Origin of the sequence: Acidipropionibacterium thoenii DSM 20276, assembly GCF_000423445.1 — a bacterium.
Classification (GTDB): domain Bacteria; phylum Actinomycetota; class Actinomycetes; order Propionibacteriales; family Propionibacteriaceae; genus Acidipropionibacterium; species Acidipropionibacterium thoenii.
Map to the genome: position 1 here is coordinate 149,297 of NZ_KE384019.1, position 55,686 is coordinate 204,982.

Sequence of the window (55,686 nt, forward strand, 5' to 3'; positions counted from 1 at the left end):
GACTCGCCCAGCGCGGGAAGGGTGACTTCGGTCGACATGAGGTGGAGCTCCTTTGCAAGCCGCAACGTGTGGGTTTCAGCCTAGCCCGAGCCGTCGTAATGTGCATTCGGTGACGAACACCGGGTCCGACGCAGTCCGCGATGACGGCGTCAGTGGCGGCCCTCAGACCAGGCGACCGGGGCTGTGGTGGCGTGCCGGGCTCGACATTCTCGTCGTGCTGGCCGGGCTGGCACTGCTGATCTGGGGAGTGGTTGTACTGGCCGATCCGAGCGTGACCTGCCGGGGGGTGGAGATGTCGCCGGGGGACCTGTGCCACAAGTCCAGCTACACCTCACTGCGGACCGACACGGTCCAGAGCTATGAGCAACGGCGCCATGCGGTCGCGCAGTCGCGGCCCACCGTCATCGTGCTGGGCGCAGTGACGACTGCTTTCGGTGCGCTGATGGTCTACCGGCGATTCAGCAGATGAACCGGTGAACGGGCCTGCTGCTGAGGAGCGGGTCCTCAGCCCTCGTCCAAGGACATCGCCGGGCGGACCGGGTGGCCGTCATCGGCGAGGGTGACGGCCTCCACCCCCTCATCGGCGAGGTCCTCCCAGACCTCGGAGAACCAGGCGTCGGCCTGCTCGGCGGAGTCGAAGTCCTGCTGAGCGCCCAGCTCGGCCAGCGCCTCGGCGGTGGCGGGGGTGGGGTGTGGGATGGACAGGATCCAGGAGAAGCTCATGGTTGCCGAGCCTAGCTGTCGCGCGAGGATCCGGAGGGGGATCAGAGCCGGCTGAGGAGCCGGGCGGACACCTGTGCTCAGGCCTTTCCGCGCCGGGCGGGCCTGACGGTGGGCACCGGCTTGCGCCAGCGGCGCGGCGTCATGGCCCTGTTGTTGAGATAGCTGAGCAGGCCACGGCGGGAGATCTCGGGGTATCTGGCGATCAGCAGCTTGCGGACCGGGATCCACAGCCGGACGGCGTCGACCACCCACAGCGCGATGACCACCAGCATGACCAGGGTCATCGCATTGAGGACGATGGGGGAGACGGTTCTCGGAAAAGCGGTGACGATGACGAACCATGCGACCATCACCACCAGGAAGACCGGCATGATGAATTCGCTGAAGGTCCGGCGGCCGTCGACGAAGTCGCGGATCAGCACCCGCTCGGGGCGCTTCTCCATGGCTTCCAGGTTCGCCATTCGGGCCTCACGCTTGGAGAGGCGGTCCTGCTGGCGCACCTCCTTGGCCGACAGATTGGGGTGCAGCCGCTCCATCCGGGCGGCCTCGGCCTCGGCCCGGCTGGGTGTCGGTCCGCTCTTGCGCTGAGGGCCGCGACGCCGGGTGACCTGGATCTGCCCATCGCCCGATGCCGACTCGGCCTCGGGTGCGGTGGTCTCCTCGACCTGCTTGACGGCCTCGGACCCGTCCGGCGGCGTCTGTGCCGCGTCCTGACCGGCCTTCTTCCTGCCGGTCTCGGTCTGGCCCTGTTGATAGGGGCGGAAGAGTCCCACGCTGAATCCTTGATGATGTACCGGCCCCCGCCTGTCGCGGGGTGCTCCTGGAGGAGGAGACGCGTGCCAGTGTAGAAGATGGGCTCACACCATTGGGTCCGGGCCCGTAGTCTTGACCCCGTCACCACGGCTCGACCTCGCCGCGGGGCATCCGCGCCCGCGCCAGCGGTCGTACTGAACGGAAGGATCCGACACCACCCATGGCTGGAATTTTCGAGCGATTCTCGATGATCTTTCGCTCCAAGGCCAACAAGGCCCTGGACAAGGTGGAAGATCCGCGCGAGACCCTGGACTACTCCTATCAGAAGCAACTCGAGATGCTTCAGAAGGTGCGTCGCGGCGTCGCCGATGTGGCGACCAGCCGCAAGCGCATCGAACTGCAGGCAAATCAGCTCAATGCCGAGATCGACAAGATGCAGCGCTCCGCCCAGCGTGCTCTGGAGGCCGGTCGGGAGGACCTCGCCCGCGAGGCCCTCACCCGAAAGGCCGGGCTGCAGTCGCAGCTCGACGACCTGCAGGCCCAGCACGCACAGCTCCAGGCCGAGGAGGAGAAACTCATCCGAGGCTCCCAGCGGCTGCAGGCCAGGGTCGACGCCTTCCGCACCAAGAAGGAGACCATCAAGGCCAGCTACTCCGCGGCTGAGGCCCAGACCCGGATCAACGAGGCCTTCACCGGCCTGTCCGAGGAGATGGGCGACGTCGGGATGGCCATCCAGCGCGCTGAGGACAAGACCCTCCAGCTGCAGGCACGAGCCGGCGCGGTCGACGAGTTGATCGAGGCCGGTGCCATCGATGACCCCACCGACATGCACAAGGACGACATCACCCGCGAGCTGGACGCGCTGGCGTCCGACTCCTCGGTCGAGGGGGAGCTGGCGGCCATGAAGGCGCAGCTGTCCGCCGGCCCGGCGGCTCGCCCCGAGCTCGAGCCGGGTGAGGATCAGGAGACGCAGAAATGATCATCCGCATCATGGGAGAGGGACAGTGGGAGGTGCCCGACTCCGACCTCTCCATCTTCAATGAGATCGACGGGCAGGTGGAGCACGCCGTGACCACCGGATCCCAGACCGAGCTCACCGCCGCGCTGTCGCAACTGGTGGCCACCGTGAAGGCTCACGGGCGTCCGATCGCGGACGAGGAGATCACAGACTCCGACCTCATCATCCCCGACGAGGCTGCCACAGTGGAGGAGGTCTCCCAGCTGCTGGCCGAGAACGCATCGGGAGAGGGCCTGATTCCCGGGTGAGGGTTCTTCTCGCCACCGACCGCTGGCCCGGTGATGATGGCTGGGCCGGCCTGGACTCCTGGACGGTCGGAACCGCCCTGGCACGCGCCTGGGCAGACCTCGGAGATGAGGTCGCGGTGGTCCCGGTGGGGGCTGCCGGGGCGGGATTCGGAGGATGCCTGCGTCGGCTCGGGCAGGTTCTGGGATCTGGGACCAGGTCCCCGGTGGCGCTGTCGCCACAATTCGGCCGGTCTGCCGGAATGACCCGGACGGGCCCGGATCCCTGGACGGCATCGTCGGCGCCGCTGGCCGGCTGTCTGAAGCAGCTGATGCCGGCTCAGTCGGCGTCGCGCAGATCCACCGTCCTCGAGCTCGCCGGCGTCCCCTGGCGTGACGGCGGCCGTGGCATGGCGACGGCACTCGGTCTGGCCGGCTCGCCCGGCAACGGGTCCGGTCTGCTGCCGGACACCCTTGTCACCACACGTGAGGAGGTCGAACGAGCCCTCACCGGGCTGCGCGGTCTGGTCTCGCTGGAGGGTCGCGAGGAAGGGATGGATCCGGCCCGGATGCTCGAGCTCGACCAGCGGCTGTGCGACTGGGCGGCAGAACTCACCGGGGATCCCGATGCCGGCACCGTGCCCGGCACCGGGGCGGCGGGCGGCGTGGGTCTGGTTATTTCAGCCCTTGGCGGACAGATCACCACCGGCAGCAGATACCTGCTGGACCTGGCGGAGGCCGAGACCACCATCTCCAGCGCTGACCTGGTCGTCACGGGGTGCCGCGATCTCAGCATGATGAGCCTCGACCAGGAGGTGGTGAGCACCCTGACCATGATGGCCGGGCAGGCCGGTGTTCCAGTGATCGCCGTCACCCGGACCACCGTGCTGCCCGCCCGTCAGCTGCGCGAGTCCGGTCTGGAGGCGGCCCTGCCGATCGGCCCGGAGGGTGACTTCCCGGGTCCTGACGATGCGGTCACTGCGGCGGAGCTCACTCGTCGGACGGTCCCGGTGGCGAGAACCTGGCACTGGTAGCCAGTTCGTTGCCACCTCAACTGATCTCCTACACTGGGTGCAACGTGCCGGGCCAGCTGGCTCTGCACCGCCGTATGACCAGCTTGGAGTACCGATATGACTGACACCCTCAACGAGGCCCCCGCAGTCGAGGGCATCATCCTCACTGATGCCGCCGCCGCCAAGGTGCACGCCCTGCTCGACCAGGAGGGCCGTGACGATCTGGCGCTGCGACTGGCCGTGCAGCCCGGTGGATGCTCCGGGCTGCGATACCAGCTGTTCTTCGACGAGCGTCACCTCGATGGTGACGTGGTTCGCAGCTGGAACGGGGTCGACGTCGTCACCGACCGGATGAGCGCCCCCTACCTGGCCGGGGCCACCATCGACTTCATGGACACCATCGAGAAGCAGGGGTTCACCATCGACAACCCCAACGCCACCTCGACCTGCGCCTGTGGCGACTCGTTCCACTGATCTGGCAGTTCTGACCGTCTGAGGGCGGCGGCCGCACCGGGTGCGGCCGCCGCCCTCAGACGTCCCCGCAGTGCTCCGGTCGGCCCGGATCGCTGAATTCTGCTGACAGCGTCGACGAGCCCGATGAAGGGCCTGGATGGCGGTTCCCGGCCTGTTGTCTGATTTCTTCCTCGGACGGGATGGCTCTTTTTCGCTATTGTTCGATGCGACGGACACATCGATCTCCTGCGGCGTCAGCGCTGGGGACATCTCGCGGGAAGGGTGAGTCGTGAGAGCTCAAGTCGATCCTCGGTGGGCCAGGGTGCTTCGCCCCCTCGCTGCTGTGGGCGTCGGCCTCGCGCTGGTCGCGCTGTCAGGCTGCAGCAGCGAGACTCAGGGGCAGGCCGCCCGATTCGGACTGGTCGAGGGAGCATCGGACCGCGCCGGGCACATGGGGTCGCTGTGGACCGGTGCCTGGATCGCCGCGCTGATCGTCGGCGTCTTCGTGTGGGGGCTCATCATCTTCGTCGTGGTCCGGTTCCGCCGCCGTTCCAGCGATCCGGAGATCCCGCGCCAGAGCCGCTATCACCTTCCGCTGGAAGTGATCTACACGCTGGTGCCCTTCCTCATCATCGGGGTGCTGTTCTTCTACACCGTGCGCACCCAGGACAAGGTGCTGGCCAGGGATCTCGAACCTCAGCACGTCATCAACGTGGTGGGCCAGAAGTGGTCCTGGACCTTCAACTACATGGAGGCAGGGAACACGGATGCGGGATCGGTGGTCACCCATGAGTCCGGCACCATCGAGAAGATCCCCGATCTCTATCTGCCCGTCAACCAGTCGGTGCGGTTCCACCTCAACTCCGCCGACGTCATCCACTCCTTCTGGGTGCCGGCCTTCTACTTCAAGATGGACGTCATCCCGGGCCATCCGAACCAGTTCGATCTCACGCCGACCAGGGTCGGGGTCTACGACGGCAAGTGCGCCGAGTTCTGCGGCACCTACCATGCGAACATGTTGTTCAAGGTCCACGTGGTACCGGTGGCCGAGTACAACGCCCACCTCCAGCAGCTGAAGGCCGCCGGTCAGACCGGCGAGGTCAAGGCGCCGAGTTCCGTCACGGCCCTGGCTGGGACGAGCCAGGAAGGAAGTGAGGGAAAGTGAGCGCCGCAGCAGAGCCCCTGACTCGCGAGGCCCCAGCCGTTGCAGGGTCGGCCACCGGGCACCAGATCGGCAAGCTGATCTGGGACTACATGACGACCACCGATCACAAGAAGATCGGTCGGATGTACTTCATCACCACCTTCCTGTTCTTCCTCTTCGGTGGTGTGCTGGCCCTCATCATCCGCGCCGAGCTGGCCTACCCGGGGATGCAGTTCGTCCACTACGAGACCTTCAATCAGCTGTTCACGATGCACGGCACGATCATGCTGCTGATGTTCGCGACGCCGTTGTTCTCGGGTTTCGCGAACTACATCATGCCGCTGCAGATCGGTGCACCCGATGTCGCCTTCCCGCGGCTCAACATGTTCGCGTACTGGCTCTACCTGTTCGGCTCGCTGATCGCCTGCTCCGGATTCCTCACCCCCAGCGGGGCGGCCAGTTTCGGATGGTTCGCCTACGCCCCGCTGTCGGATGCCATCAACACTCCCGGTGTCGGTGGGGACCTGTGGATGATGGGCGTCTACCTGCTCGGTGTCTCCTCGATCCTCGGATCGGTGAACTTCGTCACCACCATCATCACGATGCGCACCCCCGGGATGACGATGTTCCGGATGCCGATCTTCTGCTGGAACGTGCTGGTCACCTCGATCATGGTGCTGGCGGTGTTCCCGGTGCTGTCGGCCGGGCTGCTGGTGATGGAGTCCGATCGGCGTCTCGGGTCCCATATCTTCGACGCCGCCAATGGCGGGCCGATCCTGTGGCAGCACCTGTTCTGGTTCTTCGGCCATCCCGAGGTGTACATCCTGGCGCTGCCGTTCTTCGGCATCGTCACCGAGATCATCCCGGTCTTCAGCCGCAAACCGGTCTTCGGCTATGTCGGGCTGGTCTTCGCGACCCTGGCCATCGGTGGCCTGTCGATGTCGGTGTGGGCGCACCACATGTTCGTCACCGGAGCGGTCTCGCTGCCCTTCTTCTCCTTCATGACCTTCCTCATCGCAGTGCCCACCGGGGTGAAGTTCTTCAACTGGATCGGCACGATGTGGGGAGGCTCGATCAGTTTCGACACACCGATGCTGTTCGTCATCGGCTTCCTGGTGACCTTCCTGTTCGGTGGCCTGACCGGAATCATCCTGGCCAGCCCCCCGATGGACTTCAATGTCTCCGACACCTACTTCGTCGTCGCCCACTTCCACTACGTGCTGTTCGGCACCGTGGTCTTCGCGATGTTCGGCGGCTACTACTACTGGTGGCCCAAGATCACCGGCCGGATGCTCGACGACACCTGGGGCAAGGTCCACTTCTGGACGCTGTTCGTCGGCTTCCACACCACCTTCCTGGTCCAGCACTGGCTGGGCATCGAGGGGATGCAGCGGCGGATCGCCGACTACGGCGCCTGGGAGGGATTCACCACCCTCAATCAGGTGTCCACCTTCGGTGCCTTCCTGCTGGGCGTCTCGATGCTGCCGTTCTTCTGGAATGTCTGGATCTCCCGCAAGCACCCCAAGGTCGAGGTCGATGACCCGTGGGGTTGGGGACGCACCCTGGAGTGGGTCACCAGCTGCCCGCCGCCACCGCACAACTTCGAGCAGATGATCCGGGTCCGTTCGGCCTCCCCGGCTTTCGACGCCGCCCATCCCGAGCTCCAGGGGGCTTCGAAGACGCTGGCCGAGGAGATCGACGAACCTCGTGAACTGACGGGTTCCGGGAAGCAGGAGGAGCGCTGATGAAGGTCGAACGCTGGGTCTTCGCCGGGTTGGCGATCTTCCTGTTCGTGGTCACGCCGATCTACTGGCTGTCAGCCCATGAGATCGCCGGGGCTCTGGCGCTGGGCCTGTCGGGCCTGTTCTGCCTGATGATCTCGGGCTATGTGCTGGCCGTCGGCCGACGGATCGACGCCCGCCCCGAGGACGACAAGCTGGCCGAGGTCATCGACGGCGCAGGAACCCTGGGATTCTTCCCTCCGACCAGCATCTGGCCCTTCTGGTGCGCGGTCTGCGTGGCTCTGATCTGCCTGGGACCGCCCTTCGGGTGGTGGATCTCGATACTCGGTATCGCCTTCGGCATCTGGGCGACCTCAGGCTGGGCCTTTCAGTACTACCGCGGCGAGTACCAGCATTGATCCTGCCCGGGACGGCAGCTCCCTCACGGAATGAGCAGCGTCACCACCAGCTCACCCCGCAGGCGAGAGACGCCTCGCCGGCGGCAGGGTGGCTGGCGGTGTGGTGCGATCCGGTTCAGCTCAGCGCCTCGGCGACGGGGGTGGGGCCATCGGTGAAGCGGATGAACCGGCGGCTGGTGGTCTGCGGGTGCTCCAGACAACCGACGATCACCTGGGCCACCAGTTGCCGCGAGGTGGTCTCGGCCGGATGTGCCGAGGAGCCGTCCGGCAGCACCGTGATGCCGCCGGCCGGTTCCAGCGTCAGTGTGCTGGGCCCCAGGATCGTCCAGTCGACGTCCGAGGCCATCGTGTGGCGGTCGGCTGCCGCCTTGGCGTCGGCGTAGGCGAAGAAGTCGGTCGCCGGGTCGACGCCGTGATCGGGGCTGCCGGCCCAGGACACCAGGATGAATCGGGGGCGAGCGGTGGATCTCGCGATCGCGTCGACCACCGCCTGGCAGCCGTCGCGGTCGATGGCATAGGTCTGTGCGGCGCCGCCCCGGCCACCATTGCCCGCCGACCACACCACCGCATCGGCGCCGTCGATCAGTTCGTCCAGCTCGGCCGGGGTCATCGCCGTCACATCGGCGACCAGCGGCTCGGCGGCTGCTCTGCGGATGTCCTCGGCCTGCTCGGGATGGCGGATCACCGACACCAGGTGGACGTCGCTGCCGGCCAGTTCATCGGCCAGCAGCAGGGCGACCTTGCCGTGGCCGCCGATGACAAGGACTCTCGATGAGGTACTCATGGCTCCACTGTATGCAGCCGCCCAGCGGGGGAGCCTGGTCCCGGCCCTCGCAGCCTGTCGCCCTGCGGTCGCGGAGCTCAGTTCCAGGAGCTCGACAGCGGGCGGCCCTCCTCGTAGCCGGAGGGGGACTGCACCCCCACCACGGCCTTCTCGTGGAACTCCGTCAGATTCGCGGCCCCGGCGTAGGTGCACGAGGAGCGCAGCCCGGAGGTGATGAAGTCCAGCAGGTCCTCGACCCCGGGGCGGTCGGGATCCAGGTACATCCGCGAGTGCGAGATGCCCTCCTCGAACAGCGCCGCCCGGGCCCTCTCGAAGGCACTGCGCTGCCGGGTACGGTGGCGCACCGCGCGCGCCGAGGCCATCCCGAAGGACTCCTTGTAGCGGCGTCCGTCATGGTCGGTGAGCATCTCCCCGGTCGACTCATGGGTGCCGGCGAACCAGGACCCGATCATCACCGCACCGGCTCCGCCGGCCAGCGCCAGGGCGACATCGCGGGGGTAGCGCACCCCTCCGTCGGCCCAGATCGACCCGCCCACCTCGGCGGCGGCCTCGGCGCACTCCAGCACTGCGCTGAACTGTGGGCGTCCCACCCCGGTCTGCATCCGGGTGGTGCACATCGCGCCGGGGCCCACCCCGACCTTGACGACATCGGCACCGGCATCCAGCAGGTCCAGGGTGCCGCGTCTGGTGACGATGTTGCCGGCCACGATCGGCACCCTGCGGCCGGCCTGGGAGGCGAACTGCTCGCGTGCCTGCGCTGCGACCCGGATGGCGTTGATCATCTGGTCCTGATGGCCGTGGGCGGTGTCCATCACCAGAACGTCGGATCCCGCATCCAGGGCGTCTCGAGCGCGACCGGCGACGTCACCATTGATGCCGACCGCCGTGCCGACCATCAGATGTCCCGACGGGTCGACGGCGGGCTGGTAGATCTCGCTGCGCAGCGCACCTCGGGAGGTCATGATGCCCACCAGCTTGCCCTCCTCGTCGACCGCCACCGCCACCTTCTGGTGATGGTCGGCAAGGGTGTTGAAGACCTCGTCAGCGGTGAGCTCCGGGTCGACGATGGTGAGGTCGGTGGTCATCACCTCGTGGACCTGGGCGAACCTGTCGACCCCTTCGGCCTCACTGGGGGAGACCAGCCCGACCGGCTTGTCGTGGTCCAACACGATGACGACGCCGTGAGCGCGCTTCTGCAGCAGGCTCATCGCCTCTCCGACGGTGGTGGTGACATCGACCTTGACCGGGGTGTCGAAGCGCGTGTCGGCCGCCTTGATGCGATTGATGGAGCGAGTCACGAAGGGCGCCGGGATGTCCTGGGGGAGGATCGCGATGCCGCCGCGGCGGGCGACCGTCTCGGCCATCCGCCGTCCGGAGATTGCGGTCATGTTCGCCACCACGATCGGGGTCGGTATCGCCAGCGCATCGGTGGAGGTGAGGTCGACATTCATCCGTGAACCCACCGATGACCGGTTGGGGACCATGAAGACGTCGTTGTACGTCAGGTCGTAGCTGGGCTGTTCATTGAGGAAACGCACGGGCCTCATTGTCTCATGGCCGACAACTGGCGATGAACAGATCCACCTCACGGCACAACCCGGCACGGCACCATGACACGTCACGATGACACGGCACAATGACGGGATGGACGCCGTGAGCCGCCAGGAGCTGGTTGACAGGGTGCTGCTCGCCGCAGACCTGGTGCCCTGGGGGCGCGTGGTGAGCTATGGCGACATCGCCGAACTGGTGGGCACCTCGCCGCGTCAGGTGGGCCGGGTGATGGCCACCGCCGGTCACGAGGTGTGCTGGTGGCGGGTGGTCAACTCCTCCGGGGCCCTTCCGGAATCCCTGATGGCGGCCGCTCGGCGTCACTGGCAGGCCGAGGGGATCACGGTCAAGGTCAACGGCCGGGGATGCCGTATCCGCAGCTGTCGAGCCGACCTGGTGAGCTGGGCGGTCGGCTACCAGCAGGAGCTGATCGACTGCGAGCCGACCGACGGGCTCGAGCAGGGGTGAGGACGGGCCCGTCGGATCAGATCCGACGGGCCCGTGGACAGTTGGCCGAGAAGCCTCAGTGCGCCGAACCGGCCTTCTCCACCGAGGGCTGCGAGGCCGACTCCGAGGAGTCGAGTTCCGCTGCCCGGTGGCTCGGCTCGGCCTCCTTCTCGATGTGGATCTCATCTGCGGTCGGCTTGGCCATGTTGGCCCCCAGGAACCAGCGCGAGAGCCGCGCCCGCCGCTTGGAGATGCCATTGCCGACCGGGGCCCCGTCGTCGCCGGTGGTGGCCTCCAGCACCGGGAGCTCGCGCTGCTGGGTGAGGGAGTAGGCCTCATCCCGGCTGATCGGGGCGTGGGCCTCGGTGAACCTGCCGCTCGGGTCCCGCACGATCTCCCCGGAGGGGGAGCCGTGCTCCAGACGCTGGAGATCGGCGCGCTGCAGGCTGATGCAGGTGCGCTTGGTGATGTGGTAGGCGATCACCGGGGCGGCGAAGACCGCGGCCCGCATGAAGTAGGTCACCGCGTTGAGGCTGACATGGAAATGGGTGGCAATGATGTCATTGCCACCGGACAGCCAGAACATCGCGTAGCCGGTCATCGCAGCGACACCCAGGGCGGTGCGGGTCGGTACATTGCGCGGCCGGTCGAGGATGTGGTGGTAGGAGTTGTCGGCGGTGATCCAGCGCTCCACGAAGGGCCAGGCCACCAGCGAGGTCATCAGAACGCCCATCAGCAGGACGCCGGGGAAGAAGATGTTCCAGCTCCAGGTGGTGTGGCCGATGTGGGACTCCCAGTTCGGCATGATCCGCACCGCACCCTCGAGCCACCCCATGTACCAGTCGGGCTGGGAACCAGCGGTCACCTGGGAGGGGTTGTAGGGGCCGTACTTCCACACCGGGTTGATCTGCATGAAGGCGGCCATCAAGGTGATGACGCCGAAGACCACGAAGAAGAAGCCACCGGCCTTGGCCATGTAGACCGGGAACAGCGGGTAACCGACGACATTGCGCTCGGTACGCCCGGGGCCCGGGTACTGGGTGTGCTTGTGGTAGACGACCAGGGACAGATGGGCGGCGATCAGGCCCAGCAGGATGGCCGGCACCAGCAGGATGTGCACCATGTAGAGGCGGGGCACGATGGCAGTTCCGGGGAACTCGCCGTTGAAGATGAAGAACTCCAGCCAGGTGCCCACCAGCGGGATCGCCCGGATCAGGCCGTCGACGAACCGCAGACCGGTGCCGGACAGCAGGTCGTCGGGCAGCGAGTAGCCGGCGAAACCCTCGACCATGGCCAGCATGAACAGCCCGACGCCGATCAGCCAGTTCACCTCGCGGGGCTTGCGGAAGGCTCCGGTGAAGAAGACTCGCAGCATGTGCGCCATCGCGGCCGCCACGAACAGCAGCGCCGCCCAGTGGTGGATCTGGCGCACCAGCAGACCGCCGCGCACATCGAAGGAGATATCGAGGGTGGAGGCGAAGGCCTCCGACATCGGTACCCCGCGCAACAGCTGGTAGGAGCCCTGGTAGTCGATCTCGGCCATCGAGGGCTTGAACCACAAGGTGAGGAAGACACCGGTGATCAGCAGCACCACGAAGGAGTACAGCGCGATCTCGCCGAGCAGGAAGGACCAGTGGTCGGGGAAGACCTTGCGCAGCCCACCACGCGCCACCTTGGCCAGCCCCAGTCGGTCATCGGCCCAGCTGAGGGTGCCGGTGACCGGGTTCTTCGAGGTGGTCTGCTCAGGGGTCCTGGGCTCGGTGGCGGGTGAGGTCTCGGCAGTGCCGGTGGGACTGGCCATCAGTTGTCACCCTTCTTGAAGTCGTGACGGGAATCGCGCTCGAAGTAGCTCGGCCCCACCGGAACGGTGAAGTCGCTTCGGGCGACCAGGTAGCCCTCCGAGTTGACCGTGATCGGCAACTGGGGCAGGGCCCTGGCCGCGGGTCCGAAGACCACCACTCCGGAGTCTCCCAGGTCGAAGGTCGACTGGTGGCAGGGGCACAGCAGATGGTGGGTCTGCTGCTCCCACAGCGAGATGGGGCACCCGACATGGGTGCAGATCTTGGAGTAGGAGAGGATCCCGCCGACCTGCCAGTCCTTGCGGGAGTCGGGGATCTTGATCGAGTCGGGGTCCATCCTGACGATGATGATCGAGGACTTGGCCCGCTCCACCTGTCGCTCGGCCCCTTCGAGCTTCTCGAGGTTCTCGGGTTGGGCGTTGACCAGTTCGCCGATCTCCATGTCGGAGGCCTTGACCGGGGCGAACGTGACGTCGTTGACCAACCGGACCCCCTCGGCCCAGATGGTCCGCTCGATGGTCTCGGCGCGCAGCTTCGAGGTGGGCTTGGGGCCCAGGTCGGCAAGGCTGACCAGAGCTGGGAGGGCCAGCGCACCCAGTGCGCTGCCCAGCGCCAGCCCGATCATCTTGCGCCGTCCCAGCCTGGACTCCTCGGCGCCGGTACGCCAGATCTGGCCCACCGCCTTGCGGTCCTCGGGGGAGGAGGCCAGCTCGTGGCGCTCATCGACCGACTCCCGGTCGTCCATCACCTGCTTGGCCCAGTGAATCGAGGCAAGCCCGATCAACAGGATGGCCAGCCCGGCGGTGCCGCCCAGCGCCAGGTTCATCGCACTGGTGTGCAGTGGGCCGAACCTCACTGCGGCGTCACGGGGAATGGCGAAGTAGAAGACCACGAAGGCCACCGCCAGGATCGGCACCAGGCCGTACATGGTCACGATCTGCCGGTACACCCGGCGCCCGACCTCCGGGTCGGTGTCGGAGTAGCGCTCGACATAGGGCTCCAGGCCGGGGTCCGGGATCGGCCCGGGAGAGCTCGGCACGATCTGGGCGTCGTTCATCTTGTCGCTGTCCGCCTCGTCACTCATCGCGACCGGGCTCCCTTCCTCGCCAGCCAGATAGCGACCAGCACACATGCACCGATACCGATGACCCAGGCCCACAACCCCTCGGAGACCGGGCCGAGGCCACCCAGCGCGAACCCGCCGTCGGAGGGCTGGGCATGGGTGGTGTTGAGATACCCGATGATCTCCTTGACGTCCTGGTCGGTCATCGTGCCCTTGGCGAAGACCGGCATCTGCTGAGGCCCGGTGCGCATCGCCTCATAGATGTGCTTGCCGGAGGTCTTCATCAGGGAAGGCGCGTAGGAGCCGTTCGGCAGTGCGCCGCCGCGGCCCTCGATGTTGTGGCAGGCCGAGCAGTTGGTGCGGAACAACTCGCCGCCGCGGGCCAGCTGCTCGGCGGTCAGACCGGCCGTGGAGTACTGGTCGGAGCTGGGGATCTCGGGACCGGGGGCCAGGCTGGCCACATAGGCGGCCACCTGGGAGATCTCCTCGGAGGTGAAGTCGGTCGCCTTGGCCGGGGCCTGGGCCTCGGGCCGGGCCATCGGCATCCGGCCGCTTCCCATCTGGAAGTCCACCGATGCGGCCCCGACCCCGGCCAGGCTGGGAGCCTGACTGGTGCCCTCCCCGTTCATGCCGTGGCAGGAGGAGCAGTTCGTCTCGAAGATGGCCTTGCCGGCCGCCACCTGGCTGGAGACGTTGGAATCGGCGCTGCTGGAGGCAGAAGGGCTGATCAGCGCGTAGGCGCTGCCCACCAGGACAAGGGCCAGCAGCAGCAACAGTGGCTTGGCTGCCGGGTTGCGTCGTCGCGTGGAGAGGAATCTCACTGGATCGACCTTTCTTGTGTGGCGGGAGGCGCGAAGCGCTGCGCGCTGGAGGGTAGTGGGTCAGCCGACGATGTAGATGACCGTGAACAGAATGATCCAGATGACGTCGACGAAGTGCCAGTAGTAGGACACCACCATCGCCGTCACCGCCTGCTCGTGGGTGAAGACACGTGCCAGGTAGCTGCGGCCGAGGGTGAACAGGAAGGCGATCAGCCCACCGGTGACGTGCAGCGCATGGAAACCGGTGGCCAGGAAGAATGCCGAGAAGTAGACATTCGAGGAGATGGTGTGACCCTCGGTGATGAGGTTGGCGAACTCCAGGCACTGGCCGGCGATGAAGACCGAGCCCATCACGAAGGTGAGGGTGTACCACTCGCGCATACCCCACGAGGTGATCGCTGCCAGGCTGCCCGACCGCCGGACCCGGCCGTGCTCTGCGGCGTGCACGCCCATCTGGCAGGTCACCGAGGACAGCACCAGGATGAGGGTGTTCACCGCCGCGTAGGGGACATCCAGGTGGGCCGACTGGGTCTGCCACAGGGTCGGGCTGCCCGCCGGTGCTGCCGCACTGGTCGTCTCTCGGATCATGAAATAGGCGGCGAACAAAGCGGCGAAGAACATCAGCTCGCTGGCCAGCCATATCCAGACTCCCATCGGGAGTAGATCCGGTCGGCCGACAGGCGCATGGAGTCGTGAGGGGGCGATCGGGTGGATGGCGCCAGTCGGTCGCTCGGATGTCTGCGATGAAGTGGCCACGGGCTCATTATGTCGGCAATCGTCCAATTGGTCATGTATTCGCTCCACGAAAGTCGGGGTCGGCCCTCACGACCGGGCCACCAAGAGCGTGACGTCAGCCGTCAGCTCGGCCCGGAGGCTGGCTGCTCGAGGCCGACCGGGGGCGATACGATGCCCTTCGGAGGGATCGGAGCTCGACGCCGGTGCCGGACTTCCCCTCCACCGAGCCACGCCCGGCGGGAGTCGCAGATTTCACCGTCGGCGCACACATCGAGCTTCATAAGGACGAGTCATGAGCGAAGTACAGACGGGCCCGACGCGAACCCTCAAGGTGCTGGTCTACTCCGACGACCGCCAGGTACGTGAGCAGATCCGGTTGGCTCTGGGCAGCAGGATCGCCGATGATCTGCCCGAGGTCGAGGCGATCGACGTCGCCACCCAGGCTGCTGCGGTGCACGCGGTCGATGCCGGTGGTTACGACGTCCTGATCGCCGACGGCGAAGCGGTCCCCGCCGGCGGGATGGGACTGTGCCATCAGCTCAAGGACGAGGTGGCCGACTGCCCACCCGTCGTCCTGCTCGTCGCCCGCACCGCCGACGCCTGGCTGGCCAGCTGGTCGCGTGCCGATGCGATATCCACTCATCCCGTCGACCCGGTAGAGCTGCCCCGGATCGTCGCTGATCTCGTCCGTGCAGTCTGAAGGAGACCCCATGCCGACCGACACACCCGTCACAGCACCTCGGACCTGGCCCGATCTGATCACCAGCCTGATGGCCGGCGATGACATGGATCAGATCACCGCCGCATGGGCGATGGACCAGGTGCTCTCCGGAGATCTGACGCCGGTGCAGATCGCAGGGTTCGCGGTGGCGCTGCGGGCCAAGGGTGAGACGGTCGACGAACTCGCCGGACTGGCCGAGGGAATGCTGGGACGGGCCACTGAGGTCCATCTGGACGGCCACACCGTTGACGTCGTCGGTACCGGTGGAGATCGTGCCAATACCGTCAACATCTCGACGATGGCGGCCATCGTGGCCTCTGCGGCAGGCGCCAAGGTCGTCAAGCACGGCAACCGTGCCGCCAGTTCCGCCTGCGGTACCGCCGACTGCCTGGAGGCCCTGGGACTGGTGCTGGCGGTGCCCCCGGCTCGCCAGCAGGAGGTGCTGGATGAGGCGGGCATCGCCTTCCTCTTCGCGCCGGTCTACCACGCCTCACTGCGGTTCGCCGGCCCGGCCCGCAAGGAGCTCGGAGTCCAGACCACATTCAATCTGCTGGGCCCCCTCACCAACCCGGCACGCCCGGACGCCGATGCGATCGGGATCGCCGATGCCCGGGTAGCACCTCTGGTGGCCGATGTGCTCACCCGGCGAGGTGCCCAGGGGCTGGTCTTCCACGGCGGTGACGGTCTGGATGAGCTCACCACCACCACCGACTCGGCGATCTGGCTGTTCTCCGGAGGCCAGCAGGTCCAGACCAGTCTGGACCCGAAGGATCTCGGCCTGCCGCGTGCCGATCCCCAGAGCCTGGTGGGTGGCGATCCCGAGCACAACGCCCAGGTCGTCCGCGACGTGCTGGGCGGTCAGCCGGGCCCGATCCGCGAGATCGTGCTGCTCAACGCCGCAGCCACCTTGCTGGCCTTCGATGGCCCGGATCTGGACTCCCCGCTGGTCCCGCAGCTGGCGCGTCAACTGGAACGCGCGGCGCAGGCCATCGACTCCGGCCGGGCCAGCGAGCACCTGGCCCACTGGATCGCGACCACCCAGCGGGTGGCACAGGAGTCCTGAGAGCCGGGCCTGCTGGGGTCCCGGTGGCGCCCGGACCACCGGGTACTACCGACCCGGCCAGCAGCTGACCGCCAGGGCGATCCAGGGGCCCAGCCACAGGGCTGGGCCGTAGGAGAACACCTGCCCCCAGGGTGAGGGCCTGACTCTGCGCACCGCCCAGGTGCCGACCGCCAGCAGCACCCCGACCAGGGCGGAGGCCAACAGACCGGTCAGCCAACCACCGGTGCCCAGTACCGCCGAGACCGCTCCGGCGCCGGCTGCCAGTCTGACGTCCCCGTACCCGATACCGCCGGTCAGCCGCCACATCAACCAGAAGGGCGCGGCTGCGGCCAGGCCCAGTCCTGCCCAGCCCAGCACCGCCCAGCCGTGGGTGGTCAGCATGGTGGTCGACCGCACCGCTGGACCGGCCAGCACCAGCCAGGCGATCACGGCGATCGCCGACTCGGCGAGGCACCACCTCCACAGCCGCACCGGCAGGAAGGTGGTGGCCTGATCCACGACCACCAGGGTGAGGACCGGGCCGGCCCATACCCACCACAGAACCCGGCCCGGTTCAGGAACCGCAGAGCCGGCCGCCCCCGCGGTGACCGCCAGGACGGCTGTCACGGTCACCCTCCGGGCAGTCACCAGATTCCGGTAGCGGGGCTTGACGGCGACCACATCGGCGCCGACCTCCCGGGCATCAGGTTCGTCAAGGCGGGGGACCAGCATCACGAGATGCCCCAACGCCAGTACCAGGGCCACCGTCGCACCCAGCCCGGCGTGCGGGAGCGACCATGCGGGGTTCATCGGGACGCCTCCTCGGCCTCGTCGGTCTCCTCGTCATCGACATGCGCCCACAGCCGATGGTTCTGGCACGAGGCCAGCGCGCGGATCCTCACCATGGCCGAGCAGTGGGCAGCTCTGCCGGCCGCCAGCCGGAGGAGCTCGTGATGACCGATGTCGAGCTCCGCGCAGACCCTCCCGATCGGCTGACCTGACTCCAGCAGAGCCCGGACCCGCCTGGAGGTGGCTGCCGCACCGACCTGCCGGGCCTCCAAGAGTGCCAGATCGTCGCGATCCAGAAGAAGTAGTCGACGGGCATCGGTGGTCCTGATCCGGCGCAGCGGTCGGCCGGCTCCGAGCAGCCGCCCGACAGTGCGCGGTGAGACGCCGGCAGCTATCGCCAGCACTCGCCAGTCCAGGCCGGTCACGGCCAGCAGATGGCGCAGGTGGGCGCCGAACCCGAGGGAGGAGACCCAGCCGTGGTCACCTGGATGGCAGTGGGCCGGGATCGATCCGGGGCCGGTGGGGATCGCCGCCGGGGTGACAGATGTCGAGAGGCGGTGGGCGGACAGTGAGCCGGACATGATGAGATCTCCGTGATCCACGGTGGAGCCCTGATGGCCCCTGTCACCCACAACAGGTGCCGATGACACACGCAGATGTGACGGCCGATCGCGAGACCCACAGCTTGGTCCGGTTGCTCCGGACATGCAGAACCCGCCAGGACTCCAGGAGGTCCTGACGGGCTCTGCTGCGGATCAGTCGGTTCAGCGGCTCAGCGCTGGGCCTTCGTGAAGCCGGCCTGCTCGGCCGCCTCCTCGGTGGTGAACCAGATGTCGGCGATCGTCCGGTCGTAACCGGCCGAGCCGGGCACGTGGAACTTCTTGGACCGGTCATTGCCCTTGATGACGTATCCCTGCGGAGGCTCATCGCCCACGTAGGAGCCATCGGCCGCACTGACGGCGGTGGTCTCGTCATCAGGCAGCGGCGGGGCGCCCTCCCCGGTCATGGTGGCATCACCGGAGATGTCCTCGGCGGAGTCGGCCTCGGGCGACTCGACGTCACCGGCCGCCTGCGGCATCTCCTCGGCCACATCGGCCGTGGTCTCAGCGGGAACCTGTCCATCGGTGGCCACCGGTGATCCGGCCGGGGTGTCGGCCTCGGCAGGGCTGTCAGCGGCCGGCTCGGTGGGTGCCTTGGGCGTCCACGAGTAGGTCGCGCTGGGCTCCCGGGCGGTCCAACCGTCATCGGAGGAGGTGAGGAACTTGCGCGCCACGACGATCCCGGCAGCGCCCAGCGCGCCGAGCACCAGGAAGGTCTTGAGAACCTTGTGGCTCTTCCTCGGAGCGACCAGCTGCTTGGAGGCCGCCTTCTTGGCCTTCTTGGCAGCCTTCTTGGTGCTCTTGGAGACATCCGGTGAGGCGATCACCGCGTCGGCGGCCTTGACGGTCATCTGCGCGGTCTGGCCCTTGAGAGCATGCAGAGCGGCCTGGCCGCGGCGGGTGGCCTCCTCGACGGCGGGACTTCCGGCGACCCCCCGGGCGCGCTCCTCCAGCTCGGGCAGGACATCCTTCTGGAAGGTCTCGTAGGCCTGCTTCACGGCCGGCACCACCTTGTGCTGGGTGACGTCGACGGCATTCACCAGGGCCGGCTGCAACTTCACCTGGGCCTCGGCAATCGCTTTCCTGCTCTTGTCGGCGGCCTGTTCGGTGAGCGGGCCGATCTTGTCGGCGGCCTGCGCGGCGAGCGGCGCAGCCTTGTCCTGGGCTGCCTTCAGGTAACTGGTGGCGCCAGCCAGGGCGGCGGCACTCTGCTCTTTCACGGAGGCGGCCGTGGATTCGGCGGCCTCTCGATGTGACTTCTTGCTGCAGAACACGGAGTTCCTCCTGTGGGTGCGGTGGCTTGTGATCAAGCACTTCCCACAGTAACCGCCCAGATGGCTGCACGACAGGGTTCGGCCCACAGCGAGGGGACCCGTCGGCAGACCCGGCAGGGTTTCGGCAAGGAGCCGACAGCAGGACCGCCCCGAGTCGGGAGTCGCTACTGTGGAGCGGGAGATCGGCACCCAATCTCCACACCTCACCTCAGGAAGGCAGCCACGTGGCCACATCTGCGACCCTGCACACCAATCACGGCGACATCGTCATCACCCTGTTCGACAACCAGGCCCCCAAGACGGTCAAGAACTTCCTCGGCCTGGCCGAGGGCACCAAGGAGTACATCGACCCGAACACCGGCCAGAAGACCACCGGCAAGTTCTACGACGGGCTCACCTTTCACCGGGTCATCGACGGCTTCATGATCCAGGGCGGCTGCCCGCTGGGGACCGGCACCGGCGGACCCGGCTACGAGTTCGGTGACGAGTTCCATCCCGACCTCAACTTCGGGCGCCCCTATCTGCTGGCGATGGCCAATGCCGGCCCGGGGACCAACGGCTCCCAGTTCTTCATCACGGTGGCTCCCACTCCTCATCTCAACCGCCGGCACACGATCTTCGGAGAGGTGGCCGACGAGGCCTCGAAGAAGGTCGTCGACGAGATCGCCCAGGTGCGCACCGGCCGGATGGACCGCCCGGTCGACCCGGTCGTCATCGAGAGCGTGGAGATCGCCCACTGACACCCTCGCGTCGGCCCTCACGAAGGGGTGCGGGCCGACGCCGCGGCGTCGGCCCGCACCCCTCGTGCCCGGCCGGATGGGCTGATCGGCGAGATCACTCGCCGATGGAGAACAGCGACTCCAGATCGTGATCGGAGTACGTGCGCAAGGCGATATGGGTGTCGGTGTCGACGACGCCGCCGACCTTGTTGATCTTGTCGGAGATGATCTCCGCGGCCTCCTCCATGGTGTGGGTCCGCACCATCGCGATGAGATCGATGTGACCGGCCGTGGAGTACACCTCGGAGACGCCGGGGATGTCCAGAACGGCCTGGGTCACCTCGGGAATCTTCGCAGAACTGGCCTGGATGAGCACGATCGCATTGAGCATGAGGCTGAGTTTAACGGGGCGGGGGGACGACCCCCTCGCGACCCCCGGGCGCCGTGCGCGGCCCACGACCCCCGCGCGGCGTCGGTGCGCTGGCGACTGCTCAGCTCTGCATTCTGAGGGAGACCATCCGAGCGAGCTCCTCATCGGGAACCGCGCAGTGCACCGGCCAGGACCACTGGCCGCTGATGTCGACCAGCCGGACCCCGGGTTCCTCCAGCCAGGAGGCCACCAGCTCCGCCTCCTCCACCGAACAGGCAGGGACGCCGTCCGGGCCGGGAAGCACCGTCTCAGCCTCCCGGGAGACCGCCTCGACGGTCGCCATCGGGTCCATTCCGGGCGGGCTGACCGCAGCCCCTGCCAGCCGGCCGTGTCGCACCAGGTGGATCTGCCAGCTGCGCGAGCCTCGCCCCCGCTCGGCCGGTCCGGCAGTGACAGGCTGTGCGGCGATCAGCTGTGGGCAGCGCGCCAACGCAGCGATCCGGGCGCGACGCCGAGTGGCTCTCAGCACCATCTCGGTGCGACTGCTCACCTCACCGGCCTCCTCGAACCTCTCGGCGGCCGACAGCGCGGTGATCCTGTCAGCTGCCTTCTCCAGCACCGGGCGGATGTCATGGGTCATCGTGGCGCGGGCCATCTCGACGGCGGCGTCATGGTCTGGTGCCTGTGGGTGAAGGCAGGGTGCGGCGCAGCGTGCCATCTCCGCCAGGGGGCAGCCGTTCGGGTGCTGCGACAGCGAACCCGAGCACTGCCGTATCCCGGTCAGTTCGCGCAACCCACGGCAGGCCTCCTCGGCATGCATCCGGCCGCTGAAGGGCCCCCAGTACAGCCGACCGTGACGGCCGGCGTCTCGCACCACCGACAGCCGGGGGTGGCGCTCCGCGGTCAGGGTGACCCAGACCACCTGATCCTGTCGGCGGGATCGTCGGTTGTATCGCGGCTGGTGGGAGTTGATGAGTCGCAGCTCTCGCACCCCGGCCTCCAGGGTGGTGGCACAGGCCTGGGCCCGCACCCCGGTGGCGACCCGCACCATCTCGTCCATTCGGCGTCTGGTCTCCGAGGCCGTGAAGTACTGGCGCACCCGTCTGCGCACATTGACCGATGTGCCGACATAGAGCACCTCGGGGCTGCTGGAACGCCGATCACTGATGAACCAGTAGACACCGGGGCCCTCCGGAAGGGAGTCCGCCCAGACTCGTTTGGAGCGGCGGGCCGCCGGTACCGCATGGGTGACCTCGACCAGGTCCTCCAGAGTGGTCACCCCCAGACTGCCGACCCGCTCCAGGATCCCGTGGAGCACGTCGACGGTGGCACGGGCGTCATCCAGGGCCCGGTGGGTGGGGGAGGTGGCCGCGTGGAAGTGTCGGGCCAGGGTGGCGAGCTTGTAGTTGTTGACCTCGTCGCGGTGCAGGCAGGAACGGGCCAGAGCCAGGGTGTCGACGACGATGTTGCCGGGCCAGACCCGCTCGTCGGCTGCGCAGGCCCGTTTCAGGAAGCCGATGTCGAAACGGGCGTTGTGGGCCACCAGCACCGTGCCGCGGCTGAACTCCAGCCAGCTCGGGAGGACCTGTGCCATCGTCGGCGCCCCGGCCACCATCTGATCGGTGATGCCGGTGAGCAGCTGGACCGAGGCCTGAATATGCGATCGGGGCCGCACCAGGGTGGCCAGTTCGCCCACCGGTCGGCCGCCGCGGACCTTGACCGCACCGATCTCGGTGATGGCGTCCTCGTCGGTGGTCCCGGTGGTCTCCAGGTCGACGACGCAGAAGGTGACGTCGAACAACGGGACGCCGAGATCCTCGAAGGAGGGCTGCAGGGTCAGTGAGCTCATGATCGTTACGGTAAGGATTGACACCGACATTTTCCTGAGGGTTGCGATGACTCGCGCGTGCCCATGGAAGAGGTCGGTCACTCAGAACGCTTGCGCCTGATCTGAATAACATCTAAGATTTTCTCAGACGCACGGGTGACAGCCCGACGACGTCCGACATCTTTGAGGAGACAACGTGGCACAGGATCGACAGACCGACGTGACCCCCCGGCGGTCCTCGACCATCCCCTCCCGCCGTACGGGCAGGTTCGGGCACGGCCTGGTGGCGATGGCGCTGAGCGGAGTCATCGTCGCCTCCGGTCTGATCGGAGGTCAGAGCGGGGCCGCAGCCACTCCCGACACGGTCTCCGAGGCCAAGGCCAATCTCGATGCGATTGAGGCCCAGACCTCCAAGATCCAGGACGACTACACCAGCGCGCAGGCGAATCTTGACAAGGCCTCCAAGAGCCTGGTCACCGCCGAGAAGGATCTCGCCTCCCAGCGTGTCAAGGTCGCCAAGATGCGATCAACCCTCAGCGTGCTGGCCGTCAACGACTACCAGAACGGCGGCGTGAGCCTGACGGCCCAGCTCATCACCAGCGGCGACTCCACCCAGTTCCTGTCCAAGTTGGCGACCGTGCAGAACGTCAGCGATCGCTCTCGCAGCGAGTTCCAGAACTTCCAGTCCCAGCAGGCCACCCTGCAGACCCTGGAGCAGCAGGCCGCCTCAGACAAGGCCACCATCAAGGCCAGTCGCGACTCCCAGGCCACCCTGCTCAAGCAGGCCAATGCGAAGCAGGATCAGGCCCAGGACATCCTCAACAAGCTCACCGCCCAGGAGCGCGAGAGGCTCGCCCGGGAACAGGCCGCAGAGGCTGCCCAGGCGGCCGCCCGGGCAGCGGCCCAGACCTCCCGGTCCCAGTCGCGTCCGGCCGACGGCACCACCGCTGCGGGCACCACCGCTGGTTCAAGCACCAGTGCCGCTGCCGGAACCGGCAACAGCACCTCGGCCTCCACCAGCTCCTCGGCCGCCACGGTCACCAGCTCGGCATCGGCCTCCGGCCGTGCCTCGGCAGCGATCTCCTTCGCGATGTCCAAGGTCGGCGGACCCTATGTCTACGGCGGCACCGGCCCGAGGGGTTACGACTGCTCGGGTCTGATGCAGGCGGCCTGGGGTTCGGCCGGGGTGAGCCTGCCGCGCACTGCCCGGGAGCAGTTCGGGGCCGGTACGCCTGTCTCCACCAGCTCCCTGCAGCCCGGAGACCTGGTCTTCTACTACTCCGGCATCTCGCACGTGGGGATGTACATCGGCAACGGCAAGATCGTGCACGCCGCCAATCCGCGCTCGGGCATCACCACCGCCTCGGTCGGCTCGATGCCGATCCAGGGCGCCAGGCGGGTCGGCTGATCCGACAGGGCCGCCGAGGAGTCCGAGGCAGCCTGAGTAAGCTGACACAGTGCTGAGCATCGGGATCGACATCGGCGGGACGAAGGTGGCGGCCGGCGTCGTCGATGAGGCGGGCACCATCCTGCGTCGCCTCAAGAGACCAACCCCCTCCAAGAGTCCGGCAGCAGTCGAGGACGCCATCGTTGAGGCGGTTCGCGAGCTGTCGTCGGGTCTGGTGATCGGTGCGGTGGGTATCGGTGCTGCAGGCTGGGTGGACACCGAGCAGGCGCTGGTGCGGTTCTCCCCGCACCTGGCCTGGCGCAATGAACCACTGCGCGACCGGCTCACCAGCCGCATCACGGTTCCAGTGCTCGTCGACAATGACGCCAATGCTGCCGCCTGGGCGGAGTTCCGCTTCGGCGCCGGGCGGGGATCGCGGGTGATGGTCTGCCTCACGCTGGGGACCGGGATCGGCGGGGCGCTGGTCATCAATGGCAGGCTGTTTCGGGGTCGCTACGGGATGGCCGGCGAGTTCGGCCACATGACCGTGGTCCCGGACGGGCACTGGTGCCCCTGCGGAAACCGGGGTTGCTGGGAGCAGTACGCCTCCGGCAACTCATTGGTGAGGGATACCAAGGCACTGCTGGAGGAGGGCTCCCCCCGGGCTCAGGGGCTGCTCGACCACGTCACCGACCGGGATCCGGCCAAGCTGGTCGGCCCCGATGTCACCGCAGCCGCCCTGGCGGAGGACCAGCTGGCCGTCGAACTGATCGCCGACGTCGGTCACTGGCTGGGACGCGGGATGGCCGACCTGGCCGCCGCCCTGGATCCCGACCTCTTCGTCATCGGCGGGGGAGTCAGCGATGCCGGGCAGCTGCTGCTGGAACCGGCCAAGACGGCTTTCGCGAGGCATCTCACCGGTCGTGGCTTCCGTCCGTTGGCCGACATCCAGCACGCCCAGTTCGGCCCGGATGCCGGCCTGATCGGCGCCGCAGACCTGGCCCGCCATTCGATCAACGAGCCGCCCGGCCCGGCGCGCGGCTTCTGGCCCCGGCGCCGCAGCCCGCGGCGGCCCCGCCGACCGATCCTCCAGAGCCTCGCCGAAGGGTTCGCGGTCAACAGCGACAGGACCTCTCTCAACCGGTGACGATCCTCACGCGGTGAGGTGGCGTCGTCGAGGTGACTTCACACCCGTGACCCGACGCAGGGCTGGTAGTGGGTCCTCATCGTGTAGTCCTTGGCCGGACCCGTCACCCGCCAGGTGAGCGTCCAGGCCGCCTGACAGTCCGCGGCGGCTCCGGGATCAGGGCTGGTCAGCGAGTCGACGTCTCCCCGGTAGGTGTCGCGCCCGCACAGATGGACGACCTCGTCGGCGCTCCACGGGTGGAAGAACCGGCCGTCCTCGAAGGTGACCGACCAGTCCGCGTTGTCACCGGCGGGAGGTACCAGGAACAGTGTCCGGGTGAAGGCGCTGGACCGGGCCTGCCAGACCAGCCGGCCCTCCTCGAACCAGCGGATCCTGCCGTCCGGTTCGGCTCCGAATGTGGCGGTGCCGCCGGCCCGGTATTCCGATCGGCTCCGATGGTCTGCGATGGTGCGGGTGAAGGACCAGCTGCCCAGAAGCTGCGAGGGTGTCACGCAGCTCAGGTTACGAGCCTCCCGGACACGGTGAGCACCATCTGGGTTCCCGCCGCGCGGACCCGGCATTTTCCCGCCGCCGAGAGGCGGGCTCAGTAGATAATGTGTGGGCGGATGGGACGGCTCGTCCCGGCACCGCGGGTCCAGAGGGGAACTTCATGTGGTACAAGCTGTTCAAGGTCGGGCTGTTCGGGCCAGGAGTACGTGCGTTGTGGCACCCCTGGGTCGTCGGTGAGGAGAACATCCCCACCCATGGCGGCGCCATCCTGGCCTGCAACCACATCGAACTGCTCGATCCGGTGATCCTGGCCGCGATGATCGGCAGGCAGCTCACCTACCCGGCCAAGAAGGAGCTCTTCCAGGCCAACAAGGGGCTCGGCTCCAAGGTTGTGGCCTGGTTCCTCAAGGCGGTCGACCAGGTGCCCCTGGACCGCTCCGGCGGCCGGCGCAGCGTCGAGGGGATCCGACCGGTCATCGATCGGCTGATGGAGGGAGGTCTGGTCGGGATCTTCCCCGAGGGCACTCGATCGGCCGACGGGGAGCTCTACAAGGGCAAGACCGGTGTCGCCCGGATGGCGCTGATGGCCGATGCCCCCGTCATCCCGGTGGCGCTGGTGGGTACCGAACTGGTCAAGGGCCGATTCGGCATCCCGAAGGTCGACCGGCCCGGCATCATCATCGGCAGGCCACTGGACTTCTCCGCGCTGCGCGGCCGGGAGGAGGAGGTGGCGGTGCTGCGCTGGGTCACCAACGAGGTGATGGACGCCATTCAGCAGCTCGGTGGCCAGGCGTACGTCGACGTCTACGGCTTCCGGGTCAAGTACGGCAATCTCAAGGGCAAGGACCTCACCCCCTGGCAGCGTCCCCGCCCCGGCGGGGTACCGGTTCCCCCACCCGTGGTGAGTGTTCCCGAGCCAGCCGCCTCCGCCACCGCCCCCGAGCCCGACGGCCCGGAACTGGCTGACGCCACCGGCACCAGCGAGCAGTCATGATCGGGTCACTGCACTGGGCCGGCGGCGAGGTCACCGTGACCGGTACCCAGCTGCCTGACGGGCCGGCGATCCTGGCCGTCCATCATGTCCGCCACGACGACGCCGTGCTGGTGCGCGCCGCCCTCACCCAGGCCGGCCGACGCAAGCCCTGGCTCGGCCTGGTGGTGCCGACCCGTGTCCTGCCCTGGGGCACCTCCGCCCGCTCCCGGGCGCTGGCGGCACTCCACGACGGCGAGATGGTGGTGGTCTTCCCCGAGGGGTCGGTGGCGCCCGGCGATGAGATCTTCAAGGGCGACGTCGAGGTTGCCCATCTGGCTCTGGAGGCCGGTGCGCCGGTGGTCCCGGCGGTGATCTCCACCGACCGGACCGAGCTTCGTGCCGGTGAGGCGCTCGACTTCACCCGGCATGTCGGCACACCGCACAGCAGGGCGGTGCTGCGAGCCGTCACCGATGAGGTGATGGAGGCCATCAGCACCTTGGCCGGACTGCCCTACCGCGATCTGCCCGCCCAGGCTGCTCGCCAGGAGGCCGCCGATGCCAGGCGTGAGAGGGCCCGGGCGGTGAGGGCCCACCGTCAGGCGGAGCGGCAGCAGGCGATCCTGGAGCGTCAGGAGATCAGGGCCCAGGCCGCCGCCGAGCAGGCCGACCTGGCTCAGGCGGCCATTCAGGCCCGCGAGGAGGCCAAGCTCCAGGCCCGACGGGCCGCCCTGGCCGACCAGCTGAGGGCCGCGGGCATCACACCCGGCGTCCATCCCGATGGTCCGATCCGCGATGATCCCAGCACACCAGATCCCAGCGAGGACGACCGGGATGTCGAGGACGAGGGCTGAGGACCCCGCCGGCCAGCTCCAACGGGTGGTCAGCGTGCTGCGGTGGATGCTGCTGGCCCACGCCGTGCTGATGGCCTGCCTGAGGTGGGCCGATGTTGCGGCTGCCTGGTCGATGGCCGGTCTGCTGACAGTGATGGCCGCCTGGACCCTGGCGATGACCGTGCTGGGACACCGCTCCACGCTGCCGCCCTGCGCGATCACGATCGCCGATGTGGCCATCGCGGTGGCGGTGACCCTGGTGTCGCCGACCGTGCTGGGAGCCGGCATCGACACCTCGGGGTTCCAGGGAGTCGGCTACTACTGGGTGATCTGCGCGGCTCTGTCGGCCGCCCTGACCAGCGGCCCGGCCATCGGCTGTCTGGCGGCCCTGCTGATCATCTCATCGGGACTGGTGGGAGTTCTCCACACGGGCCGGTGGGCCTGGAGCCCCGACCTGTTGCTGGTGGTCGCCTGCTGGGCGTTGGGTCGGACCATCGACCAGCTCCGCGCCATGATGGCCGAACGCGACCGTGATCACGCCACGGCCGCCCGGCTCGCCGAACGGGAGAGACTGGGCAGAATCGTCCATGACGGCGTCCTGCAGGTCCTCTCGATGGTCGAACGGGAGGGGCCCGACCTGGGACCCAGGGGGCAGGTGCTGGCCCGGGCGGCCCGCGGACAGGGCGGACAGCTGCGCAGGATGCTGCAGACCCCGGTGGTGGAGGCCACCCGCAATGATCCCGGCCATGATCTGGCAGACCTGGTCGCCACCGTGGCGGCCCATGAGTCCGGGCAGGTGACCGTCTCTGCGATGGCCGGGGAACTGCTGGCGCCGGCCAGAACCGTCGAGGAGATCGACAAGGCCGTCGCCGAGGTGATCTCCAATGTCGGCCTGCATGCCGGGGACGGCGCGCACTGCTGGATTCTGCTCGAGGAGGAGAATGGCACGATCGTGGTCTCCGAACGCGACAACGGCACCGGGATGGCCCCCGAGCAGGCTGTCGGGGCCGCTGCCGCGGGCCGGATGGGGATCACCCACTCCATCACCGGGCGGATCCAGGCCCTCGGCGGATCCACCGTGATGCGAGCCAGCCCCGGGCACGGCGTCGAGTGGGAGATCCGGGTGCCGATCGGGCAGGACGGGCAGCTACCACCATCCGGTGACCCCGGCCCCGGCTCCGGTTCCTCATAGCGATCGGCCTCTGGCCACATCGGCGTCCGGATGCCAAGCTTGGCCCAGGAGGACAGCGCCATGATCACCCCACACCCCGCCGCGGCCCGGCGGGTGATGCTCGTCGATGACCACCCGATGTGGATCGACGCGCTCAGTGAGGATCTGTCCGCCGAGGGGTTCGACGTCGTGGCGGTCGCGCACGACGGCGCCGAATGCCTGCGCAGAGCCCGAGCCACCAGACCCGATGTGCTGGTGATGGACCTCAAGATCCCCGAACCCGACGGCGCCACCTGCACCCAGATCCTCACCACCGACTTCCCCGCCCTGGGGGTCCTGGTGATCAGCGCCTCGGGCGAACGCGAGGACGTGCTGCGGGCCGCCAAGGCCGGCGCCCGTGGATACCTGGTGAAATCGGCCTCCCGCGCCGAACTCGTCGATGGTGTCCGTCGCACCGCCGAGGGTGACGCCGTGTTCACCCCCGGGCTCGCCGGCCTGGTGCTCGGCGAGTTCCGGCGGATGGCCACGCGCAGCGAGCAGGCCGGGGTGCACACCGGGCCACGGCTGACCGGGCGGGAGATCGAGGTGCTGAGGCGGGTGGCGCAGGGGATGGCCTACCGGGAGATCGCCGAGGAACTGGTGGTCTCCCACCGCACCGTGCAGAATCACGTCCAGAACGTGTTGCGCAAACTCCAGCTGCACAACCGGGTCGAGTTGACCCTCTACGCCCTGGAGAACGGAGTCATCCGGCCCGGCGAGAACCAGGGGGACTCCGCCGACAGATGACCGGTGCCGGACCGGGGGATGGGAGCAGCTAGACTGCCCGCCATGCTTCACGGTGTTCCCAGCCTCGCCTCCCTGCACGCTCTTCCCCAGTTGCAGCAGCCGAGCTATCCGGACCCGGCCGAGGTGGACCGCGTCGTCGCGGCCCTGCGCAAGCTGCCCCCACTGGTCTTCGCCGGGGAGTGCGATGACCTGCGCGGCAAACTCGCCGCGGTCGCCGAGGGCCGCGGTTTCCTCCTCCAGGGCGGCGACTGCGCCGAGACCTTCGCCGGCGTCAATGCCGACAACATCAAGGGCAAGCTGCGGGTACTGCTGTCGATGGCGGTGGTGATGACCTACGGCGCCCAGGTGCCGGTGGTCAAGGTCGGCCGGATCGCCGGCCAGTACGCCAAGCCGCGCTCCCGCGACACCGAGACCCGCAATGACGTCACCCTTCCCAGCTACCGGGGGGACGCGGTCAACGGTTTCGAGTTCACCCCCGAGTCCCGGGTCCACGATCCGCGCCGGCTGATGCGGATCTACAATGCCTCGGCCGCCACCCTCAATCTGGTGCGCGCCTTCGTCAAGGGCGGTTTCGCAGATCTGCGCGGGATCAACGCCTGGAATGCCGACTTCGTGCGCAACTCCAATGTCGAGACCCGATACGAGGTGCTCGCCGGTGAGATCGAGCGGGCGCTGGCCTTCATGATGGCCTGCGGCATCGACGACGACCAGATCAGCACCGTCGACTTCTACGCGAGTCACGAGGCCCTGCTGCTGGACTACGAGCACGCCATGACACGGATCGACTCACGCACCCAGCTGCCCTACGACACCTCGGGCCATCTGCTGTGGATCGGTGAGCGGACCCGTCAGGTCGACGGCGCCCACGTCGCCTTCATGTCGGCGATCCACAACCCGATCGGCGTCAAGCTGGGGCCCTCCACCACCGGCCAGGACGCCATTCAGATCGCCGACCTGCTGGATCCCGACCGGATCCCCGGCCGGATCACCTTCATCACCCGGATGGGGGCCGGCAGTATCCGCGAGAAGCTCCCCCCGATCATCGAGGCGGTCGAGGCCACCGGCCGCAAGGTGGTGTGGACCTGCGACCCGATGCACGGCAACACCTTCGAGGCCGCCAATGGCTTCAAGACGCGCTCCTTCAGTGATGTCTGTGCCGAGGTCAACGCCTTCTTCGATGTCCACGAGACGCTGGGCAGCTGGCCCGGCGGGGTGCACGTCGAGCTGACAGGCGACGACGTCACCGAGTGCCTGGGTGGGGTCGATGCCCTCGACGAGGCCGATCTGGCCAGCAGATACGAGACGACCTGCGACCCACGGCTGAACCGTAACCAGTCCCTGGAGCTGGCCTTCATGATCGCCGAGCGGCTGTCCGACGGCCGGATCAAGCGCAGCGCGGTCAGTCCGCTGGAGCCCTACCGCGGCATGGACTTGTGAGGTCCGCCCCCCGATTACCCTCAAATCGGTTGTCGGGGGGTGGTGTTACGGCAAGACTGGGCTCATGAGAATCACACACCTGGGACACTCCTGCATTCTGGTCGAGGCCGCCGACGCCCGGATTCTTATCGACCCGGGCAACTTCTCCGATGCCTGGCACGGGCTGACCGATCTCACCGCGATCCTGGTCACCCACGCCCATCCAGACCATGTCGATCCCGAGCACATCGCCGGCCTGGTCGACGCCAATTCCGGGGCACTGTGCCGGGCCGAGGCCGGTGCTGTGACGGCGGTGCCACAGCTGGACGCCGATCCGATCATGCCCGGTGACGTCCTGGAGGTCGGCGGGGCCACCATCCAGGCGGTCGGTGGCAGACACGCCACCATCCACCGCGACCTGCCGGGGCTGGGCAATGTCGGCTTCCTCATCGGCGAGGGGGTCGGCACCATCCTGTTCCACCCCGGCGACGAGCTCGACGATATCCCCCATGGCGTCGACGTGCTGGCCTGCCCGGCCTACGGTCCGTGGGCCGCGATGAAGGAGACCATCGACTTCGTCCGTGCGGTGGGCGCCCGCCAGGGTTTCCTCATCCACGACGGGCTGCTCAATGAGAGAGGCAGGGCGCTGGCCTTCGCCCGCCACGACGAGATGACCGACACGCACTTCCATGATCTGGAGGTCGGTCAGACCTGGGATGTCCCCGAGCGCTAGGTCCGGGCCGGCTGGCCTCAGCTGGCGGTGGTGAGCTGCTCGGGACGGGCCAGCCTGCCCCGCCAGACCGGGCGGCGGCGGGCCGGGGCGACGACCAGCACCATCGCCGCCAGGATCGCCACCGAGCCGATCACCACGGAGACGGTCAGCGACTCGCCGGCCAGCCCGATGGCGAAGACCGCACCCCACAGCGGCTCGGTGCACATCAGGACGGCCGCCCGGTTCGGTTCGACCCGCGCCTGGGCCCAGCTCTGCAGGAGGGTCACTGCCGCCCCGCACAGCAGCCCCAGGTACAGCACCGCCAGCCACTGGTGGCTGCCGGAGGCGATCTGGATGCCGCCCGGAGCCGCGACCACCAGGCAGACGATGGTGGTCCCGAGCACCTGGTACAGACCCAGTGAACGCACCGTCTCAGCGGTGGCGACCCGCCCCAGGAACAGGATCTGGCCCGCGTAGCACAGGGCTGCGGCCAGTGTGATCAACTGACCGAGGCCGATCCCCGAGGACAGATCGGCTGGATTCAGGGCCAGACCGGCCAGACCCAGGGTGGCCAGGCCGACTGCCATCCAGACCCGGCGACTCACCCGTCCGCCCAACAGCACAGCTCCCAGCAGGGGAGTGGCGACGACATAAAGACCGCCGATGAAGCCGTTGACCGAGGCCGGCGTGGTGGCCAGCCCGACTCCCTGCAGTACCTGTCCGGCGCCGAACAGTCCTCCGATGCCCAGCCCACGGAGCATGGTGCGGCGGTCGGTGCGCCAGGCCCGGGGCATCAGAACACCGAAGGCCAGCAGAGCCACCAGATAGCGATTGGCCAGCAGATCCGTCGGCCTCATCGTCGCATAGGCGTCCTTCATGACGATCAGGGTGGAACCCCACAAGACGGCCATCAGGAGCAGCGCCATGGGCGCCAGACGCGAGAGACGAGATGCTGACATGGCCGTCATGCTAGACGATAAGATCTCTTCCCATCAAGCTGATCGGCAGCAATATCTGAGGTACATCGCGCTTACAGCCGGATGAACAGGTGTTCATGAAGGGTTCGGGGAGGGATCCTGCTGTTCATGCTGGCTGTTGGCCGTGTCGACAGGGGTGCTGATGACCGAGGCGCCGGCAGGGGTCGGGGCCCCGGAGGCGCGCATCGAGACGCCGAACTGGTAGGCCAGCACCCCCACCACGATCGCCAGGATGGTGATGACCAGCATCATCGCCAGACCGCGCGGACCCCTGCGGGGAGGCCGTCGGGCAGCGGCCCGCCGGGAGCGCTGGGAGAGGCCCTGTCGGTGCAGCAGGACGTTCTGGGGGTGCTGTGTGGGGCCCTGGGGGGCTTGCCGGCCGGCCCGGCCGGACAGCCCCCGCGGGGGCTGGGCGACGCCGGGATGGCGGGCTGCCGGATTCGGGGCCCGGTAGCTGGCCCGGTAGGAGACCTCGGTCCTGATCGGGTTCACAGCGGGCCGGTGGTCACCGGTCCGGTGCACGACGGGCCGGTAGCCGGCCGGCTTGTAGTCGACCGGGGAGACCGGCGTCGCGCTGGAGCGGAGCTGGCCGAGCGGTCGGGAGGGGGCCGGAACCGGGCTGGCCGGTTGCGGTGTCCCGCCTCGGTGCATCAGGGCAGTGATCGCCGGGTCCTCGGCGCGTCCGCGGGCCAGTGAGGAGCGGACCGATCGCAGCAGACCGAGAAGCACCCGGCCGTCCGCGGGTCGCTCGCGCGGATCGCGAGCCGTGCAGGTGCGCACCAGGGCATCGAGGTAGCTGGGGATGGCCGCAGCCAGCTCCCGGCCGCGTACCCCGCTGTGCTCGGTCAGCCACACCGAGGGAGCCTCGACGTCCTCATTGACGTGGGCCCAGGCCACCTGGATCGGCGTCTGGCCGGTGTGCGGCTTGTGGCCGGTGAGCATCTCGAACAGCACGATACCGGTGGAGTAGATGTCGGAGCGCTCGTCGGCGTGATCCTTGACCACCAGCTCGGGGGGCAGGTAGCTCACGGTGCCGACCAGAACTCCCTTGCTGGCCGAGACCGACTGATTGGTGACCGCCCGGGCCAGCCCGAAGTCGGCGACCTTGATCTGCCGACGGTCGGAGATCAGGACATTCTCGGGCTTGATGTCGCGGTGCACCAGGCCGCTCTCGTGGGCGCTGGCCAGCGCCGAGACAACTGGTTCGAGCAGGTCGATGGCCCGCAGCGGGGACAGCGGAGCCTCCTGGGCGATGACATGGCGCAGCGTGCAGCCGGGCACGTACTCCATCACGATGTAGGGCCGGGAGTTGTCGCTTCCCTGGTCGAAGACGCTGACGACGTGGGGATTGACGAGCCTGGCGGCCGCCTTGGCCTCCTGGTCGAACTTGCGGGCGAAGTCCTGGTCCTCGGCCAGTCCCTCGTGCATCACCTTGATCGCCACGACACGCATCAGATGGCGGTCCTGGGCCCGGTAGACGGTGGCCATCCCGCCCCGGGCGATCCTGGAGGTGATCTCGTAGCGACCGTCGAGAACGCGACCCACCAAGGGGTCGGTGCTCACAGTCATACTCACGATTGCCTCACAACACGGTCGAGGGGGAAGAAGAAGGCCGTGTTCGCCTGTGTCCTGAAGTGTAGGGCGTCGGGCCGTTCAGGTCCCGGCTAAGGCGTCCTCCGGCGAGTCCCCGGTTCCAGGACTGCACCCTTCAGGTGGCTTCCCGATCTCAGGTGTCGCGCCGCACGCACTGGCGGGCCAGTTCCAACAGCCCCCGACGCCCCTGGTCGGTCATCTCGGTGTGCTCCAGGACGGCCACCGCCTGTCGGTAGCCCTTCTCGATGCTCTCCTCGACCCGGGTGCGTGCCCCGCTGGTCTCGATGATCCGCTGTGCGGTGGCGACGTCGGCGTCATCCAGTTCGGCCCGGCCCAGCAGAGTCTCCAGGATGGCGGCGTCGGCGGCCGAGGACTGGGCCAGCGCGTGGGCCACCAGCAGCGTGCGTTTGCCCTCGCGCAGATCCCCACCGGCGGGTTTGCCGGTGAGGTCGGCGTCCCCGAAGACTCCCAGCAGGTCGTCGCGGAACTGGAAGGCTCGACCCAGCGGTGAGCCGAAGTCCAACATCGCCTGCTGGAGGATGGCACTGCCACCGCCCAGGCTGACCCCGATCTGGGCCGGCCTGACCACGGTGTAACGGGCCGACTTGTACTCCACCACCCGGTCGGCCAGGTCGACCGCCGATTCGCAGCTGCGACCGGCCAGTCGAGCCTGGGAGGCCACGTCGAGCACCTGGCCGCAGATCACCTCGGTGCGGACCGCCTCCAGCAGCGGGGTGGCGGCGGCCAGCCGGATCGGGTCCAGACCGGATCCGGAGAACATCTCGGCGCTCCAGACCAGCAGCAGATCCCCCAGCAGGATGGCGATGTCGGTGCCGTAGCCGGCCGCCGATCCGGCGCCTTTCTGAGCGGTGTGAATCGCCTCGAACCGCTTGTGGGCGGCGGGCAGCCCGCGGCGGGTGTCGGAGTGGTCCATCACGTCGTCATGCATCAGTGCCGAGACGTGCAGTAACTCGAGACTGGCAGCCGCCCGGATCAGTGGGGCCGAGTACACCGGAACTCCCGAGGCCGCGACCCGGCCCCAGCAGCAGAACGCCGGGCGCAGCCGCTTGCCTCCCGATGTGTAGTCATGGGCGGCGGCCAGCACCGGTTCCAGTTCCGGCCCGATCTCCCTCAGCGTGGCCTGCTGGTCGGTCAGGAAGGCCGACAGGGCGTCCTGGACTGCCAGCCGGAACGGTTCACCGGCTGGAGCGGCGGGGTCGAAGGAGGCGCACATGGGGCCAGCCTAGGGCCACCCGGCCGCCCCGGCATGCTGCCGATAGGCTCTGTGTGGCACAGATCGTCGCGCAAGGAAGTTGAGGGCCTCATGGTGGCAGCGCCATCCGCATCGGATCCGAGTTCGGCCGGACGGGTGCCGATCGCTCCCCAGCAGGTGGATTCCCCGCTGACCCGTTCGGCGATCTTCCTGGTGCTGACCATCACCGACCGCGATGACGCCGTCGAGGCCGTCAAGGGGGTCATCGGCGGGATCGAGGATCTCGTCAAGACGGTCGGATTCCGTGATCTGCCAGCTCAGCTGTCGTGCACCGTCGGGATCGGCGCCGGGGTCTGGTCGCAGCTGACCGGTATGCCGGCCCCTGCCGAGCTGCATCCTTTCAAGGAGGTGCGCGGAGCGGTGCACACTGCGGTCTCGACACCGGGGGACCTGCTCTTCCACATCCGCTGCGACCGCCAGGACATGTGTTTCGAGTTCGAGAGGCTGCTGCTGGAATCTCTGGGGGACGCGGTGGCCACCGTCGATGAGACCGCCGGTTTCCGCTACTTCGATGCGCGTGATCTGCTGGGCTTCATCGACGGGACCGCCAACCCGATCGGCCCCGACCTGCCGGCCTCGACCCTGGTCGGTGAGGAGGACCCGGACTTCGCCGGCGGCTCCTACGTGGTGATCCAGAAGTATCTGCACTCGTTGAGCGCCTGGCAGTCGTTGCCCACTGAGCAGCAGGAGGCCATCATCGGCCGGCGCAAGGCCGATGATCTGGAGATGGCGGACGCCGAGCACGGCCAGAAGGCCCACAAGACCCTGGCCACCATCACCGATGACGCCGGCGAGCACGACATCCTGCGCGACAACATGCCCTTCGGCAGCCCGGGCGCCGGCGAGTTCGGAACCTACTTCATCGGCTACTCGAGGCACCTGTGGGTGACCGAGAAGATGCTGGAGCGGATGTTCATCGGCGATCCGCCCGGCCTCCACGACAGGATCCTGGACTTCTCGCAGCCGAGAACCGGATGCGTCTTCTTCGCCCCCTCGGCAGATCTGCTGTCCGGCCTGGCCGACTGAGTCCCCGTCCGGCGGGCCACCGGCGGCGGATCTGCAGGCCCGGGGCCGCAGCGACCGGTCTCAGCGTCGCAGGCACTGCAGGCGTGCTGTTCTAGGGTGTGGGTCATGCTGTCCTCGACCACCCCCACGGCGACCACCCCCACCGGGACCACCTCGGTGGAGACGATCGCCGATCTGCTGGCGCGCTCCGATCGGCCCCTGCGGTCCTTCGAGTTCATGCCCCCCCGCAGCGAGGACGACGTCTATCAGCTGTGGCGTGCCACCGACGCGCTGGTTCCCCTGGAGCCCGATTTCATCTCGGTGACCTACGGTGCCAACGGCTCCAACCGGGACCGCACGCTGCGCTGCACCCGTCACATGGTCACCACCGGGCTGCGCACCGTCGGCCATCTCACCTGCGTCTCGCAGAGCATCAGCGAGCTCGAACAGGCCATCGAGGGGTATCGGGAGGCCGGCGTCAACCACATCCTGGCGATCCGGGGGGACATGCCGGGAGGGGCCACCGTGCCCTGGGTGGCACGGCCCGACGGGCTGGCCAATGCCACCGAACTGGTGAGGCTGGTCAAGAGGACCTACCCGGCTGCCTGCGTCGGCGTCGGCGCCTTCCCCGACGGACACCCCGCCTCCAATGATCTCGATCTGGACGCTCGTATCCTGGCCGACAAGGCTGCCGCGGGGGCCGAGTTCGCGATCACCCAGCTGTTCTTCATCCCCGAGCACTACACCTCGTTGGTGGCCAGGGTCCGGGCGCTGGGATGCGACATCCCGATCATCCCGGGAATCATGCCGATCACCTCATTCGGCCAGATCAAGCGCTTCGGTGAGCTGTCGGGCACCGACGTGCCGGCCGATCTGGTCGCCAGAATCACCGAGGTCTCCGAGGACAGGGCCGCAGTGCGGCAGATCGGCCTTCAGGCCGCCGCCCGGTTGTGCTGCCGGCTGCTCGACGAGGGAGCTCCCGGCCTGCACTACTACACCCTCAATCGGTCCCGTGCGACCACAGAGCTGCACTCCATGGTTCGTGATCTGAGGCCCGAGATGCCGGGTCGTTGAGCCCCAGTACCACCAGACGCTGGGTCGGGCGGGTCAGCGCCACATAGAGCACCCGCACCCCGCCGGGGGCCTCGGCGACGATGTCATCGGGATCGACCACCAGCGCGGCGTCGTACTCCAGGCCCTTGGCCTGCATCGTGGTCACCGGGATCACCCGGTCTGCCCATGGTGCCAGCGGCTCGGGGCCGGTCACCAGCTGACGGGCCAGCGCGATGAGGGAGGGCGGGCAGATCACTCCGATGGTGCCGTCCACCTCCTCGATGAGCCGCCTGACCTGCGTCACGATCTCGTCGATGAGCCCGTCCCGGGTGGTGTGCGCCAGTACCGGCAGCACCCCGGTCGAGCGCACCGCCTCGGGCAGATCGGCGTCCGGATAGACGGTGGAGATGACATCGGCCGCCAGATCGAAGACCTCGGCGGGGGAGCGGTAGTTCTTGGTGAGCCGGAAGGTCCTGCGTGGCGCGTGGCCGGTGAGCTCGGCGACAGCGGCGTCGGTCTCGGCCGGATAGGGGTAGGCCGACTGGGCCGGGTCCCCGACGATCGTCCAGGAGGCCTGCGGGCCGCGCCGACGCAGCATCCGCCACTGCATCGGGGTGATGTCCTGGGCCTCGTCGACCAGGACATGGGCGAAGGTGTCCTGCGGTTCCTCGTCGGATTCCAGGTTGCGGGCATCGGAGAGGGTGTCGGCCACCGTGACCAGCTCACCGACGTCCTCACCGCCCTCGATGAAGACCGGCTGGTCGGCCTCGGGCTCGGCGGGGGTCGGGCCGAGTATGGCCATCAGCTCGTCGAGCAGGGCGATGTCGGCCACCGACCAGTCACGCCAGGCTCGCTCCGTGGGATCGGGGATCGAGGCTGCCAGCACGGCACGGTCGGCCTCGGTCAGCTCGGCGGCGACCCGGTCGATGACGGCCGGATCGGCCAGCCGGGCCAGCTGGTCGGCAGCACTCATCGGCGGCCACCAGGCGTTGAGGAACATCCGGAAGGAGGCCTGCGAGCTGATCATCTCGTCGAAATCCTCACGGGTCAGCTCGTAGGAGGTGACGGTCTCCGGTGAGATCTTCGACCACAGCTGATCGCGCAGGGACTGCTTGACGACCTCCAGTCCGCGGTTGTACTTGTTGCGCGCCAGAATCCGCGACCGGGTGCGCGCCAGCGCCTTGGCCGACAGGGTGAGCACCTCGCCCTTGATCGTGACCCTCAGCAGCAGGGCACCCGGGTCGGGGGTCAGCGGCAGCTCGACCAGCCTCTCCAGGATCGAGACCATCCTCAGACTGCCCTTGAGGGTGGCTGCCCGGGACTCGTCGAGCCGGTCGGAGCCGTGGTGCAGCACGTCGAGGGCCAGGTCGCCGACCGAGCGCAGCGTCACCGAGTCCTCGCCCAGGCTCGGCAGCACCCGCTCGATGTAGTTCATGAACACCGCGCTGGGGCCCACCACCAGCACTCCGCCATTCTCCAACCGGGCGCGGTGGGTGTACAGCAGGAAGGCCGCCCGGTGCAGGGCGACCACGGTCTTGCCGGTGCCCGGGCCCCCGGCGATGGTGGTGACTCCCTGGTAGGGGGCCCGGATCGCCGTGTCCTGCTCGGCCTGGATGGTGGCCACGATGGAGTGCATCCGGGTGTCGCGGGCCCGGCTGAGCGCCGCCATCAGTGCGCCCTCCCCGATCACCGGCAGGTGGTCGGGGTTCTCGGCGTCCAGCAGGTCGTCCTCGATGCCGATCACCTTGTCATCGCGGCAGCGCAGCACTCGGCGCCGGGTGGCCCCCATCGGGGAGGTGGCGGTGGCGCGGTAGAAGGGTTCGGCGGCAGGCGCACGCCAGTCGATGACCAGCGGTTCGTAGTCGGCGTCGCGGACCCCGATCCGACCGATGTGGCGCACCTCCCGGTTGGCCGCCAGATCCAGCCGGCCGAAGACCAGGCCCTCGTGCTCGGAGTCCAGCACTGCCAGACGTCGCGCCGCATTGAAGGCGAAGGCGTCGCGCTCGAACATCGCGGTGGCGTCCTCCTCGCGGACCCAGCTGGTCCGGTCGGAGTGGTAGATCTGACGGCTGGCGTCGGCCAGTCTCTTCGCGGCGTCGGTGTCGGACTTGAGTTGCGCGTACACCAGGTCGACATGGGCCTGTTCGGCGGCGATCTCCTGGATGAGGGGATCTACTGTCCGGGCCGCAGAGGATTCAGAGGTCAACGACATCGCTCTCGCTTCGGGAAAGGACACTTACGGCCCGCGCGCACGCGGGCTGAGGAAAGAGTTTACGCCTCAAGGCCAGCGGCGCGGTTCATGACCGGGCGCCGGTGGGACCGCGCCGGTGGGCGCTGATCCTGCCGTCGGCACCGACCGCGCGGTTGGTGGGGGAGACGTCCTCGCCGGTGAGCGCCAGATGTGTCCGGTAGGCCGCCAGCGCCCCGGTGAGCAGTTGCGCCCAGGGCTCGGGCCCGCCGTGGGAGGCCGCGCCGGCGGTCATGGTGGGGATCCGGTGGCGCTCGGCCCAGGCCAGGGGAGGACGCCGTGCCCAGGCTCTGACCGTGCTGAGAGCCGGGCCGCGCGTCGGGTCGGGGAGCGGGTGGGTGTGGTCATGGCTGAGGGTGACGAGCTGGTCACCGTGAGTCCACCGCCAGGTGGTCACCGGGCCGTCGGGGGTGTGGACGATGCGTTCCTGGATGCCTTCGAGGCGCTGTCCTGCGGAGGGTTCGACGATCCGGGTGCAGGTCGGGGCCCGGTAGGGGGTCCGGTGTTCGAGGACTCGATGCCAGCTGGTCACGGCCTCGGTGTCGATGGCCACGTCAGGGCGCACTGTCGGTTCAGTGACGACCGCGATGCCGAGTCTGGCCGCCCGGGCGTCGAGCAGGTCCAGCAGGGGCTGGAGATCGGTCGGACCCTCGGGGCCGAGCAGCTGCCAGCGCCCGAAGACTCTGATGACCGCCAGATCGGCGGCCAGCAGCCACGCTCCGGAGCCCTTCGCGGTGCCTCCTGCTGTCGGCCCCAGGTCGGTCAGCGCGGCGGCCAGCAGGGGTGGCAGCCCGCCAGCGGCCCCCGACAAGGTCGGTCGAGCTCGCAGTATCGCCGGCAGCCCGCGGAGTCGTGGCCTGGAGGTGAGGGGCCGCTCCAGGCCGAGAGTCCGCCTCGCCCGCCAGACCTCGTCGGCCTCGTCGAGCAGATCCCGCCACCTGATGGCCGCGGCCTGGCCGTAGGTCTGGCGGATGGCCGCCAACTGTGCGGCCCGTTCGGTCGGCAGGTTCAGGGTGGCGTCTGCCATCGTGTGTTCCTGGCCGGGCGCCTCGACCAGTTCGACTCCGCAGCCGGTCAGCTCGGCGTCCATGCTGCGCCCCGACTTGGCGAACAGGTCGCGCCAGGCCGAGGGGAGCTCCAGAACAGGTGACAGCTCGGCGGCCAGCGGGTGCGCGGCGTCCCTCCGCCAGCGCCTGTCCGATGAGACCAGTTCCACGCAATGGCCCATTCGCGCGAGCCGCAACGCGGCGGCCAGGGCGACGAGTCCGTCGCCCCGCACGGCGACGCGGAACTGTGGTTGCGAGGGTGGCACCAGTCCATTGTGCCGATGCTGCGGGCTGCCGCGCGGATGACGGGCACAGTTGTGAGATAGCTCTCAGCGAAGGGCTATTTGTCTCTTTATCTGAGACGAGATATTGGTATATGAGACCAAATTGTGCATGCCAAATGGTCCGACCTACCTTCTACCTTGGCTCTCACCGATGGGGGTCATCGTTGAGAGGAATGCCGGGAGATGGCTGAGCACACCGAAGCAGCACGCCGCCCAATGAGGGCTCGCGTGATCTGTATGTGCTGCCGTCCCCGCTGAGAATCCGTCGACCGGCTCGGTGCCGGTCGCAGATGGACCACTGGTCCGTCCTCCCGAAACTTTCAGAAACATCGGCGCAGCTGCGGGCGCTCTGACGTCGCGGCGCGCTGGAAGACGCACTTTCACCAGGAGTAGTTGACATGTCATATAAAAGTCCGGATGATTCCGCCTCCGCCGATCCCGGACAGCCCCCGACGGTGCTTCCGTCCGGTGCTGTGCTGGCTGACGAGGGCATCGAGCAGCAACCACGCGGAGTCAGCCGCCGCACTCTCATCACCGGGGTCGCGGCTGCCGCACTGGGCGGCCTGGTGGTCGGTGGCGCCGTGGGCGGCCTGATCGGGCGCTCGAGTGGACAGCGGGCGGGATCGGCGAGTCAGAACCGTCCGCTGTCGATCATCTACGGCGGGGACGTCTGCGACGCGCCATCGATCGTGGCCAAGGAGAAGGGATTCTTCACCGAGGCCGGACTGGATGTCACCCTGCACCGCACGGTCGGTGACGAGGACATCAAGGCAGCGGTCGGTTCCGGGCAGTACGACGCATCCTCGGGGATCTTCTACTCCTGGCTCAAGCCGGTGGAGGAGGGCCAGAACGTGAAATTCGTGGCCGGGCTGCACGCCGGCTGCCTGAGGCTCGTGGTGCCCAAGACCTTCAAAGGCGAGGTGGCCGCCCTCAAGGGGGCCACGATCGGGATCCCCAGCCTGTCCTCCAGCGCCACGATGTTCTTCTCGATGGATCTGCTGGACGCCGGCATCAACCCCCTTCCGGAGGCCAAGCAGGTCAACTGGAAGGTGCTGGACCCCTCCACCCTGGCCGACGCCCTGAGGCGCGGTCAGGTGGACGCGATCGCCACCTCGGACCCGATCGCCTACCGTCCCGTCCTGGACGGCTACGGAGTCGAGCTGGCCAGCAACATGAGTGGGATGAACAAGCAGGCCTACTGCTGCTGCACCGCGCTCAACGGTGACCTGGTCAAGAACGAGGAGCCGTTGGCGCGCAAACTCATCGAGGCCTGGGCCCGCGGGTCGCGCTACGTGGCCGGCCATGAGGAGGAGGTGGCTCGCATCGAGGTCGACAAGAAGTACGTCGCCGGCGATGTCGCGACCATCACCAAGCTCCTCCAGGGCTATGTCTGGAAGCCGTCGGTCACGCGGTTGAAGGCCTCCCTGCTGCCCGGAATCGAGAAGTTCAAGAAGACCGGCTATCTGGGTTCCTCCGCCGATCCGCAGCAGCTGGCGGATCAGGCGTTCCGGACACTCGGCATCAACTGGTGAGAACGAGGATGGTGAGTGCCGTGTCGGCAATGACGGATGCCGGGTCCCCGAGCGTCGCGCGTGCCCGGACGACCCGCCAGCGCGACAGCCTGCTGGCCGCCGATCCGCGCATTCTTGCGGGCCTGAGAGGCCGGTACGAGGAGCGGACGGCGAGCCCGCGCACGGTGGCGGTCGTGATCGCCGCGTGGTTGGCGACGACCCTGGTGATCTGGCTCGTCCCGGACACCGACTCCTATCAGGTCCATGGCCAGCCGGCGGTGGTGCTTCTCACCGCCGCGGTGACGCTGGCGCTGGCGCTCTGCTGGCTGGTCGCCCGCCGGCCGGATGGGCCGCGGGGGCTGCGGGTCTCGCGCTGGTTGGCACGCTGGGCCAGATGGTGGATCGCGGTGGCTGCGGTGACCCTGCTGTGGGATCTCACCACTGCGAAGACCGGATGGGGCAAGCCGCCCTATCTGCCGCCGCCGGGGCAGCTGCTCACCGAGGCCTGGGCCGACCGGGTGCTGCTCGGTTCCTCGATCGCGCACTCGGCGGGGCTGCTCGGGCTGGGCCTGCTGATCGGGGGAGTCACCGGCCTGACGACCGGCCTGTGGATGGGCTGGTCGCGGCAGGCGGGGTACTGGCTGAACCCGATCGTGAAGTACATCGGGCCGGTGCCCACCCTGGCGTGGATTCCGATCGTCTTCATCGCATTCCCCAACACCTTCTGGGCGGCGGTCTTCCTCGTCTCGCTGACTGTCTGGTTCCCGATGACGGTGCTGACCAATGCCGGCATCCGGTCGGTGCCCAAGGCCTACTTCGATGTCTGCCAGACGCTGGGCGCCTCCCCGAAGTTCCTGGTGCTCAAGGTCTCCCTGCCGGCGGCACTGCCGAATATCTTCACCGGCATCTTCATGGCCCTTCCGACGGCCTTCGTCACGCTGACGATCGCAGAGACGCTGGGGGTCAACTCAGGCCTCGGCTGGTACATCAACTGGAAGAAGGGGTGGAGCGCCTACCCGGCGATGTATGCGGCGATCGTCGTGATGGTGATCTTCTGCGGCACCCTGCTGACTCTCGAACTGGCCATCAGGAACCGCGTCCTGGCATGGCAGAAGGATCTGACGAGATGGTGACCGAGGCCCTAGCAGGTAAGACCACCAACACCCGTGGTGCCATTGATCTGCTCGACATCAGCCAGGCGTTCCTCAGTCATGGGAAGCCGCTGCCGGTGCTCGACCGGGTCAGCCTGTCTGTCCAGCCCGGCAGCTTCGTGAGTCTGGTCGGGCCCTCCGGGTCCGGAAAGTCCACCCTGCTGAGGTTGGCGGCCGGACTCGACAGGCCGCTGACCGGCAGGATCTACGTTGACGGCCACCAGGTCACCGGTCCCGATCCCTCGCGTGGCCTGGTCTTCCAGGACCCGACACTGCTGCCCTGGCTCACGGTGGCGCAGAACATCGGGCTGGGGCCCCAAGTCCAGGGTCACGGAGATGATCCGATCTGGCGCAGCCGCGTCGAGTCGATGATCGAACTCGTCGGGTTGGAGGCTTTCAGTGAGGCCCTGCCCGCCGAGTTGTCCGGGGGAATGGCCCAGCGCGCGTCGCTGGCCCGCGCTCTGGTGACCCGTCCCGAGATCCTGCTGCTCGACGAACCGCTGGGGAAGCTCGATGCCCTCACCCGGTCCACCCTCCAGGCCGAGATCGATCAGTTGTGGCACCGTCAGGGATTCACCGCGCTGATGGTGACCCACGACGTCGAGGAGGCGCTGCTGCTGTCCGACCGGATCGTCGTCTTCTCCGCCAGGCCGGCTCGGGTGCTGGAGGACCTCACCATCGCCCTACCCAGGCCCAGGACCCGGGATGCCCCGGAGTTCCGCCAGTTGCGACGTGACATTCTCGGCCTGCTGTCCTGATCGGGACCGGACCAGGGGTGGCACGCACTGCCGGCCGTGATATGAGTCGCAGGTGACCACTGACCCGATCGTCTGTCTGCACGGCATCACCAGTTCCCACACCACCTGGGGTGGCCTGGTGCTGGCCACCAAGCCGCTCGGCAATGACCCGTACTGCCCCACCCTGCTCGGTCACGGACCGGTGGGCAGACGGCGGAAGATGGCCGGCTACTCTCTGGAGGCATTCGTGGCCGATGTGATGGCCCAGATCAACCGGGCCGGTCTGGACCGCTTCCAGCTGGTGGGCCACTCCTTGGGAGCCCATCTCGCCAGCATGATCGCCGAGCGCTTCCCCGAGAGGATCACCCGCCTGGTGCTCGAGGAGCTGCCGGTCCCGGCCCGTTCCCGTCGCGACCCCGGCCCCGTCTACCACCGCTGGTCGGGCCTCCTCATCAAGATCGGAGCACTGAGAGGCTACAAGGACTACGACCCCGTGATGGTCTCCCGAGTGCTCGACCAGCTCGGCTCCCCGCGACCCGAGTGGTGGCAGCAGCTGCCCAGGCTCACCATGCCGGTGCTGATGATTGGCGGAGGGCCGAGCTCCTACCTCGACCAGAGACGTTTCCAGATGGTCGCCGATGAGCTGCCCGACGCCCGGCTGATCGAGATCGATGGAGGCCACCGGGTGCACATCACGCGCAGTGATGAGTTCCTGGCGCAGGTGGTGCCCTTCCTGATGGCTGACGCTCCCACGCCCTTGGAACATGAGTTGAGCGACTAACGCTCAACTCTTGTTGAATATCCAAGGAGGGGTGTCTAAAGTTAAGTCCATGAGGCTCAAGGAGCCGAGGGTGGAGGTCAGAGATGGCCGCCCGCCCTTCCAGACAACTGACACCACACATAGAGGATGATCACGATGGCACGTAGCTTTGATCCCTTCAGCGAGATGGATCGCCTGTTCTCCGGGGCCTCCCGGACCCCTGCATCGGTCGCCATGCCGATGGACCTGTACCGCAACGACGACTCCTATGTCGCCGAGATCGATCTGCCCGGGGTGGACCCGGCCAGCATCGACATCGACATCGATGGCCAGACCCTCACCATCCGCGCGGAGCGCAGCTCGCACGCTGATGAGCAGTCCCAGTGGCTGACCCGCGAGCGCGCGGCGGGCACCTTCGCCCGTCAGCTCACCCTGGGCAATGGTCTGGCGACCGACAGGATCGGCGCCGATTACTCCGACGGCGTGCTGCGCCTGACGATCCCGGTGGCCGAGACGGCCAAGCCGCGCAAGATCGAGGTGCGCCACAGTGAGGCTGGCACCACGGTCTCCAGCACCACTGAGAAGGCCGGCGTCGAGGCCTGATCCGGGCTGCTGTCCGCTGCGAGTCCAAGGACACACGCCGCCCGCCCCTGATCAGGGGCGGGCGGCGTCGCGTCAGCTGCGGGCCAGCCAGTCGGCGGCCGCGTCGACCACCTCGCGTAACGTCCCTGCAGCATTCAGGGTGATTCCGGCCTCATCGTCTCCCAGCGGCTCGAGGGTGGCGAACTGTGAGTCGACCAGGCTGACGGGCATGAAGTGGGCGCTGCGGGCCGCGACCCGGTGTGCGATGAGATCGCGGTCCCCGGCCAGATGGATGAAGACCAGGCCCGGGCACCCGGCGCGCAGCAGGTCGCGATAGCTGCGCTTGAGCGCGGAGCAACCGGCGATCGCACCCTGGGCGCGATGGTCGTGCAGCCACCGGGCGACCTCCTCCAGCCAGGGACGCCGGTCGGCGTCATCCAGTGGATGACCGGCTGCCATCTTGGCGACATTGCTGGCCGGGTGCAGGTCGTCGCCGTCGATGAAGTCCAGGCCCAGACGCCGGGCGGCCGCGCTGCCGACCGCCGTCTTGCCGCATCCCGCCACGCCCATCACCACGGCGACGACGGGAGCATCCTGTGTTGTCATATCTCCTCCGTGAGACGAGTCCTGGAGACCCCCGTCAGGCTAGTGCCCCCACTGCGACTGCCACGATGGCAGGTCGCGCTGATCGCTAGCATGACGAGTATGGCAAGGGAGTTCCTGGCCCGCAGTGTGTCTGACACGCTTGGCAGGCGGATCGTCGATGAGACCCTGGCTCCGGGGCAGGTGATGACCTTGGAGGAGCTGGAGGAGGAGTTCGGCGTCTCGCGCAGTGTGGCACGAGAGGCGGTCAAGCTGCTGGAGTCGGTTCAGCTGGTCCATTCCCGGCGACGGGTGGGCATCCAGGTGCGCGAGGCCGACCAGTGGGACGCGATGGCTCCCAGGGTCATCGAGTGGCATCTGGCCGGATCCCGCCGTTTCCAGGAGCTGCGCTGGATCAGCGAACTGCGACGCGGGGTCGAGCCGTCCGCCGCCGGTCTGGCCGCCAGCAGGGCCGATGATCAGCAGCGCGCCCAACTCTTCGCGGCGGTCGACGCGATGGCCGATGCCGCGGCTGGTCGAGACCTGAGAGGATTTCTGCGCCACGACGTCGACTTCCATCGGACAATCCTGGAGGCCTCCGGCAATCCCCTGATCGCCTCCCACCAGCAGGTCATCGATGCTGTGCTGGCCGGTCGCACCAGGCTGCTGGCCTTCATGCCCAGCTCTGCGGTCATCGACCTGCACCGGCGGGTGGCCCGGGCGATCGCCGACCGCGATCCCGGTGCCGCGGAGAGGTGGATGCGGGCAGTGCTGGCCGAGGCGCAGGGCGCGATGGGCGCCTGAGCCCCCGCGCGGGGTCGCCTCAGCGCAGGAACAGGGCTCTCAGCCGCGAGGCCGTCAGCCACAGTCCCAGCCCGGTCATCACCAGGAAGTAGAGGGCGTGAGGACCGGTCGCCGCAGTGATGTGGCCCACCGACAGCTGCCTCATCATCTCCACCCCGTGCCACAGCGGCATCGCCTGGACGAGCCACTGGACGGTCTGCGGGTAGACGCTGATCGGGTACAGGGTGGCTGAGAACAGGAACATCGGCAGCATCACGAGGTTGACCATGTCCATCTGCTGAAAGGTCTTCATGAAGCTGGTGATCCCCATCCCGAAGGACGCGAATCCCAGCGCGACCAACAGTGCGGCGGGAATCATCAGCAGCGCCCACCAGCTGGTCACCAGACCCATCACCACCAGCACCGCCATGAACCCCAGGGCGTAGAGCAGTCCGCGCAGCAGAGCGAGCAGGATCTCGCCGATGGCGACGTCCAGAGGTCCCAGAGAGGTCTGCAGCATGGCCTGGTAGAGCTTGGAGAAATTGAGCTTGAAGAAGACATTCCAGGTGGAGTCGTAGATCGCCCCGTTCATCGCCGAGGTGGCCAGCAGGGCCGGGGCGATGTAGGCGGCGTAGGAGATCGGGTGCCCGCCCGGACCCGCCACGGTGCCGACCAGCCTTCCCATCCCGACTCCCATCGCCAGCAGGTAGAGCACCGGCTCGAAGAATCCGGAGACCAGGACCGCCCAGTTCTGGGACCTGATCGCGCGCAGCCCTCGCTCCAGCACGGCGGTGGTGTTGCCCGAGTACAGGCCGGGTGCCGGGCGGCGTCTCTCCAGCCTCCGGATGATCTGCTGGGTCTGACTGGTCACTGCAGCAGCTTCCGGGTGTAGTTGCGGCATGCCCAGATCATCCCGGTTCCGCTCAGGCCGATGAGCACGACAAGGTGCAGGCCGATCAACCATCCCGGTTCACCGGCACCGTAGCTCACGTCGCGGGCCAGCTGGGTGCCGTGCCAGATGGGGGAGATCCAGCCGATCCACTGCAGGTAGACCGGCATTGCCGACAGCGGGAAATAGGTCCCCGAGAACAGCACCAGCGGGATGACGACGAAGCGCAGCACGAAGTTGAACTCCTCCCCCTCACTGTCCAGACCGGCCGCATAGCCCTGCAGGAGGGCACCGAAGGCCGATGCGGACAGCATGGTGATGGGTACGCACAGCCAGGACCATGTCCCCGGTGCTGCGCCGAAGGCCAGCATGATGAGCCAGAACACCACCGCCTGGCCGAGGAACCGGATCATCACCGCCAGGTGATGTCCCAGGGCGATCTGGGCGGGAGTCACCGGGGTGGCGGCCGGGCCCTGGTAGAGCCGGGTCCAGCGGAAGCCCTGCATCACCGGGTAGGAGAACTCGTTGGCGGCGCTCATGGTCGCGGTCAGCACCATGATCGCAGGGGCGACGAAGATCAGATAGGAGACGCCGTCGATGGTGCGGCCGTTGGCGCTGATGAGGGTGCCCAGCCCGATCCCCATCGCCACCATGTAGAGCAGTGGCTGGCCGATCGACTCGACGACCAGGGACCACATCCACGACCGCATCGACAGCAGCTGCCAGCGGGCCACCTGCCAGATGCCGCGACGGGCCATCCGGGCCGACATCTGATCAGGGCGCAGTGGGGTGCCGCGTTGGGTGATCGCGGAGCCGGCGTCGTGGATGTGGGTGGTCATGGTGGTCAGTCGATGAGAGAGCGGCCGGTCAGGGTGAGGAAGACGTCCTCCAGGCTGGTGCGCCGTACCAGTGAGGTGGCCGGTTGCAGGCCGCGGGAGGTGATCTCGGCCATCGCGGCGTCCCCGGACTCGGCGTAGATGAGGATTCGGTCGGGCAGGACCTCCCGGCGCTGGCCCACGTCATGGAGGGCCGCCACTGCCTCCTCGTTGCGTGACGAGCCGAATCTCAGCTCCAGGACCTCGCGGGAGCAGTACTGGCGGATGAGTTCGGCGGGGGATCCCTCGGCCATGATGCGGCCGTGGTCGACGACGATGAGTCGGTCGCACAACTGCTCGGCCTCGTCCATGAAGTGGGTGGTGACGATGAGAGTGACACCTTGCTCCTTGAGGCGGAACAGCCGGTCCCACAGGATGTGGCGAGCCTGCGGGTCCAGCCCGGTGGTCGGTTCGTCGAGGAGCAGGATGCCGGGTTCGTTGATGAGTCCCCGTGCGATGGTGAGACGGCGTTTCATGCCCCCCGACAGATTGCGGACCTTCTCCTCGGATTTCCCGGTGAGTTGGGCGAAGGCCAGCAGGTCGGCGACCTTCGGGCGCAGCCAGGAGGTCGGCAGGCCGAAGTATCGGCCGTAGACCAGTAGATTCTCGCGGACCTTCAGTTCCTCGTCCAGATTGTCGGACTGTGGGACGACGCCGAGGTGGGCGCGGACCTGGGGACCGCGTTGCTGGGGATCCAGGCCAAGGACCGACAGCTCTCCGCCGGAGCGGCCCAGGGTGCCGCCGATCATCCGCATCGTGGTGGACTTCCCGGCGCCGTTGGGACCCAGCAGACCGAAGGACTCGCCGGGACGGACCTGGAAGTCGATGCTGTCGACGGCCACGAAGTCTCCGTAGACCTTCCGCAGGCCACGGGCGAGGACGACCGGCTGGTCGCCGGGCTGGAGGTCGGGGTGCTCGCTCACCCTCAGGACTGTATCGGGCAGGGGTGACAGGTTCGGGGGGTCGGACTCGACAGTGTGGCGGGGGACTGAACCAGTGCGCAGGCACTATTCTCATGCGGTGCCCACCTCCACTCCGCCACGCTCCGCGCAGGCCACCCGGCGGCACGGCGTCATCGCTGCTTTCATCGCATACGGGCTGTGGGGCGCATTCCCGCTGTACTTCGTCGCGCTGGCTCCGGCCGGTGCCATCGAGATCCTCGCTCATCGCATCGTGTGGACGATGGTCACCTGCGCCATCGTGCTGTCCTTCCGCAGGGACTGGGGCTGGTTGCGCGACCTTCTCCGCCACCCCGCGCTGGCGGCCGGGGTCGCGGGCTCGGGACTGCTCATCACCGTCAACTGGGGCACCTATGTGTGGGCGGTACGGGCCGACCGGACCACCGATGCAGCGCTCGGCTACTTCCTCAACCCGCTGGTCTCGATCGGGCTGGGAGTGCTGATCCTTCACGAACGTCTGCGCAGGCTGCAATGGCTGGCAGTCGGCATCGGACTGGTCGCTGCGATCTATCTGGCGGTCTCGGCCGGCGGCGTGCCGTGGGTGGCGCTCATCCTGGCCCTCACCTTCGGGCTGTACGGGCTGCTGAAGAACCGGGTCGGGGTCACCTTGCAGCCCTGGCAGTCGCTGTGCGCGGAGAGTGCCACGATGGCTCCCTTCGCGTTGGCCTTCCTCATCGCCCTTCAGGTGATGGGCGCCTCCACCTTCCTGGCGCCGGCCGGGGTGCACACCGGGTTGATGGTGGCCTCGGGAGCGGTCACTGCGATCCCACTGCTCTTCTTCGCCGAGGCAGCTCGCACCATTCCGCTGTCGCTGGTCGGACTCATTCAGTTCATGACCCCGGTCCTGCAGCTGCTGGTGGCTGTCCTGCTGCTGCACGAGCAGATGTCGGTGACTCGCTGGACGGGCTTCGGAATCGTGTGGATCGCGCTGATCGTGCTGACGGTCGACTCGGTGCTGGCCACCCGAGCCACCAGCCACGCTCGCGGGTGACTGGCATTCGCAGCGGGACGTCATTCATCGCGATGACACTGGCCCATCCTCAGCCAGGGAGGTCGATTTCTGGCGGGATGTCCAGGAAGGTGCCGGAGAAGGGACTCGAACCCTCACGCCCACGGGGCACAGGAACCTAAATCCTGCGTGTCTACCAATTCCACCACTCCGGCCCGTCCGTCCCCTCGGGGACGGCGGGCAGATCAGCCGGGCACATCAGCACTGAGGGTCAACCAGGGATCAGATCCCCAGTTCCCGGCACAGTTTGTCGACGTGACCGGTGGCGCGCACGTTGTACTGCGCCACCCGAATGATCGCACGGCCGTCGTCCTGGACGTCCACCACGAAGGTCGAGCGGATCACTCCCTCGATCTCCTTACCGTAGACGTTCTTCAGCCCGTAGGCGCCGTAGGCCTTCATGACTGCGGTATCGGCGTCCGACAGCAGGGTGATGGACAGCGACTCCTTGGCGGCGAACTGCTGCAGCCGCTTCTGGGAGTCCGGCGAGATCCCCAGCACGGTGTAGCCGGCTGCGGCGATCGCCTCGTGATGAGTGCTGAAATCAACCGCCTGGACGGTGCACCCGGGGGTCATTGCTGCGGGGTAGAAGTAGACGATCACGCGCTTGCCAGCGAAACCCGAGAGGGTGACGGGGGAGCCATCAGCGTCCGGCAGGGTGAAGTCTGGGGCAATGGAACCGGGGGTGAGGCGCATAGGCATGCGCTCACGATATAGGCTGTCGCCACGGCTTGGTGCACAGGCCGGCGCTCACAACGTCGAATGTCGCCGGGACGGTGAGGACTGCGGTCGGCCAAGGGCCAGCCGTTATCGAGCGGTCGTGTCTCAGGAGGGTTAGATGGCTGGCAGTGGACAGCAGAGCAAGGTGAAGGGCACCCGAACCGTCGAGGAGATCAGGCGGGACATCTCGGTCACGCGGACCAGGACTGCAGCCTTCATCGAGGGGCTGGCGGAGGACTACCACCCGAACGCCATCAAGCACCGCTTCGTCGAGGATGCCAAGGCCACCGCCCAGGACAAGTACGAGACGGTCCGCGACGGGTTGGTCTCCCAGGTCAAGGACGACGAGGGGCAGTGGCGGGTCGACCGTCTGAAGCTGGCCGGTGCCGTCAGTGCAGCAGGAACCTTCGGGATTCTCGTGCTGCGTGCCATCGTGGGTCGTCTCACCGGTGCGACCGCCCGCAGGAAGTTGCAGAAGTCCCAGGCCAAGGCCGCCAAGAAGGCCAGCAGGACAGCCAAGAAGGCCGCCAAAACGGCCAGGAAGACGGCTCGGAAGACGGCCAAGACCGCCAAGAAGGACGCCAGGAAGACAGCCAAGGCCGCGAAGAAGCAGGCCAGGCGCGCCTCGAGGTAAGCGTCCTGCAGCCAGAGATCAGCTCTGAGCATGACCCTGAAGGCGGTCGCTGGGCATCCCATCCGGATGCTCGGCGACCGCCTTCTGCTCTGTCAGGAGGCGGCTGCAGCGCGGCACCGGTGGCCGATCTCGGCACTCCGCAGGCCTTCCGCCGGTCAGCCACAGGGCTCTGAGAAGGGGACACTCCGGCCGGCACTGCCCGATATCGACTCGACACATCTCTCGTGAAACCGCTACTGACGCTGATAGCATGACTTCACCGCATGGCACGGGAAAGTGTTCGAGCAACTGACCCGGCCCATTCAAAGGAGAATGAGTGATGTCCGTTTCACGTCGTACTTTCCTCGCCGGCCTCGGAGGTCTCGGTTCGGCTGCAGTGCTCAGCGCCTGCGGATCCAGCTCCGATTCCGGTTCATCGGCCTCCCCGAGTGCCGATTTCAGTGGCAAGGGTCCCATTACCTTCGCGATGGGCAAGGACACCACAGGAACGCTTCAGAAGATCATCGACGGTTGGAACAAGGACCATCCCGATGAGAAGGTCACGTTCACCGAGCTCTCGGAGTCCGCAGACGATCAGCGGACCTCGATGATCCAGAACTTCCAGGTGAAGTCGAGTGCCTACTCGGTGCTGGCCGTCGATCCGATCTGGACCGCGGAGTTCGCCTCCCACCAGTGGCTCCTCCCGCTGCCGGCGGACACCGACACCTCGGCCTACCTGAAGTCCAGCGTCGACGCGGCCACCTACTTCAAGAAGCTCTACGGGATCCCCTTCGTCACCAATGCCCAGCTGCTCTTCTACCGCAAGGACCTGCTGGACGCCGCGGGGGTCGGTGTACCGACCACGTGGGACGAGATGTGGGCGGCCTGGGACAAGGTCAAGGGCACCTCGGCCGCCAAGGGGATGTCGGCCTACTCCGGCCAGTTCGCCAAGTATGAGGGGCTGACGGTGAACTTCTCATCGGCGGTCGCCTCGGCAGGCGGCAAGCTCTTCGACGATGCCGGCAAGCCGACCGCCGACAGCGACGGCGCCAAGGCGGGTCTGCAGGCCATCGTTGACGGATTCGCCAAGGGTTACATCCCCAAGGAGGCGTTGACCTACAAGGAGGAGGAGTCGCGCCAGGCCTTCCAGGACGGCAAGCTGATGTTCCTGCAGAACTGGCCCTATGTGTGGGCGAAGGCGGTGGCCACCGACGGTTCCTCGAAGGTCGCCGGCAAGTTCAACGTCGCCCCGGTCCCCGGCATCGGTTCCGGCACCGGGACCACCATCCTCGGTGGCTACCACCTGGGGGTCTCGGCCTATGCCAAGAACAAGGCCAGCGCGCTGGCCTTCGCCAAGTACATGGCCTCCGCGGGGCCGCAGAAGGCGTGGGCGATCTCGGGCTCCAGGGCGCCGATCCTCACATCCCTCTATGAGGACGCCGATCTCATCAAGCAGATGCCCTACACCCCGACCCTCAAGAAGGCTCTCGACAACGCCGGCACCCGGCCCAAGGTGCACAACTACGGCGACGTCACCCAGGCCATCCAGAACGCTGTCTACCCGGCACTCGGCGGTTCCCCGGCCGTCGACGCTGCGCTGCAGGGCCTGCAGACGAAGCTCGAGGCACTGGCGTCATGAGCCGGGCGAAGCTGTCGTCCGAGGAGCGCAAGGAGGAGCGGTTCGCCTACCTGCTGTTGCTGCCGACGCTGTTCGTGCTGGCCCTGGTGGTCGGCTTCCCGCTCATCCTGTCGCTGTGGCAGTCGTTGTTCCGCGGCGCCTCGGGAGTCGATCCGAACACCGGGCTGGTGGAGAAGGGCGACACCTTCGTCGGGCTGGGCAACTACACCGCGGTGTTCACCGCCGCCGATGCCTCCGGACAGTTCTGGAATGCGTTCTGGAACACCACCTTCTTCACCGTCATCGGGGTGACCATCGAGACCGTCCTCGGCGTCCTGATGGCCCTCATCATGGTGCGGGGGATGCGCGGGCTGGGCTGGGTGAGGGCCGGCATCCTGGTGCCCTGGGCGATCCCGACGATCGTCTCGGCGCTGATGTGGAAGCTGATCTTCAACGCCGACGGGGTGGCCAACAGCCTGCTGGGTACCCAGATCCTGTGGACCACCGAGGGTTGGCAGGCCAAGGCGGCGGTGCTGATCGCCGACATCTGGAAGACCGCCCCCTACATCGGCCTGCTCACCCTGGCCGGCCTGCAGACCATCGACACCCAGGTCTACGAGGCGGCGAAGGTCGACGGCTCCAGTCCGTGGCAGTCCTTCTGGCGGATCACCCTGCCGCTGGTGAAACCGGTGCTGGTGGTGGCGGTGCTGTTCCGCACCCTGGACGCCATGAGGATGTTCGACCTGCCCTACGGCCTGTTGGGGATGCTCGACTCCGGCAAGACCCTCTCGATGCTGTCGTGGTATCAGGCCGGTCAGTCCAGATTCGGTGAGGCGGCGGCCTACTCGCTGTACCTGTTCGCCTACATCTGCCTCATCGTGCTGGTCTTCGTGCGGGTACTGGGTGCCGACATCATGGGCACCCAGAAGGTGGAGCGCAAGAAGACCAAGCGCTCCAGAAAGGGGATCGGCCGCGGGGATGACGCCGGTTCTGCGGCAGCTGCCGAGAAGGTCGGCGCGGTGACGGGAGGTGCCTCATGAAGGCCCACGAGATCGACACCGACCAGCTGGTGGAGGTGCGGCGCCGTAACCGCAAACCCTCGAAGATCCTGGGCCGGATCCTCACCTGGCTGGGGATCATCATGATCGTGGTCTACTGCCTGGCACCCTTCTACTGGATGATCGTCTCCTCGCTGAGGCTGCCATCGATGGGGTTGAGCACCTCGATCATTCCCAACCCGGTCAGTCTGGACAACTTCAAGGGAGTCTTCCAGGGCAAGAACCACTTCGGGCGGGCGCTGCTCAACTCACTGATCGTGGCGGGGCTCACGACGATCCTGGTTCTGGTGGTCGGTACGGTGGCGGCCTATGCGATGGCACGGTTGAGGTTTCGTGGCAAGTCGCTGGTGCTGTTCGCCATCATCGCGACCTCGATGTTCCCGGTCGTGACGCTCATCGTGCCGCTGCTGAGGTTGTTCACCGGCGGATACCCGTTCTTCCCCTTCGACTGGATCAACACCTACCAGGCGATGATTCTGCCGTCGATCAGCTTCTGCCTGCCGCTGGCGGTGTGGACCTTGAACGCCTACTTCCTGCAGCTTCCCCATGAGTTGGAGGAGTCGGCGATGGTCGACGGTGCCTCTCGCGGCCAGGCCTTCCGGAAGGTGATCCTGCCGCTGGCGGCCCCCGGTGTGTTCACCACGGCGATCATCACCTTCATCGCGGCCTGGAATGAGTTCCTCATTGCGTTGACGATGGTCAATGACAATGTGCACATGACGGCCAATGTGGCGATCTCGAAGTTCACCGGGGTCTCCGGCTATGACACCCCCTACGGCACGATCATGGCCGCCGGAGTCATCGTCACGGTCCCGTTGCTCATCGTGGTGCTGATCTTCCAGCGTCGGATCGTGGGCGGGCTGGCCGCCGGATCGCTGAAGTAGCAGCTGCTGGTGGAGGGCTGTCGCTGCACAGTGACGAGAATCCCGGCAGTCGGGGTCGGGGTCCGAGGTGGGCCCGGGCCCCCGGACTGCCGGGATTCTCCTGTCCTGGGTGAGGTGTGGTGAGATCCTGCCGGAACTCAGCGCGCGTAACGCCGGGCGAAGGCGGACAGCAGTCGGTGGGACTCCTCGACATCGGCGGTGTCCACCTGTTCGATGAGGGAGTCCATCGTGGCGGGGTCGAAGTAGCCGTTGGTGCGATAGATGCGGATCCGTTGGGTGATCCCGGCGATATCCAGCTCGGGATGGAACTGGGTGGCGTAGAGGTTCTCCTTGATCCGGAACATCTGTACCGGGGCCGCGGTCCCGGTCGCCAGCAGGACCGCCCCCTGGGGGAGTCGGCGCACCGCCTCCTTGTGGCCGACGAAGGCGTCGAAGGTGTCGGAGACTCCCGAGGCCTGCACCAGCGGGTCGGCGCGGCCGGCGTCTGTGAGGGTGACGGTGATCGCCCCGATCGGCTCGGGATAGGTGTGATCGATGAGCCCGCCCTGGTGGACGCCG

General features: G+C 67.6%; 56 protein-coding genes, 1 tRNA gene and 2 pseudogenes (1 of these 59 running past the window's edge). 33 read left to right on the forward strand and 26 right to left on the reverse strand.

Annotated features, from left to right (window positions below; all coding sequences use genetic code 11):
* Positions 1–190 precede the first annotated feature (190 nt).
* Positions 191–469, forward strand: a pseudogene (locus G554_RS16245) (hypothetical protein); the annotation flags it as partial.
* A 35-nt stretch (positions 470–504) separates the two neighbouring features.
* Here G554_RS16245 and G554_RS16250 read toward each other — a convergent pair.
* Together G554_RS16250 and G554_RS0112495 are read right to left on the reverse strand one after the other, a co-directional pair.
* On the reverse strand, positions 505–723 hold the full coding sequence (locus G554_RS16250; RefSeq protein WP_036925744.1) for a hypothetical protein: 219 nt from the start codon (positions 721–723) through the stop codon (positions 505–507).
* A gap of 77 nt (positions 724–800) precedes the next feature.
* The gene (locus tag G554_RS0112495) at positions 801–1,496 is read right to left on the reverse strand and encodes a DUF3043 domain-containing protein (protein WP_027588164.1); all 696 of its coding nucleotides are present in this window, start codon (positions 1,494–1,496) and stop codon (positions 801–803) included.
* Between the two features lie 200 nt (positions 1,497–1,696).
* Here G554_RS0112495 and G554_RS16255 point away from each other — a divergent pair, with 200 nt between their 5' ends.
* From G554_RS16255 to G554_RS0112530, 7 genes are all read left to right on the forward strand, one after another.
* Positions 1,697–2,455, forward strand: coding sequence for a PspA/IM30 family protein (locus G554_RS16255; RefSeq protein WP_051233072.1), 759 nt, complete (start codon positions 1,697–1,699; stop codon positions 2,453–2,455).
* A complete protein-coding gene (pspAA, locus tag G554_RS0112505) occupies positions 2,452–2,742 on the forward strand; it encodes a PspA-associated protein PspAA (protein ID WP_027588165.1) in 291 nt (96 codons plus the stop codon). Before G554_RS16255 ends, pspAA begins: the two co-directional genes overlap by 4 nt.
* Entirely contained in the window at positions 2,739–3,752 is a 1,014-nt protein-coding gene (locus G554_RS0112510) for a glycerate kinase (RefSeq protein WP_027588166.1), read from the forward strand. Before pspAA ends, G554_RS0112510 begins: the two co-directional genes overlap by 4 nt.
* A 96-nt stretch (positions 3,753–3,848) precedes the next feature.
* The gene (gene erpA, locus G554_RS0112515) at positions 3,849–4,205 is read left to right on the forward strand and encodes an iron-sulfur cluster insertion protein ErpA (RefSeq protein ID WP_027588167.1); all 357 of its coding nucleotides are present in this window, start codon (positions 3,849–3,851) and stop codon (positions 4,203–4,205) included.
* Between the two features lie 301 nt (positions 4,206–4,506).
* On the forward strand, positions 4,507–5,349 hold the full coding sequence (gene ctaC / locus G554_RS0112520; RefSeq protein WP_483756913.1) for an aa3-type cytochrome oxidase subunit II: 843 nt from the start codon (positions 4,507–4,509) through the stop codon (positions 5,347–5,349).
* A gap of 17 nt (positions 5,350–5,366) precedes the next feature.
* A complete protein-coding gene (gene ctaD, locus G554_RS0112525) occupies positions 5,367–7,073 on the forward strand; it encodes an aa3-type cytochrome oxidase subunit I (RefSeq protein WP_027588169.1) in 1,707 nt (568 codons plus the stop codon).
* Positions 7,073–7,468: a cytochrome c oxidase subunit 4 gene (locus G554_RS0112530; RefSeq protein ID WP_027588170.1), complete on the forward strand. Its 396-nt coding sequence runs from the start codon at positions 7,073–7,075 to the stop codon at positions 7,466–7,468. The genes ctaD and G554_RS0112530 overlap by 1 nt, the downstream gene beginning before the upstream one ends.
* A gap of 115 nt (positions 7,469–7,583) precedes the next feature.
* Here G554_RS0112530 and G554_RS0112535 read toward each other — a convergent pair whose 3' ends face one another.
* Complete coding sequence (locus G554_RS0112535) at positions 7,584–8,252, reverse strand: SDR family oxidoreductase (RefSeq protein WP_027588171.1); 669 nt, start codon at positions 8,250–8,252, stop codon at positions 7,584–7,586.
* A 77-nt stretch (positions 8,253–8,329) separates the two neighbouring features.
* Positions 8,330–9,799: a GuaB1 family IMP dehydrogenase-related protein gene (locus G554_RS0112540; protein WP_051233074.1), complete on the reverse strand. Its 1,470-nt coding sequence runs from the start codon at positions 9,797–9,799 to the stop codon at positions 8,330–8,332.
* A gap of 76 nt (positions 9,800–9,875) precedes the next feature.
* Here G554_RS0112540 and G554_RS0112545 point away from each other — a divergent pair, with 76 nt between their 5' ends.
* Entirely contained in the window at positions 9,876–10,268 is a 393-nt protein-coding gene (locus tag G554_RS0112545) for an MGMT family protein (protein WP_245570057.1), read from the forward strand.
* A gap of 55 nt (positions 10,269–10,323) precedes the next feature.
* On the opposite strand, the gene qcrB is transcribed toward G554_RS0112545, so the two are convergent.
* From qcrB to ctaE, 4 genes are read right to left on the reverse strand one after another with little or no spacing between them, the layout of a single operon-like run.
* Positions 10,324–12,048 carry a cytochrome bc1 complex cytochrome b subunit gene (qcrB, locus tag G554_RS0112550; RefSeq protein WP_027588174.1) on the reverse strand — a complete coding sequence of 575 codons (1,725 nt, stop codon included), beginning with the start codon at positions 12,046–12,048 and terminating at the stop codon, positions 10,324–10,326.
* On the reverse strand, positions 12,048–13,160 hold the full coding sequence (qcrA, locus tag G554_RS0112555; RefSeq protein ID WP_027588175.1) for a cytochrome bc1 complex Rieske iron-sulfur subunit: 1,113 nt from the start codon (positions 13,158–13,160) through the stop codon (positions 12,048–12,050). The genes qcrB and qcrA overlap by 1 nt, the downstream gene beginning before the upstream one ends.
* Positions 13,127–13,930, reverse strand: coding sequence for a cytochrome bc1 complex diheme cytochrome c subunit (gene qcrC / locus G554_RS0112560; RefSeq protein ID WP_027588176.1), 804 nt, complete (start codon positions 13,928–13,930; stop codon positions 13,127–13,129). Before qcrC ends, qcrA begins: the two co-directional genes overlap by 34 nt.
* 60 nt (positions 13,931–13,990) lie before the next feature.
* On the reverse strand, positions 13,991–14,686 hold the full coding sequence (gene ctaE, locus G554_RS0112565; protein ID WP_483756912.1) for an aa3-type cytochrome oxidase subunit III: 696 nt from the start codon (positions 14,684–14,686) through the stop codon (positions 13,991–13,993).
* A 271-nt stretch (positions 14,687–14,957) separates the two neighbouring features.
* Between ctaE and G554_RS0112570 the strand changes: the two genes are divergently transcribed.
* Both G554_RS0112570 and trpD read left to right on the forward strand, forming a co-directional pair.
* Positions 14,958–15,365, forward strand: coding sequence for a response regulator transcription factor (locus tag G554_RS0112570; protein WP_027588178.1), 408 nt, complete (start codon positions 14,958–14,960; stop codon positions 15,363–15,365).
* 10 nt (positions 15,366–15,375) lie between these two features.
* Positions 15,376–16,449, forward strand: coding sequence for an anthranilate phosphoribosyltransferase (trpD, locus tag G554_RS0112575; protein WP_027588179.1), 1,074 nt, complete (start codon positions 15,376–15,378; stop codon positions 16,447–16,449).
* 45 nt (positions 16,450–16,494) lie between these two features.
* On the opposite strand, the gene G554_RS0112580 is transcribed toward trpD, so the two are convergent.
* From G554_RS0112580 to G554_RS0112590, 3 genes are all read right to left on the reverse strand, one after another.
* Complete coding sequence (locus G554_RS0112580) at positions 16,495–17,238, reverse strand: A24 family peptidase (RefSeq protein WP_027588180.1); 744 nt, start codon at positions 17,236–17,238, stop codon at positions 16,495–16,497.
* Positions 17,235–17,798, reverse strand: a complete 564-nt coding sequence (locus G554_RS0112585; protein WP_154654282.1) for a hypothetical protein — start codon at positions 17,796–17,798, stop codon at positions 17,235–17,237. The genes G554_RS0112580 and G554_RS0112585 overlap by 4 nt, the downstream gene beginning before the upstream one ends.
* A 191-nt stretch (positions 17,799–17,989) precedes the next feature.
* A complete protein-coding gene (locus G554_RS0112590; protein WP_027588182.1) occupies positions 17,990–19,090 on the reverse strand; it encodes a sunset domain-containing protein in 1,101 nt (366 codons plus the stop codon).
* A 224-nt stretch (positions 19,091–19,314) separates the two neighbouring features.
* Here G554_RS0112590 and G554_RS0112595 point away from each other — a divergent pair, with 224 nt between their 5' ends.
* Positions 19,315–19,830: a peptidylprolyl isomerase gene (locus G554_RS0112595; RefSeq protein ID WP_027588183.1), complete on the forward strand. Its 516-nt coding sequence runs from the start codon at positions 19,315–19,317 to the stop codon at positions 19,828–19,830.
* A gap of 94 nt (positions 19,831–19,924) precedes the next feature.
* Here the strand turns inward: G554_RS0112595 and G554_RS0112600 are convergent, their stop codons facing one another.
* Positions 19,925–20,200, reverse strand: coding sequence for an Lrp/AsnC family transcriptional regulator (locus tag G554_RS0112600; protein WP_027588184.1), 276 nt, complete (start codon positions 20,198–20,200; stop codon positions 19,925–19,927).
* A gap of 100 nt (positions 20,201–20,300) precedes the next feature.
* Positions 20,301–22,028: a DEDD exonuclease domain-containing protein gene (locus G554_RS16260; RefSeq protein ID WP_036925747.1), complete on the reverse strand. Its 1,728-nt coding sequence runs from the start codon at positions 22,026–22,028 to the stop codon at positions 20,301–20,303.
* 175 nt (positions 22,029–22,203) lie between these two features.
* Between G554_RS16260 and G554_RS0112610 the strand changes: the two genes are divergently transcribed.
* Positions 22,204–23,415: a C40 family peptidase gene (locus tag G554_RS0112610; RefSeq protein WP_245570059.1), complete on the forward strand. Its 1,212-nt coding sequence runs from the start codon at positions 22,204–22,206 to the stop codon at positions 23,413–23,415.
* 49 nt (positions 23,416–23,464) lie between these two features.
* Positions 23,465–24,541, forward strand: a complete 1,077-nt coding sequence (locus G554_RS0112615) for an ROK family glucokinase (RefSeq protein ID WP_027588186.1) — start codon at positions 23,465–23,467, stop codon at positions 24,539–24,541.
* Between the two features lie 38 nt (positions 24,542–24,579).
* On the opposite strand, the gene G554_RS16265 is transcribed toward G554_RS0112615, so the two are convergent.
* On the reverse strand, positions 24,580–25,032 hold the full coding sequence (locus tag G554_RS16265; RefSeq protein ID WP_051233076.1) for a DUF6314 family protein: 453 nt from the start codon (positions 25,030–25,032) through the stop codon (positions 24,580–24,582).
* 158 nt (positions 25,033–25,190) lie between these two features.
* Here G554_RS16265 and G554_RS16270 point away from each other — a divergent pair, with 158 nt between their 5' ends.
* The 6 genes from G554_RS16270 (at position 25,191) to G554_RS0112650 (ending at position 30,939) form a co-directional block, all read left to right on the forward strand.
* A complete protein-coding gene (locus G554_RS16270) occupies positions 25,191–26,024 on the forward strand; it encodes a lysophospholipid acyltransferase family protein (RefSeq protein ID WP_084648533.1) in 834 nt (277 codons plus the stop codon).
* Complete coding sequence (locus tag G554_RS16275) at positions 26,021–26,854, forward strand: lysophospholipid acyltransferase family protein (RefSeq protein ID WP_051233078.1); 834 nt, start codon at positions 26,021–26,023, stop codon at positions 26,852–26,854. Before G554_RS16270 ends, G554_RS16275 begins: the two co-directional genes overlap by 4 nt.
* Positions 26,835–28,025 (forward strand): sensor histidine kinase, encoded by a 1,191-nt coding sequence (locus tag G554_RS16875; RefSeq protein WP_051233080.1) that lies wholly within the window; start codon positions 26,835–26,837, stop codon positions 28,023–28,025. The genes G554_RS16275 and G554_RS16875 overlap by 20 nt, the downstream gene beginning before the upstream one ends.
* Before the next feature lie 60 nt (positions 28,026–28,085).
* A complete protein-coding gene (locus G554_RS0112640) occupies positions 28,086–28,790 on the forward strand; it encodes a response regulator (protein WP_027588187.1) in 705 nt (234 codons plus the stop codon).
* Positions 28,791–28,808: 18 nt separating this feature from the next.
* Entirely contained in the window at positions 28,809–30,227 is a 1,419-nt protein-coding gene (locus tag G554_RS0112645) for a class II 3-deoxy-7-phosphoheptulonate synthase (RefSeq protein WP_027588188.1), read from the forward strand.
* 64 nt (positions 30,228–30,291) lie between these two features.
* Positions 30,292–30,939: an MBL fold metallo-hydrolase gene (locus G554_RS0112650; RefSeq protein ID WP_027588189.1), complete on the forward strand. Its 648-nt coding sequence runs from the start codon at positions 30,292–30,294 to the stop codon at positions 30,937–30,939.
* 17 nt (positions 30,940–30,956) lie between these two features.
* Here G554_RS0112650 and G554_RS16285 read toward each other — a convergent pair whose 3' ends face one another.
* From G554_RS16285 to G554_RS0112665, 3 genes and pseudogenes are all read right to left on the reverse strand, one after another.
* On the reverse strand, positions 30,957–31,877 hold the full coding sequence (locus G554_RS16285) for a DMT family transporter (protein WP_071162203.1): 921 nt from the start codon (positions 31,875–31,877) through the stop codon (positions 30,957–30,959).
* A gap of 249 nt (positions 31,878–32,126) precedes the next feature.
* A pseudogene (locus G554_RS17435) lies at positions 32,127–33,464 on the reverse strand (protein kinase domain-containing protein); the annotation flags it as partial.
* A 157-nt stretch (positions 33,465–33,621) separates the two neighbouring features.
* Positions 33,622–34,722 (reverse strand): polyprenyl synthetase family protein, encoded by a 1,101-nt coding sequence (locus tag G554_RS0112665; RefSeq protein WP_027588190.1) that lies wholly within the window; start codon positions 34,720–34,722, stop codon positions 33,622–33,624.
* 90 nt (positions 34,723–34,812) lie between these two features.
* On the opposite strand from G554_RS0112665, the gene G554_RS0112670 reads away from it, so the two are divergent.
* A complete protein-coding gene (locus tag G554_RS0112670; RefSeq protein WP_051233083.1) occupies positions 34,813–35,787 on the forward strand; it encodes a Dyp-type peroxidase in 975 nt (324 codons plus the stop codon).
* 105 nt (positions 35,788–35,892) lie between these two features.
* Positions 35,893–36,840: a methylenetetrahydrofolate reductase gene (locus G554_RS0112675; RefSeq protein WP_027588192.1), complete on the forward strand. Its 948-nt coding sequence runs from the start codon at positions 35,893–35,895 to the stop codon at positions 36,838–36,840.
* Here G554_RS0112675 and G554_RS0112680 read toward each other — a convergent pair.
* Positions 36,767–39,031, reverse strand: coding sequence for a HelD family protein (locus G554_RS0112680; RefSeq protein ID WP_084648535.1), 2,265 nt, complete (start codon positions 39,029–39,031; stop codon positions 36,767–36,769). The two genes, G554_RS0112675 and G554_RS0112680, sit on opposite strands and share 74 nt — an antisense overlap.
* Positions 39,032–39,116: 85 nt before the next feature.
* Positions 39,117–40,379: a hypothetical protein gene (locus tag G554_RS0112685; protein ID WP_036925751.1), complete on the reverse strand. Its 1,263-nt coding sequence runs from the start codon at positions 40,377–40,379 to the stop codon at positions 39,117–39,119.
* Between the two features lie 416 nt (positions 40,380–40,795).
* Here G554_RS0112685 and G554_RS0112690 point away from each other — a divergent pair, with 416 nt between their 5' ends.
* The 5 genes from G554_RS0112690 (at position 40,796) to G554_RS0112710 (ending at position 45,159) form a co-directional block, all read left to right on the forward strand.
* Positions 40,796–41,929, forward strand: coding sequence for an ABC transporter substrate-binding protein (locus G554_RS0112690; RefSeq protein ID WP_027588195.1), 1,134 nt, complete (start codon positions 40,796–40,798; stop codon positions 41,927–41,929).
* Between the two features lie 29 nt (positions 41,930–41,958).
* Complete coding sequence (locus G554_RS0112695; protein WP_027588196.1) at positions 41,959–43,041, forward strand: ABC transporter permease; 1,083 nt, start codon at positions 41,959–41,961, stop codon at positions 43,039–43,041.
* Positions 43,035–43,817 carry an ABC transporter ATP-binding protein gene (locus G554_RS0112700; protein WP_036925754.1) on the forward strand — a complete coding sequence of 261 codons (783 nt, stop codon included), beginning with the start codon at positions 43,035–43,037 and terminating at the stop codon, positions 43,815–43,817. The genes G554_RS0112695 and G554_RS0112700 overlap by 7 nt, the downstream gene beginning before the upstream one ends.
* A gap of 52 nt (positions 43,818–43,869) precedes the next feature.
* Complete coding sequence (locus G554_RS16295) at positions 43,870–44,577, forward strand: alpha/beta fold hydrolase (protein ID WP_051233089.1); 708 nt, start codon at positions 43,870–43,872, stop codon at positions 44,575–44,577.
* Between the two features lie 135 nt (positions 44,578–44,712).
* Complete coding sequence (locus G554_RS0112710) at positions 44,713–45,159, forward strand: Hsp20/alpha crystallin family protein (protein WP_027588198.1); 447 nt, start codon at positions 44,713–44,715, stop codon at positions 45,157–45,159.
* Between the two features lie 72 nt (positions 45,160–45,231).
* On the opposite strand, the gene G554_RS0112715 is transcribed toward G554_RS0112710, so the two are convergent.
* Positions 45,232–45,744 carry a gluconokinase gene (locus G554_RS0112715; RefSeq protein ID WP_027588199.1) on the reverse strand — a complete coding sequence of 171 codons (513 nt, stop codon included), beginning with the start codon at positions 45,742–45,744 and terminating at the stop codon, positions 45,232–45,234.
* 99 nt (positions 45,745–45,843) lie between these two features.
* Here G554_RS0112715 and G554_RS0112720 point away from each other — a divergent pair, with 99 nt between their 5' ends.
* Positions 45,844–46,524, forward strand: a complete 681-nt coding sequence (locus G554_RS0112720) for a FadR/GntR family transcriptional regulator (RefSeq protein WP_027588200.1) — start codon at positions 45,844–45,846, stop codon at positions 46,522–46,524.
* A 19-nt stretch (positions 46,525–46,543) separates the two neighbouring features.
* On the opposite strand, the gene G554_RS0112725 is transcribed toward G554_RS0112720, so the two are convergent.
* The 3 genes from G554_RS0112725 to G554_RS0112735 are packed head-to-tail and all read right to left on the reverse strand — an operon-like array spanning position 46,544 to position 49,190.
* Complete coding sequence (locus tag G554_RS0112725; protein ID WP_051233091.1) at positions 46,544–47,374, reverse strand: ABC transporter permease; 831 nt, start codon at positions 47,372–47,374, stop codon at positions 46,544–46,546.
* Positions 47,371–48,231, reverse strand: a complete 861-nt coding sequence (locus G554_RS0112730; protein ID WP_027588202.1) for an ABC transporter permease — start codon at positions 48,229–48,231, stop codon at positions 47,371–47,373. Before G554_RS0112730 ends, G554_RS0112725 begins: the two co-directional genes overlap by 4 nt.
* 5 nt (positions 48,232–48,236) lie before the next feature.
* On the reverse strand, positions 48,237–49,190 hold the full coding sequence (locus G554_RS0112735; RefSeq protein WP_027588203.1) for an ABC transporter ATP-binding protein: 954 nt from the start codon (positions 49,188–49,190) through the stop codon (positions 48,237–48,239).
* Positions 49,191–49,287: 97 nt separating this feature from the next.
* Here G554_RS0112735 and rarD point away from each other — a divergent pair, with 97 nt between their 5' ends.
* Positions 49,288–50,217: an EamA family transporter RarD gene (rarD, locus tag G554_RS16300; protein ID WP_036925756.1), complete on the forward strand. Its 930-nt coding sequence runs from the start codon at positions 49,288–49,290 to the stop codon at positions 50,215–50,217.
* Between the two features lie 90 nt (positions 50,218–50,307).
* Here rarD and G554_RS0112745 read toward each other — a convergent pair.
* A tRNA-Leu gene (locus G554_RS0112745) sits at positions 50,308–50,390 on the reverse strand.
* Positions 50,391–50,457: 67 nt separating this feature from the next.
* The gene (bcp, locus tag G554_RS0112750; protein ID WP_027588204.1) at positions 50,458–50,937 is read right to left on the reverse strand and encodes a thioredoxin-dependent thiol peroxidase; all 480 of its coding nucleotides are present in this window, start codon (positions 50,935–50,937) and stop codon (positions 50,458–50,460) included.
* 136 nt (positions 50,938–51,073) lie between these two features.
* On the opposite strand from bcp, the gene G554_RS16305 reads away from it, so the two are divergent.
* From G554_RS16305 to G554_RS0112770, 4 genes are all read left to right on the forward strand, one after another.
* Entirely contained in the window at positions 51,074–51,589 is a 516-nt protein-coding gene (locus tag G554_RS16305) for a DUF3618 domain-containing protein (protein ID WP_051233095.1), read from the forward strand.
* 319 nt (positions 51,590–51,908) lie between these two features.
* Positions 51,909–53,207, forward strand: coding sequence for an ABC transporter substrate-binding protein (locus tag G554_RS0112760; RefSeq protein WP_027588205.1), 1,299 nt, complete (start codon positions 51,909–51,911; stop codon positions 53,205–53,207).
* Positions 53,204–54,226, forward strand: coding sequence for a carbohydrate ABC transporter permease (locus G554_RS16310; RefSeq protein ID WP_051233096.1), 1,023 nt, complete (start codon positions 53,204–53,206; stop codon positions 54,224–54,226). The genes G554_RS0112760 and G554_RS16310 overlap by 4 nt, the downstream gene beginning before the upstream one ends.
* Entirely contained in the window at positions 54,223–55,128 is a 906-nt protein-coding gene (locus G554_RS0112770; protein WP_027588206.1) for a carbohydrate ABC transporter permease, read from the forward strand. Before G554_RS16310 ends, G554_RS0112770 begins: the two co-directional genes overlap by 4 nt.
* A gap of 137 nt (positions 55,129–55,265) precedes the next feature.
* Here G554_RS0112770 and G554_RS0112775 read toward each other — a convergent pair whose 3' ends face one another.
* Positions 55,266–55,686, reverse strand: the 3' portion of a protein-coding gene (locus G554_RS0112775; protein WP_027588207.1) for a glutamine amidotransferase. It continues 317 nt past the right edge of the window; 421 of the gene's 738 nt are visible here — the last part of the coding sequence; its start codon lies off the right edge, out of view; its stop codon occupies positions 55,266–55,268.

What these genes read in the sequence shown, in the direction of transcription:
- G554_RS0112540 (WP_051233074.1), bottom strand. Translation starts at nt 9,799, where the DNA reads ATGAGGCCCGTGCGTTTCCTCAATGAACAGCCCAGCTACGACCTGACG.
- G554_RS0112695 (WP_027588196.1), top strand. Translation starts at nt 41,959, where the DNA reads ATGACGGATGCCGGGTCCCCGAGCGTCGCGCGTGCCCGGACGACCCGC.
- G554_RS0112770 (WP_027588206.1), top strand. Translation starts at nt 54,223, where the DNA reads ATGAAGGCCCACGAGATCGACACCGACCAGCTGGTGGAGGTGCGGCGC.
- G554_RS0112720 (WP_027588200.1), top strand. Translation starts at nt 45,844, where the DNA reads ATGGCAAGGGAGTTCCTGGCCCGCAGTGTGTCTGACACGCTTGGCAGG.
- erpA (WP_027588167.1), top strand. Translation starts at nt 3,849, where the DNA reads ATGACTGACACCCTCAACGAGGCCCCCGCAGTCGAGGGCATCATCCTC.
- G554_RS0112585 (WP_154654282.1), bottom strand. Translation starts at nt 17,798, where the DNA reads ATGTCCGGCTCACTGTCCGCCCACCGCCTCTCGACATCTGTCACCCCG.
- G554_RS0112600 (WP_027588184.1), bottom strand. Translation starts at nt 20,200, where the DNA reads ATGCTCAATGCGATCGTGCTCATCCAGGCCAGTTCTGCGAAGATTCCC.
- G554_RS0112640 (WP_027588187.1), top strand. Translation starts at nt 28,086, where the DNA reads ATGATCACCCCACACCCCGCCGCGGCCCGGCGGGTGATGCTCGTCGAT.
- pspAA (WP_027588165.1), top strand. Translation starts at nt 2,452, where the DNA reads ATGATCATCCGCATCATGGGAGAGGGACAGTGGGAGGTGCCCGACTCC.
- G554_RS0112760 (WP_027588205.1), top strand. Translation starts at nt 51,909, where the DNA reads ATGTCCGTTTCACGTCGTACTTTCCTCGCCGGCCTCGGAGGTCTCGGT.
- G554_RS0112665 (WP_027588190.1), bottom strand. Translation starts at nt 34,722, where the DNA reads ATGTGCGCCTCCTTCGACCCCGCCGCTCCAGCCGGTGAACCGTTCCGG.
- G554_RS16270 (WP_084648533.1), top strand. Translation starts at nt 25,191, where the DNA reads ATGTGGTACAAGCTGTTCAAGGTCGGGCTGTTCGGGCCAGGAGTACGT.
- G554_RS0112650 (WP_027588189.1), top strand. Translation starts at nt 30,292, where the DNA reads ATGAGAATCACACACCTGGGACACTCCTGCATTCTGGTCGAGGCCGCC.
- G554_RS0112690 (WP_027588195.1), top strand. Translation starts at nt 40,796, where the DNA reads ATGTCATATAAAAGTCCGGATGATTCCGCCTCCGCCGATCCCGGACAG.
- G554_RS0112570 (WP_027588178.1), top strand. Translation starts at nt 14,958, where the DNA reads ATGAGCGAAGTACAGACGGGCCCGACGCGAACCCTCAAGGTGCTGGTC.
- G554_RS0112675 (WP_027588192.1), top strand. Translation starts at nt 35,893, where the DNA reads ATGCTGTCCTCGACCACCCCCACGGCGACCACCCCCACCGGGACCACC.
- G554_RS0112730 (WP_027588202.1), bottom strand. Translation starts at nt 48,231, where the DNA reads ATGACCACCCACATCCACGACGCCGGCTCCGCGATCACCCAACGCGGC.
- G554_RS16260 (WP_036925747.1), bottom strand. Translation starts at nt 22,028, where the DNA reads ATGAGCTCACTGACCCTGCAGCCCTCCTTCGAGGATCTCGGCGTCCCG.
- G554_RS0112670 (WP_051233083.1), top strand. Translation starts at nt 34,813, where the DNA reads ATGGTGGCAGCGCCATCCGCATCGGATCCGAGTTCGGCCGGACGGGTG.
- G554_RS16310 (WP_051233096.1), top strand. Translation starts at nt 53,204, where the DNA reads ATGAGCCGGGCGAAGCTGTCGTCCGAGGAGCGCAAGGAGGAGCGGTTC.
- G554_RS16875 (WP_051233080.1), top strand. Translation starts at nt 26,835, where the DNA reads ATGTCGAGGACGAGGGCTGAGGACCCCGCCGGCCAGCTCCAACGGGTG.
- G554_RS0112530 (WP_027588170.1), top strand. Translation starts at nt 7,073, where the DNA reads ATGAAGGTCGAACGCTGGGTCTTCGCCGGGTTGGCGATCTTCCTGTTC.
- G554_RS16250 (WP_036925744.1), bottom strand. Translation starts at nt 723, where the DNA reads ATGAGCTTCTCCTGGATCCTGTCCATCCCACACCCCACCCCCGCCACC.
- G554_RS16275 (WP_051233078.1), top strand. Translation starts at nt 26,021, where the DNA reads ATGATCGGGTCACTGCACTGGGCCGGCGGCGAGGTCACCGTGACCGGT.
- qcrB (WP_027588174.1), bottom strand. Translation starts at nt 12,048, where the DNA reads ATGGCCAGTCCCACCGGCACTGCCGAGACCTCACCCGCCACCGAGCCC.
- trpD (WP_027588179.1), top strand. Translation starts at nt 15,376, where the DNA reads ATGCCGACCGACACACCCGTCACAGCACCTCGGACCTGGCCCGATCTG.
- G554_RS0112535 (WP_027588171.1), bottom strand. Translation starts at nt 8,252, where the DNA reads ATGAGTACCTCATCGAGAGTCCTTGTCATCGGCGGCCACGGCAAGGTC.
- G554_RS16285 (WP_071162203.1), bottom strand. Translation starts at nt 31,877, where the DNA reads ATGTCAGCATCTCGTCTCTCGCGTCTGGCGCCCATGGCGCTGCTCCTG.
- G554_RS0112715 (WP_027588199.1), bottom strand. Translation starts at nt 45,744, where the DNA reads ATGACAACACAGGATGCTCCCGTCGTCGCCGTGGTGATGGGCGTGGCG.
- bcp (WP_027588204.1), bottom strand. Translation starts at nt 50,937, where the DNA reads ATGCCTATGCGCCTCACCCCCGGTTCCATTGCCCCAGACTTCACCCTG.
- G554_RS0112680 (WP_084648535.1), bottom strand. Translation starts at nt 39,031, where the DNA reads ATGTCGTTGACCTCTGAATCCTCTGCGGCCCGGACAGTAGATCCCCTC.
- G554_RS0112545 (WP_245570057.1), top strand. Translation starts at nt 9,876, where the DNA reads ATGACACGGCACAATGACGGGATGGACGCCGTGAGCCGCCAGGAGCTG.
- G554_RS0112700 (WP_036925754.1), top strand. Translation starts at nt 43,035, where the DNA reads ATGGTGACCGAGGCCCTAGCAGGTAAGACCACCAACACCCGTGGTGCC.
- G554_RS16255 (WP_051233072.1), top strand. Translation starts at nt 1,697, where the DNA reads ATGGCTGGAATTTTCGAGCGATTCTCGATGATCTTTCGCTCCAAGGCC.
- G554_RS0112580 (WP_027588180.1), bottom strand. Translation starts at nt 17,238, where the DNA reads ATGAACCCCGCATGGTCGCTCCCGCACGCCGGGCTGGGTGCGACGGTG.
- G554_RS0112710 (WP_027588198.1), top strand. Translation starts at nt 44,713, where the DNA reads ATGGCACGTAGCTTTGATCCCTTCAGCGAGATGGATCGCCTGTTCTCC.
- G554_RS16305 (WP_051233095.1), top strand. Translation starts at nt 51,074, where the DNA reads ATGGCTGGCAGTGGACAGCAGAGCAAGGTGAAGGGCACCCGAACCGTC.
- G554_RS0112645 (WP_027588188.1), top strand. Translation starts at nt 28,809, where the DNA reads ATGGGAGCAGCTAGACTGCCCGCCATGCTTCACGGTGTTCCCAGCCTC.